This is a genomic window from Streptodolium elevatio (genome assembly GCF_040649515.1).
Classification (GTDB): domain Bacteria; phylum Actinomycetota; class Actinomycetes; order Streptomycetales; family Streptomycetaceae; genus Yinghuangia; species Yinghuangia elevatio.
The window spans coordinates 56546-102169 of sequence record NZ_JBEZFP010000015.1 but is presented as its reverse complement, the minus strand read 5'-3'; the positions used below and the strand labels follow the sequence as shown (position 1 = coordinate 102169).

Below are 45624 nucleotides of genomic sequence, written 5' to 3'. Positions count from 1 at the left end.
CCTGTCTGTGACCCCCGGCGCTGACAGAGCCGGAGGATTTTGTACCAAAGGAATCCCTACGAACACCCCACGACCACCAGACCGGTGACCGCACAATGTACGCCGGGGTTGTTATTTGGCGTTGACTTTTGGCACGCTGTTGAGTTCTCAAGGAACGGACGCTTCCTTCGAGACCCTTTCACCGGTCTCTCCGGGCGTTACGCTCTTCGGTGTTACTGTTTTTCCTGCTTTTCTTCTGCGCTTTCAGCTTAGCACACCGTTTCCGGTCTGTTTCGCTTTCCGCTTTGCCTTCGGAATCGACCCTCGCGGGCTTTTCCCTGCGGCGCTCCAGACTTTAGCGGATCGCATTTCGTTTCGCCTAATCGGCGATCCGGTCTGCCATTCCGAGTCCATCCGGAAGGATCCAGGCACACGCCGACCGCGTACGCAGCGCAGAGCGCGCGACGTACCTCGTTCGAGAGTGGTGCTGCGGATCCCCGCTCGCGGGACCAGCCAGCGGGTGCCTCGGGCACACGCTGTCTCAGGTCTCCCTGCTGAGCGGTGGCATGACTGTACCCACGTCGTCACGCTCTCGCAAATCGAGGTTTGCCTCGCGTGTCCCCTTGGTAGGCCTGGCCTCCGGGCCCTGGCAGGCATCCACCCCAGGTCGGACAAGTCCGTTTCACCGAGCGGATCCCGAGCACGGTTCACTCATGAGGACTACGAGGGCATACCGAACACACGCGAACCCGATCGCGATGGTGATCCGGGTTGTCACGGCCATCGTCGTCGGCATCATCGTCCTGCACATCCTGTTGGTGCTCCTCGAAGCCAACCCCGCGAACGATCTCGTCCGGACGATGGGCGACTGGGCCGGCTCCCTGACCGAATGGTCGGAGAACCTGTTCACACCGGACAGCTACAAGGCCCGCATCTTCGTGAACGAGGGCCTGGCGGCGGTCATCTATGCGCTGATCGGCGGCGCGCTGTCCCGCGCCGCAACACGCTTCTGACCCGCACGTCTTGTCTCACGCCCGACGTCAGCCTGAAGTCAGGCTGACGTCGGGCGAACGTCGGGCTGACGCGCATCAGGAGTCTCGGCGGGACCGGCCGCACCGCGGTCGGCCTCCGGCGGGCGTCACGGAGCTCCGGACAAAGGAGTGCCAGGCGAGCGGGCACGCATCGAAGCGGGCCGAGCAGACTGGTCTCATGATGGTGTCGTCATATGACGCCGACCGGAGGACCTTGATGCCGCTGCTCACGCCCGAGACGTTGGGCGACCTGCTGGCCGAGTACGACTTCGACAACGGCTGCGTGACCCGGGTGGGCATCGACGATCCCTTCACCCCCGGCGGCGCGTCGGCCCGGATCGTGGTCGACGCACGCGACCGTGAGCACGGTTGGCCGTGGACGCCCATCGAGTTCCGGTTGGCCGGCCTGCGGGACTACCGGCTGGAGCACGGCAAGGGCTTCTCCGGGATGCTCTATTTCGACCCGGTCGTGTCCCGGTTCGCCGACGAGACGCACGGCGAACTGCTGTACCTCGACCTCGACCCGGTCGACGGCCCCGGTCAGTACGAGCCGGTCGACGCGGTGGACATCGTCGGGCGTTCGCAGTGCTTCTTCGCCGCCGAGCAGATCTCGTGGCACGTGCTGTCCCCAGAGGAGAGCCCGCGACTCGCGTCGGGTTCTCCCTCCTCGGCCGAGTAGGCCGGGCAGGCAACATCCGGACAGGCGGGCAGGCGGGCAGGCGGGGGTGCGGGCGACTCGCACGTCTGCCCGCTCCCCCTTTGCTCGGCTCCCCCAGCTCGCCGGCTCCTTGGCTCCCGGGTCCGGACCTTCGTGACCGAGGCACGTTCAGCACGCCCGAACCCCGCGCCCGCACATACGTCACCGTATTGACGTTTCCGCAGGTCAGCGGGCGCTGATGTACGATCGGAAGGTCACGTTCCGGTTACAAACCTTTCACTAACTCGGTTTTAACTTCTAGTTTCCCGGCATGCACCTCTCCACCAAGCACCTTGTCCCCGCCATGGCTGCCGGCGTGCTCGCGCTCGCACTGACGGCAAGTGCCTCGGCCGCCCCGAACAACCGTCCCCAGCCGAGCCCTTCGCTCGCCGGCATGAAGATCCTGCTGAGCAACGACGACTCGATGCAGAACGCGCGCCCCGACGGCTCCGACGGGCGCGGCCTCTACGAAGTCCGGCGCGCGCTGTGCGCGGCCGGCGCCGATGTCGTCGTGATGGCCCCGTGGCAGTTCATGAGCGGCGCGGGCACGAGCATGACCGGCAGCGGCTCGCTGACCGTGTCGCAGCGCACCGCGCTGCCGGCCGGATTCGAGAACGACTGCGCCGGTGCCCCCGCAAAGGGCGTCGTCTTCGGCGTGTGCAAGAGCGCGGCCCCGTGTGGTCCGACGACCCCGAGCGCGACACCGGGCGACACCGTACGCCTGGCCCTGCGCGGCGGCCTGGCCGCCAAGGTCGGCTGGCAGAACGGGCCGGACCTGGTCGTCACCGGTGCCAACTCCGGCCCCAACGTCGGCAATGTGACCTACGAGTCCGGCACGCTCAGCGCGGCGATCATGGCCATCGAGAACGGCAAGCCCGCGATCGCGCTCAGTTCCGGCTTCGACCCCGCGACGTTCGGCATCACCCAGCGCACGTACCGCGAGTTCGCCGACTTCGTCCCCGGCTTCGTCGCCGACCTGAAGAAGCGGCGCCTGCTGACCGACAAGTACGCGATCAACGTGAACTACCCGAACGCCGTCGAGGGCAAGGACCCCGGCCGCCCCGTGTGGACCGAGATCGGCACCGAGACGGTGCTCGCCGTGTCGTACAAGCCGACCGGCGACACGTTCGCGGTGGGCATGGGCGACTGCAACACGCCGGGCACGTTCTGCCGCGACGAGGAAAAGCGCAAGTCGGACTGGGCCGAGCTGAACAAGGGCCACATTACCGTGAGCACGGCGACCGGCGACCGCTCGTACACCGGCAACGACGACCTGCGGCTCGAACTGTTCCTCAAGACCGGCCACTGACCGCGCGTCGAGATCGCGGCCCCGGCACGTTTCCGTGCGACGAACGCGCCGGGGCCGCGGTGTGTGCGGCACCGCGCCGCACACACCCGTCACCGGGCGGGGCCTTCTGCCTCTTCGGGCAGGTGCCCCGCCCGGTGCCACGTGCGGATACTGGTTCCATGGCGGAGAAGCAGCGGCGTACGCGAGGCGCACGGGAGAGCGTGCGCGCCGTCGTGGACTCGGGGGCCGTCGAGCTCGTCCCGGATCCCGACCGGCCCCGCGCCTGGACCCTTCTTCTGGACGGGGCACCGCAGTCACACGTCGACCTCGACGACCCGACGTGGCTGGAGTTCGAGTACATCCGCCGCCTGGGGCACATCGTCGACCTGTGCGCCCCGGCGCGGCAGCCGATGCATGCGCTGCACCTCGGCGGCGGCGCGCTGAGCCTCCCCCGCTACCTGGCCGCGACCCGGCCGCGGTCCCGGCAGCAGGTGGTGGAGATCGACGCGCGGCTGATCGCCTTCGTACGTGAGCACCTGCCGCTGGAGAAGACCGCGCAGGTCCGGATCCGCAACGGGGATGCGCGCGAGGTGGCCGCCAAGGCCCCGGACGCGGTGTTCGACCTCGCGGTCGTCGACGCGTACGGCGGCTCGCGCGTGCCCGCGCACCTGACCTCGGTGGAGTTCGTCCAGGAGATCGCGCGCACGCTGCGGCCCGATGGCGTCTACACCGCGAATCTCGCGGACGGCGGGCGCCTCGACTTCGTACGCGCCCAAATAGCAACCGTGGAAGCGGTCTTCCCGCACGTGCTGATGATCAGCGACCCCGCGGTTCTGCGCGGACGCCGCTTCGGCAACGTCATCGTGGCCGCCTCGCGGCGCGAACTGCCCGTCCCCGAACTGACCCGCCGCACCGCGGCCGATCCCTTTCCGGGGCGCGTGCAACACGGCGACGCGCTCGACGACTTCACGGGAGGCGCGGCGGTCGTGGTGGACACGACCGCCGCAAGCTCCCCGATGCCGCCGCCCCGCATCTTCGACAAGCGCTGAGCCGCGGGCGGCAGTTCATTTGCGGGATTCCTCGACGCGGCCTTTCAGCATTCCGACGGCGATGAGCAACACCAGCGTCGCCAGAAGGAGTGTCAGGGTCACCGCGGAACCCAGCAGGACCTTGCCGCGGTCGGTCAGGGTGAACACCGAGACGGGCAGCGTCCGCCAGTCCGCCGGGTAGATCATGACGGTCGCGCCGACCTCGCCCATCGACAGGGCGAGGGACAGGCTCGCCGCGGCCGAGACCGAGGGCAGGAGCATCGGCAGGCGGATGCGCAGGAGCACCCGGAGCGGGCTCGCGCCGAGGCTCGCGGCCACGTCCGCGAAGGCGCGGTCCGTGCGGTCCAGGCCTGCCGAGACGGTGGCGTACGCGAACGCGACGACCAGCACCGCGTGCGCCGCGATCACGATCCACTTGGTGCCGTTGAGCAGCAGCGGTCCGTCGCTGAAGGCCACCAGCATGCCGAGGCCGACCACGACGGAGGGCACCGCCACGGGCAGATGCAGGAGGGCGTCGGTGATGCGTCGCACCGGCCGCGGGGCGCCGCGGGCGGCGATGGCGGCCCAGGTGCCGACGACCACCGCGATCAACCCGGCGGCGAGGGCCGTCTGGATGCTGACCACGAGTGAGTCGAGGTTCGTACCGCCGGTCGCCTCCTGGAAGTTCGCGGTGGTCCAGGTCGCGGGCAGCACGCTGTTCCAGTCCCCCGCGAAGGCCGCGACGACCAGGATGGCGAGCGGCCCGAGGATGACCGGGACGAAGACGACGGCGAAGAGCGCCCAGACGAACAACCGTCCGCTACGCGACCACACCAGCACGGGCTGCTCCTGTCCTTGCGAAGACGAACCGGTAGAGGCCGTAGAGGGCCAGCGACAGCGCGACCTCGACGACCGCGACCACGCACGCACCGGGGTAGTCGAAGGTCACCGCGCCCTTGGCGTGCACGAGCATGGGGAGCGTCGTGACGTCCTTGGCGCCGATGAACAGCACGATGCCGAACTCGTTGAGGGTCAGCAGAAGGGTCAGGCTGCCGCCGGCCGCGAGTGCGGGCAGCGCTTCGGGGAGCAGGACGCGCGCGACCACGCGCATGGGCCCGGCGCCGAGGCTCGCCGCCACGTCGAGGCGTTCACGCGGTACGAGGGCGAACGCGGCGAGCAGCGGGCGCATCACAAACGGCGTGTAGAACGTGATCTCCGCGAGGACCACGCACCACGGCGAATACAGGAAGCCCACGAGCGGCTGTCCCGCGCCGAGTTCTTCCGCGACGGCGTTGAACACCCCCGCCGTGCCGTAGAGGAAGGTGAACGCGAGGGCGATCAGGAAGGACGGGAAGGCGAGGATCGTGTCGACGAGCCGCGATATCAGCCGGGCCCCCGGAAAGGGCACGAATGTCAGCACGACGGCCAGGAAGAAGCCCAGGACGAGGCATCCGAGAGTCGAAAGCACCGCTATCTTCACGGTGTTCCACAGCGCGTCGGTGAACTGGGGCGATGTCAGCACCGAATGCCAGACGTCGAATCCGACGTTGTCGTCCTTGTCGGTGAACGACTGCTTCACGACGAGCGCGAGTGGATAGAGGAAGAAGCCGGCGACGAGGAGCAACGGCGGGAGCAGCCACAGGGCGCCGGTCAGCCCTCGTCGAGATGCCTTGCCGACCGGGCCGCCGGGCGCCGCCGGTTTCGGTGCGGACACCGGTGAGGGGGCCGGCGACGGAGAGGGGATCGTCGCCGTCATGCGACGCCCCCGACGGGCACCAGCACACACGGTTCGGCGGGCAGGCGTACGCCGACCGGTGCGCCGAGGGCGGGCACACCGTCCATCGTCGCGACGTCACAGCGCACTTCGGTGCCCGCGGGCTCGTCGAGCACGCAAGTGAGGCGGTACGTCGCACCGCGCCACTGGGTCCCGGTCAGCACCCCTCGCAGCACACCCGGCGCCTCCGGTTCCGCGATGGTGAGGGTGTGCGGCCGGGCGACGAGCGTCGCCAGGTCGTCCGCGCGGAAGGCGCGCGCCGGGTCGACCGGCACGGTCAGCGGTCCGACGTGCGCCCGGGCGTCGGCGGCGTCCGCCGCGCAGGGGCCGGCCACGCGCGCGGGCAGGAGGTTCGCGGCGCCCAGGAACGACGCGGTGAACTCGCTGGGCGGGCGCCGGTAGAGGCGGTCCGTGGTGTCGATGTCGACGAGCCGCGCGTCGCGCATGACGGCGATGCGGTCGGCCAGGGCCAGTGCCTCGGTCTGGTCGTGTGTGACGTACAGGATCGCCACGTCGGGCAAGTCGGCGCGCAGCCGCTGGAGTTCGCCGAGCAGGTCGGAGCGCAGCGTGGCGTCGAGGGCGGAGAGGGGTTCGTCCAGGAGCAGGACGGGCGGCCGGATCGCGAGTGCGCGGGCGATGGCGACGCGCTGCTGCTGCCCGCCGGAGAGTTCGCGCGGGTAGCGGCGGCCGTACGTCTCCATGCCGACCATGTCGAGCGCTTCTGTGACGCGTCGCGCGGTCTCGGCCCGCGGCACACGTCGCGCGCGCAGGCCGAAGGCGACGTTGTCGGCGACGCGCATGTGCGGGAACAGCGCGTAGTTCTGCACGACGACGCCGATGCCGCGCTTGTTGGGCGGCTCGTGGGTGACGTCCCGACCGTCGAGCGTGACGCGTCCGGCGCTCGGGCGCAGGAACCCGGCAACCGCCTTGAGCGCGGTGGACTTTCCGGAACCGGACGGCCCGAGGAGGGCCACGGTCTCGCCGCGCGCCACCTGGAGGTCGAAGTCCGCGAGCGCGGTGACCTTGCCGTAGGTGACGGTGAGTCCGGTGATGCCGATCGCGGGGGGTGGTGCGCCCGCCACGCCGCTGCCGGTCGGCCGCTCGATCACCACGCTGGTGTCCATGGCGGTTGCCTCCCTACTCGTTGTGGTGCGTCTGCTGGATGCGGGTGGCGGGTGCCGACAGGTGACGTACCGCCGGCACCCGCGTGCGTCAGCGGCCGACGGCCTTGTTGTACGCGGCGATGTCCGCGTCGAAGTCCCTGACGACCTGGTCCCAGTCGGGCGTGTAGATGTCGACGCCCTGCATGAGGGCGGCGATCTCGGTGCCGTTGGCGTCGCCCGGCTTCACGTCCTCACGGGCGGGAAGGCCGCGCGCGTCGGTGCTGAGCGCGGTCTGCGACTCGGTGGAGAGCAGGAAGTCGAGGAGCTTCTGCGCGGCTTCAGGGTGCGGCGCGCCCTTGATGACACCCGCGTAGTACGGCAGCGCGACCGTGCTCTTCTTGCCGGTGTCGTCGGCGGGGAACCAGATCTTGAAGCTCGACTTGTCGTTGTGGATCGAACCGAGGTTCATCTGCACGTCGCCGTTGGCCACGCTCAGCTCGCCCTTGCTGGTCTTGGGCTGGAGCTTGCCGGTCGACGACGACGGGCCGACGTTGTTCTTCTCCAGCTGCTTGAGGTACTCCAGCGCGCCTTCCTTGCCGTAGATGTGCTGGAGCTGCAGCAGCACGGCGGTGCCGTCGCCGGCCTGGCCCGGGGTCGAGTACTGGAGGCGCTTGTCGAACCGGCCGTCGAGCAGGTCCTTGAACGTGGCCGGGGCGGGCTTGGCCTGGTCCGGGTTGTAGATCCAGGACAGGTAGTTGTTGCTGATCGCGGTGTACTTGCCGGCCGCGTCCTTCGACGCCGCCGGGACCTTGTCGGCACACGCGGGGGTGTAGGGCTGCAACAGGTCGGCGCCCACCGCGCGCTGGATGAACGGCGGGAGCGTGACGGCCAGGTCGGCCTGCGTGTTGGTCTTCTCCTTCTCCATGCGGGTGATCACCTCGCCGGAACCGGACTCGACCATCTGCACCTTGATGCCGGTCTGCTTCTCGAACTCCACGAAGCGCTTGGTGTACCAGTCCGCGAGGCCGTCGACCGAGTACACGGTCACGGTCTTGGCGTCGGTGGATGCGGTGTTGCCCTTCTCGGTGCACGCGGGTGCGCCGGAGGAGGCGGGGGCCTGCGGCTTGCCGTCACCGGCATTGGACGTGTTGTCGGAACCGGTGCCGCCGCACGCCGCGGCGGTGAGCGCGACCGCGCCGACTATGGCGGCCTTGCCGAGATACCTGCGCATCAGACTTGTCCTTCGCTTCGTCGGGGGAAGTCGGGCCGGGAATGCGGGTGCAACTGGGCGTCAGCGGCCGGGGGTCGCCGCCGGGTCGCCGAGGACCACGGCGGGCAAGTCCCGTACCGAGTCCAGGACATGGGTGGCCCCCGCCTGTTCGAGGGCGGCGCGGTCGTGGGCGCCGGTCAGGACACCCGCGGCCACCGACGCACCGGCGCGCAGCCCGCACAGCACGTCGAAGGCGGTGTCGCCGGCGGTCGCGACCGCGCGCACGTCGTCGACTCCCAGGCGCAGCACGGCGGTCAGGACGAGGTCGGGGTACGGGCGGCCGCGTCCCGCGTCGGCGGGGCACAGCACCAGGTCCGCGATCGAGGTCCAGCCGAGCGCCTTGAGGATCGCCTGCTGCGTGTCGCCGCCGAACCCGGTGGTGAGCGCGACCTTGACGCCTGCCGTGCGCAGTTCGGCGATGGCCTCCTCGGCCCCGTCGACGGGCGCGCAGGCGCCGCCCGCCACGAGGTCGCCGTACGCCGCCTCGAACGCCGCGTTGGCGTGCTGCGCCCGGTCCTCGTCCTGGTCGAGCAGCGCGCGGAACACGCTGATCTTGCTCTCGCCCATCGTGTCGTGGACGTACGCCAGCATGCGCGCGTAGTCGTCGCTCCCCTCGGCGACGCCGACGGACGCGATCGCGCGCGTGAAGGCGGCGACGACCAGGCCATCGTCGGCGACCGTGGTCCCCGCCATGTCCAGGACCACAAGTTGGGTGCGCGTCATGGCTTCTCCGTCCGATTCCTTCGATGTCCCAGGTGGGTTGGTGGTCCGCCGCCGAGGCGTGTTCGGTCGCGGGGGAGGGCAGGTGCGGCAGCGCGGCAGTGCGGTTCAGCGGGTTCGGCAGGTGCGGCAGGTACGGCAGCGCCGGTCAGAAGCCCGCGCGTTCGGCGGTGTCCTCGGCGATCGCCGGCGAGCAGGTCATCCCGCGGCCGCCCGGGCCGGTGACGAGCCAGGTGCCGGGGGCGACTTCGCCGCGGTGCACGATGGGGTCGCCGTTCTCGGTGGTCTGCGCGTAGACACCGGCCCAGCGCCGGCGGATCGCCGGCAGCGGGCGGCCGAGCAGTTCCTCGGCGACGTGCGCGAGATGGTCGTAGGGGTCACTGACGACGTCGAAGGCGAAGGGCTCGGCGTATTCGTGGGTGTCGCCGATCGTGAGGGAGCCGTCCAGGCGCTGCACCATGAGCAGCTGCATCTTGTGTTCGGCGGGCACGGCGTCCTGCGGGCGGGCGGCCACCAGGCGGTCCAGCTCCGGTCCCTGGTAGGCCGGGTAGTAGCGGAAGCTGTCGCCGTCCGCGACGGCGGTCGGCAGCGCTTCGCCGAGCGGGTCGGTCTGCATCATCTGGAGCCGGACCCGGCGTACCGGGGCGGCGGGTTCGAGCTCGCGCACCAGCCCGGTGAGGTTGGCGCCGGGGCAGAGCAGGACGAGGTCGGCGTGGTGCCGGTCGCCGTGGTCGTCGCGTACGCCCGTCGTGCCGCCAGCCAGGAGGTCCCGCACCTCGCGGCCGGGCATCCAGGTGTACCGGCCGCTCGCCGCGAGCGCGCCGCGCAGGGCGGGCAGGGCGACGCGCGACTCCACCGCGCCGTCGCGCTCGCACCACAAGGCGGCCTCGAATGTGCCGCGCAGTGCCGGGTTGAGGCCGCGGGCCTCTGCGGGGCCGAGCACCTTCAGACCGCGCTCGGTCGCATCGGGCAGCGCCAACGCCGCCTCGGCGACCGCGAGTTCGTCGGCGTTGCGGCAGACCGTCAAGGATCCGGCGGGCCGGAAGCCGACCCCGGGCACCTCGGCGCCGATCCGCTCCCACAGTTCGCGGGCTCGGACGGCGGTGCGCAGTTCGTCTCCGCCGGCCCGGCCGCCGACCCACACAAGGCCGAAGTTGCGGACCGAGGCGCCGCGCGCCTCGCGCTCGCGCTCGAGGTGGACGACGTCGTGTCCGCGCCGGACCGCCTGCCACGCGTGCATGGTTCCCAGCACGCCACCCCCGACCACGACGATCCGCACGTTGCGCCTCCCGGCTGTTCATGTCCGGGACGGCTCTCCCGGCTGGACGGTGACCAGCGTGCGCGTGGTCGGTGCCGAGAATGCGGAGGCCGTGTGTCGCCTGAATGAACAGCCCGTTAAGGTCCGGACCTGTTACCTCTTCGTTATAGATCCCAGGCGCAAGACCATACGAACCCCCGCTCGTGGAAGTGGTTTAGCCACGCTCTGCGGCAACTGCCCCGGTGTGCTGCCGCCCTCTTTCGGCCGGAGGCTGGTACGCGGTCCTCTGGGGCCGCCGATCCTCAGGTCGCGGCGCGCAGGCGGGTGGCGAAGCCGATGCGGTCCCCGCGGAAGAGCTGCCGTACGCGCTCGATGGGAACCCCGTGCGGGTCGTACGACGTGCGCATCGTGAGCAGCATCGGCAGCGCCGGGTTGGTGCCGAGCAGCAGCGCCTCGCGCGGCGCGGCGAGCACCGTCTCCACGGTCTCGTCGGCCTCCGCGAACACAACTCCCAGGTCCTCCTGGAGGCAGCGGTACAACGACTCTTCCGGGCGCAGCACTTCGAGGATCGTCGGGAAGCGGTCGAGCGGGAGGTACGTGCTCTCCAGCCCTATCGGCTCCTCGTCGGCGAGCAGCACCCGCTCCAGGTGCACGGTGAGGTCGCCCGGCCGGATCCCGAGGCGCTCCGCGAGGTCGGGCTGCGCGACGTGGTGCTCGACCGTGACGACCCGCCGCCCGGGCGTCATGCCCATCGAGCGGACCGACTCGGTGTAGCTCGCGAGGCTGAGCGGCTGCACGAGCTTGGGCGGGGCGACGTAGGTGCCGCGTCCGCGCGCCGAGCGCAGGCGGCCCTCCATCACCAGTTCGGCGATGGCCGAGCGCAGGGTGCTGCGCGCGACCGAGTACTCGGCGGCCAGCTCGCGTTCGGGCGGCAGCAGCGCGTCCTCGCCGAGTTCGTCCATGAGCCCGAGCAGCCGCATTTTGACGGCGTACGACTTGGGGACGCGGCCGTGTTCGGGGATGCCGTCGCGGTAGGGACGCGCGGTGGAGTCCGGCGGCGCGGGCGTGATCGGAAGCGCGGGACGCGCGGGACGTACGGGCGGCTCGGCGGACATGGCCCCGAGCCTAGATCGTGTCTTCAAATTCTCGCCGGGCCCGCGACGGCCGGCGGGCCTTGGGTCTTCCCGCCGGTCCGTTCAGCGGCCCGGCGCGTCGCGCGAGGATTCCGGGGCCGGGTAGGTACGGCCCTTCCACGCGGCGCCGCGGCCGCGGGCGTGCCGGATCGCGGAGTCGACGGTCATGCCCAGGTAGAGCGTCGCTGCGAAGGGCAGCAACAGGGCCTCGTAGGCGGGGCGTCCGTAGTAGCGGACCATCGGCACGTACGTTGCCGTCATCAGCGCCCAGACCGCGAGGCCGAGCAGCGCGAGCGGCCACGCCCCCGCAATCGCGCCGACGACCAGGGCGACCGGGGCCGCGAGGTAGACCAGGGCGAGGCCGAACACGGTGCCGACCAACAGCAGCCACGAGTGCCGCAGTTGGGCGAACGCGCTGCGCGAGACCATGCGCCACAGGTCGGCGAGCGCGGGGTACGGGCGGACGCTGTCGACGTGCACCGGCCACCACTCGGTCGCGTGCCGGCGCGGCGGGTCGGCGAGCACCAGCCGGATCCGGCCGCCGCCGCGCTTGACCAGCGTGCCGAGCGAGACGTCGTCGATCACCGCGTCGCGGATCGCGTCGATGCCGCCGGCCGCGGCGAGCGACGTGCGGCGGACCAGGACGCACCCGCCCGCGGCGGCGGCGGTCCTGGACTTGTGCCGGTTGACCCGGCGGAACGGGAACAGCTTGCCGAAGAAGTAGACGAACGCCGGCACGATGACGCGCTCCCACCCCGTGGCCACGCGCAGCCGGGCCATGACCGAGACGAGGTCGAGCCGTTCGTCGGCGGCCTCGGCGACCAGGCGGGCCAGCGAGTCGGGGGCGTGCGCGATGTCGGCGTCGGTCAGCAGCAGGAATTCGGCGTCGCCGGCCAGTTCGACGCCGTGCCGGACGGCCCACAGCTTGCCGGTCCAGCCGCTCGGCGGCGGTCCGGGCGTGGTGACGGTGAGCGGGAGGCGTACGCCGGGCGCGTCGCCGAGCGTACGGGCGAGTTCGCCGGTGCCGTCGCTGCTGCCGTCGTCGACGAGGATCACCCGCGCGGAGCCGGGGTACTTCTGGGCGAGCAGGGTCGGCAGCGCGGCGCCGATGATGTCCGCCTCGTCACGGGCCGGGACCACGACGGCGACCGACGGCGGTTCGGCGGGCGGCGTACGCGAACCCCGCGGCGCGAGGCGCGTGTCGGTCCGCCAGAACCCGCCGTGCGCCAGCGCGAGGTACACCCACGCCGCACCCGACAGGGCGGTGATCCACAGAAGCACGTCCACGAGGCACAGCCTGTCAGGCGCGGGGACCCGGCGCTCGCACCCTCGCCCGCACCGCGCCTTCGCCGGCGTCCGGGTCCGAACCCAGACCCGTGTCCGCTTCCATGTCCGCGCCCGCACCCGCACCCGCGAGAGCCGCCGCGGCACGGTACGCGGTGCGCGCGGGCTCCGGTCCCGGGTCCAGCGCCGCGACCGCGATGGCCCCCTCGGTGAGCAGCATGAGCTGGTCGGCGAGCGCCGGGCCGCCGCCCGTACGCTCGGCGACCTCGCCCAGGAGCCCGCGGAGCGCGCGCTTGTGACCGCGGACGATGTCGAGCACGGCGTCCGAGGTGTGCCCGAGTTCGCCGAAGGCGTTGGCGAACGCGCAGCCCCGGAAATCCGGTTCGCCGAACCAGTCGGCGAGCCAGTCGTAGACCGCGCGGAGCGGGTCGTCCGGTGCGGCCGCCACCGCCGCCCGCAGATCGCCGAGCCACCGGCCGTCGCGCCGGGCGAGGTAGGCGGCCACCAGGTCGGCCTTCGCCGGGAAGACCCGGTAGAGGCGCTTGAGCGGTACGCCGGACGCGGTCCGGATCTCGTCCATGCCGACCGCCTGCACACCGCGGGCGTAGAACAGCGGCTCCGCGGCGTCGAGCAGGCGGTCGCGGGCTTCGGCGTCGTCCACAGGGCCCTCCCTTGCGGTGAGAACGATCGTTCTCTACCGTAGCGGACATCGCGGAGAACGCTCGTTCTCGCGCATCGGACCGCCGACCCGAGGAGTCGCCGTGACCGCCGTACGCCCGCCCGTCCCGCCGTTCACCGAGGCCACCGCCCGAGCCAAGGTGCAGGCCGCCGAGGACGCCTGGAACACCCGCGACCCGGAACGCGTCGCGCTCGCCTACACCGAGGACTCGGTCTGGCGGAACCGCGACCGGTTCCTCACCGGGCGCGCCGAGATCCGCGCCTTCCTGGCCGAGAAGTGGGCGCGCGAGCTCGACTACCGGCTGCGCAAGGAGTTGTGGGCGTACACCGGGAACCGCATCTCGGTGCGCTTCGAGTACGAGTGGCACGACGCCGACGGCCAGTGGTGGCGCAGCCACGGGAACGAGCAGTGGGAGTTCGACGACGACGGGCTGATGCGCCGGCGCGAGGCGAGCATCAACGACATCCCCATCGAGGAGGACGAGCGCCGCCTCACCGAACACGCTTGACCTTGCCGCCGCGTCGACTTCCAGCGTGGCAACCGCTTCCCGACCGACGACCGCGCATGCCGGCGGTGGTCGCGGAGCACTGCGGACGGGTGTCGGCGTTCTGGACGCCGGACGCCGACGCGTACAGCGGGCTCGGCCGGCTGTACGTCGACGACCCGCGCTTCCACGAGGTCTACGACGGCACTCGCGCGAGGCCGGCCGACTACCTGCCCGACGCGATGACGGCCTACGCACTGGTGCATCGCGTCGACTGATCCGCGCCCGTTGGGCCGTTCGGCGGTACTGCCGTTACCCCGTGCAGATGAATCGGTCTTTAATCACTCAAATGCCCTCAAGCCAGGCGGCCAGTCAGCCGAAAGTACCGACGCGGGGGTCTGTAACGGCCGACGTGGTCGCGACGGCCACCGGCCAGAAGGGCGGTGCCCTCATGGGTGATACCAAGTCCAAGTCGTGGGGCCAGGGCTATCCGGTCGGAACGCGCGTGCGCGTTCAGGTCGGCCTGAGCGCGGGTGAGCTGGGCGAGGTGGCGGACGTCTACGGCGACGCCCACCGGCCGCCGATCGCCCCCTTCCGCTGGTACGGCGTGCGTCTGCTGAACGGCCTGCGCCCGCTCTACCGGCACGACGAGCTCCAGCCCGTGCACTGAACCGGGCGGGCCGGTCGACACACCGACCGGCATCCCGGTCCTGAAGGGCCCTTCGGGCCCGCGTCAGGACAGGGCCGATACGCGTACGCCGACCGCACACAACGCGGAAGCGACAGCTAGGAAGGTCCCGGCGCCGTCAACATCGCGACGACGACCCGGACGAGATCGGCCCGGAACGCCGCACCCTCAACCGGTCGCGGCCGTCCCGCCTGGACGTGCCGCGCCCGGTCGGCGAAAGCCGAGCCGACCAACATCACCATGAGCTCGACGCGCTCCCTCGCGAGAGCGTCGGGCAGCACCGCGCGGCGCACGCCGTCCCCGGGACCGCCGCCGCCCGTCCGCACCAGCTCGGCGACCCGGGTGAACACACCCCACAGCACGCCGCCGGCCAGCGTCTCGTGCGGACGCCCGTCCCGGAACCCGGTCTCGTGCGCGAGCTGGCTCACGATCCGCAGGCAGTCCCGCCCGCTCTCGTCGCGCAGCTCCGACGCCTCCGCCTCGATGTACGCCGCGACGAGCCGGGTGAGCTCCGTCGCTCCGCCGCCCGCCTTTGCGGCTCGCGCTTCCGCGGCCTCCGCCTCCGCGCCGCCGTCCTCGGGCGGTGCCAGACCCACCGCGAGGGCGCGCTCGACGCGTGCCTGGTGCTCCGCGAGGATCGCCCGCAGCAGCCCGTCCCGGGATCCGAAGTGGTAGTGCAGCGCCGAGGAGTTGGCCTGCCCGGCCCGCTCGGTGATGTCCCGGGTCCGCGCCCCGTCCACGCCGTGCTCGGCGAACAGCTGCTCCGCCGCGCGCACCAGTCGGCGCCGCGTCGTCTCGGCGGCGGTCCGCGTCCGTCCACGTCCCGCCGACGCCTCGGTCGGTCTTGTAGTCACGCCCACAACCGGATATTAATCGATCCCATTAGTCAGCCATCTCATCGTCGCGGCACACGGCGCGGCAAGCACCAAGGGCGAGGATCCCCATGCTCAGACTCGGCATGATGGCACCGTTCGCGGACGGATTGATCACTTCCGGCGGTTTCCTGCGCGACTTCGCCGGAACGCTGGAAGAGTGCGGCGTGGAATCCCTGTGGACCGTGGAACACGTGGTCATCGCGGAGAACTACGAGCCGCTGTACCCCTATTCGGAATCGGGCCGCACGCCCAGCGGCGGCGAGAACGTCCCGATGCCCGACCCCCTGGAGACCATCGCGTTCCTCGCGGGCGCCACGGGCACGCTGCGCTTCGGCACCGCGATGGTCGTCGCCCCGCTGCACAGCCCGGTGGTGCTGGCCAAGCGCGCCGCGACGATCGACCGGCACTCGGACGGGCGCCTCATGCTCGGCCTGGGCATCGGCTGGCAGAAGGAGGAGTACGCCGCCGTCGGCGCGCCGTATGCCGACCGCGGACGCCGCCTGGAGGAGACCATCGGCGCGATGCGGGCGCTGTGGGCCGACGCCCCCGCGTCGTACGAGGGACGGCACGTGTCCTTCAGCCGCCTCAACTCGCTCCCCCGCCCCGCGTCCGGCGCGGTGCCCGTCGTCCTCGGCGGCAACAGCGACCCGGCGGTGCGGCGGGCGGGCCGGATCGGCGACGGCTGGTTCCCGTACACGATCACCCCGGAGGACTTCGCGACGCAGGCCGCGCTGCTGCGCGAGACGTCGGCCGAGGCGGGCCGGGCCGCGGACGCGGTCGAGATCACCGCATGGCCCGGAAGCTGCGACCGCACCCGCGAGAACGACCCGGCCTGGGTCCGCGGCTACACCGAGCACGGCGCCACGCGCCTGGTCGTCGCCCCGCGCATCGCGGGCGACGACGGCCTGCTCGGCCCGCGCGGCCTCGACGCGTTGCGCGACCAGATCGCCCGCTACCGCGACGACGTGCTGGACAAGCTGTGAGCACGGCACCGGCAGCTCCGACGGCCGGGGCAGCGGTGCCGGCGGTGCCGGCGGTGCGCATCCACGACACGGTCGTGCTGCACCGCGGCGACGCCGACTCCTGGACCGAGCGCCTGCGCCGCGAGTACGCCCCCGGTGCGGCACGTCGGGGGCTCGCCCTGGAATCGGTCGCGCGTGAGCACGTGGGGACGGACACGGTCGCCGTCCACATCCTGTGGACACTGCCCGGCATCCGGGCGTTCTTCGGCATGCGTGCGGCAGCGGGCACGGACCCGTCGGTCGCGGCGTTCTGGTCCGCGACCGACAAGATCGCGGTGAGCCGCGAACGCCGTGTCACCGCCCCGGAACCGGTCGTGGATCCAGCCGTGGATCCGGCTCTGGATTCGACCGTGGATTCGCCCGTCGACGGGGAGGTTCCCGCATGACCCGCTGGGTGGCTCTCGCCCCGGCCGAAACGCCGGTCCCGGACGGCGCCGTCGGCGGACCCGACCTACCCGGGAGCGTCGGAGGCACCGGGGCGACCTGGGACTGCACCGGCGACCGGCCGCCTCCGGGCGCGTCCGAGGCGGTTGCCCTGGTGCCCGTACGCGCCAAGGCCGTTCCGCTGGACGGCCGCCGCGTGAAGCGCACCCTGCTGCTGACCGTGCGCGCGGGCGCCGACGCGGACGCCGTCGCGCGGTTCGAGGCCGACCTCATGGCGATGCCGGACCACATCACCACGATCCGGGGCTGGGCGCTCAGCCGGGTCGACCAGGACCGGACGCCGTCGGCGTGGACGCACGTGTGGGAGCAGGAGTTCGCCGACGTCGAGGGGCTGACCGGCGAGTACCTGACGCACCCGTACCACTGGACGTACGTGGACCGCTGGTTCGACGGGGAGGTGCCGGGTTCGATCGTGGAGCCGCGCCTCGCACACCTGTTCCGCTGGACGGACGGGCCGGTCCTCGGTCTGTAGCACCGCCGGGCACCCACCCGGTCACCACGCTCGGGACCCGTGGACCCGTGGACCCGTGGACCCGCGGGTCCACCGGTTCGCCGCTCCGGAGGATCCGCGGGTTCCGGCGCGCCTTCAGTTCGCGGAGAACACCGGCAGTTCGTGGACGTGGGCGCGGCCCTGCGGAAGCGCCGTGCGCGCCAGGTCGCCCAGGTGCTCGTGGTGGGTGAACAGCACGATCTGGAAGCGGTCGGCCATCGAGTCCAGCACGTTCAGCAGCGCCCGCGTGCGGCCGTCGTCGAAGGTCATGGCGATGTCGTCCAGGATCAGCGGCATCGTGCGGTCGGCGTCCGCGTAGCGCTCCAGCGTCGCGAGCCGGAGGGCCAGGTAGAGCTGGTCGCGGGTGCCCTCGCTCATCGCCTCGACCGGGACCGGCTCGGTGTCCGGGTCCGCACCGGCACGCCGCGCCTTGAGGACCGGGCTGCCCTTCTTGGCCTCGGTCTCGGTCACCAGCGCGGTGAACCGGCCGTCGGTCAGTGCCGCGAACAGGTCCTGGGCACGCATCAGCACCGGGTCCTGGTTCTCCCGGCGGTACTCGTCGATACAGCGTTGCAGGACCACCCGGGCCAGTTCGAGGCGCACGTACTGCTCGACGTCCACGGCCAGTTCGGCGACCTGGGCGGACGCCGCCTCCTGCGCCTGGGCGGCACGCGCCGAGTCGTCGATGGCCGCCAGCACCTGGCGGACGCGGCCCAGCTCGGTGCCCGCGGCGTCGTACGCGGCCTGCGCACGCTCCACGTTCGTGGCCAACTGGAGGAGTTCGGCGTCCAGGTCGGCGGGGGTCCAGTCCCCGGCCAGCCGCTCCAACTCGGCGACCGGCATACCGCTGTCGCGCAGCAGCCCTTCGACGGCGGCCAGTTCGTCGCCGGTCTCGCGCAGGGCGACGGTACGCGCCACCGCCTCGCGCAGCGCCGCGGTGTCGGCCACACCGACCGCCGAGACCAGCGCGGCGAGTTCGCGTTCGGCGGCCTCGGCGACCGCGTCGCCGTTCTCGATCCGGCGACGCAGCCGCTCGGCCTGGGCGGCGTGCAGTTCGCGGGCGTCGCGGGCCGCGCGGGCCCGGGACAGCGCCTCGTGGTGCTCGGCGACCTGGCTGAACCGAGCGGCACCCGCGGCCGGTTCGCTCTGCCACGCGGTGGCCAGCAAGCCCGCCAGCCGCGCGTCGAAGTCGGCGATACGGTCCGCCGATTCGTCGCGGCGCCGGGTGGCCTCCGCGACGGCAAGGGCCTCGCGTCCGACCTCGGCCAGCGTGTCGACGGCCGCCGCCAGGCTCTCCGGCTCGTAGCCGTCCGCGTATCCGTCCAGGTCCAGATCGCGGACGACCGCCGCCCAGACCACTTCCCAGTCCGCCCGGGCCTTTTCGGCACGGGCCAGGTCCGCCCGGACGTCCTCGAGGTCGGCGGCGGCGGACCGCTCCTTCGCCTCAGCCTGCTCGCGGGCCCGCAGCGTGTCGGCCACGGCGGTGACGCGCAGGTCGGCGAGGCCGGTCAGCTCGCGCAGCGCGGTGGCCGCGGTGGATTCCCCGAACCTCGCCAGCTCCGCATGGAAACGCGTGACGAGCTCCGCCTCCCGCTCGCGCAGCTCACCCAATGTGTGTGCCGCGGCGGCGGATTCACCCACGACCTCGGCGAGTTCCACGATGCCGTCGAGCAGTTGGCCCGCCGCGGCAGGCTCGGGCACGGCGATGCCGAGCGCGGACCATTCGGTCCACAGCGCCGTCCAGTCGGCGGCGGCCTGCTTGCCGCGCTCGACCAGGACCGCTTGCTCGTCGGTCAGCGACAGCATGCGCGCGCGGTCCCGCTCGACGCCGACTTCCAGTTGCAGGCGCCGCACCGACTCGCTCGCCTGGCGGCGGATCCGGTCGGCGAGTTCGTCCGCGCGTGCGACCGCGCGCTCGAAGGCGTCGGCTGTCGCGTCTGCCGTCGCGGCATCCCTGGCGGCGTCCGCCGGGCTCTCCGCCGGGCCGTCCGTGGCCTTCGCCGAGCTGTCCGTGGCCTTCGCCGAGTCGGTGCGCCCGGCCGTCCGCAGTGCGGTCCACAAGGCGTCCCGGTCGTTGCGGGCGGCACGCAGCTCGTCGTCGGTCGGGGGTGTGTCGCCGCGCAGCAGGACTTCGAGGTCGGCCTCGGCCGTCTTGAGGCGCTCGGCGGTGTCGTCGCGGCGGCCCGCGAAGGCTTCCGACTCGGTGCGCAACTTGTCGATCCGGGCCCGGTGTTCGGCGATCAGTTCGCGCGCGGGGCGGGGGAGGCGTACCGCGTCCGCGTCGCCGACGGCTTCCAGGCCGTGCCGGGCGCGGGCCGCCGCGGCCTTCGCGGTGGTCTCGGCGAGCCGCTGCTCGTGCCGGGTGATGTCGGCGACCAGGCCTTCGGGGACGGAGCGGAGCAGCGCCCGCAGAGCCTCGGCGTCGCCGACCGTGGGCATGTCGTCGAGGGCGGCGCGGGCCGACTCCCACTTGCCCTCCCGGCGTATGACCTGTTCGCGGGCCGCGGACAGGGCGGTGTCCAGCACGGTCAGGTCGCGGCGCAGGCCGGCGATGCGCTCGGCGACACCAGGACCCAGCGCGTACGCCTCGGGGTCGTCGACCGAGCGTCCGGGGCGCACCCGGTCGAGGAGCTCCTGCGCGTTCCTCCGAAGCCCCCACAACTCGTCCTCGGCACGGGCGAGTTGGGCGGACGCCTCGCGCACCGCGCTGACGTCGGCGTGCAGGGCCTCGATGGTGTCGCCGTGGTCGAGGTACACCGTGTCGACCTGGAGCGAGGCGAGTTCGGCCTCGGCCTCGCGCAGGGCGGCGCGGTCGTGCTCGGTGTCCGTTCGGGCCTGGCGCAGGCGCTGGGCGGCCCGGTCTAGTTCGTCGACGACGTCATCGCCGACGACCGGTCCGGTGCCCGCCAACCTGTCCCGCTCGGCACGCAGTTCGGCGCGCAGCAGGAGTTGCGGAAGTGCGGCGCGCACCTGGCCGAGCCGGGCCTGCCGGGCCCTGACCTCGCGCAGGTCCCCCTCCAGGCGGCCGTATTCCTCCTCGGCTCGGGTCACGGCCTTCTCGGCGACCGCGAAGTCCCGGGGGGCGAGCTCGTGTTCCTTGACCTCGCGGCGCAGTTCGCCGAGCCGCTTGAGGGCCGTGTTGATCTTGCGCTTGCCGTTCGGGCGCCACAGTTCGCCGGACTTCTCGATGAGCGCGTCCTGCACGTCGGCGAGCCTGCTGCTGGAGCGCGACTCGAAGAGCGCGCGGCCGACATCGCCCTTTCCGTCCAACAAGTCCTGTCCGCCCGCGCGGAGTTCGTCGTGGTCCATGGCGAACACCTGGGCGAACTCCTGCGCTCCGATGTCGGCGAGGACGCGGACCAGGTCGGCTTCGGCGATCGGCGTGTCGTCGGGCGCGCACAGCGAGTTCTTCAGCCGCTTGTGCCGGACGATCTCCAGGTGTTGTCCGCGCGCGTCGCGCAGCAACCCGCCGAGGCGCATCGCGGACATCACGTGCACGAAGTCGAAGGTGCTGCGGTGGTCGATGCCGTACAGGAGTTGTCCGACGGCGTAGCGGGCGGTGGACTTGCCGGCCTCGTTCGGGCCGCTCACCAGGTGTACGCCGGGCGCCGAGAGGTCCAGGCTCCGGTCCGTGAAGCAGCCGAACGCGGTCAGGTCGAGCCGGTCGATCCTCACGCCGTCCCCCCGTTGCCTTGGCCCCGCCCGCCGCCGACCATCGCCGCGAGCAGGTCGACCGCCTCGTCGAAGACCCGGGCCCGCCACTCCGGATCGTCCACGCGCACGCCGTCGGAGTCCACCGTGGCGCCGACCCCGCGCAGGCCGGGCAGGCCGCGGATGAGGCGTTCGAGCGCCGCTTCGTCCTCACCTATCGCCGCCGCGGTGGTACGCAGGTCGCCGAGCAGGCCGACCAGACCGCCCGCGGCGTCCGGTTCGGTCGCGTGCGTCGTCGCGGCCCGCACCTTCTCGACCCAGACTTCGTCCAACTCACCGGCAGCAGCTCGGAGTTCGTTCTCTATGCGGTCGTGGTCCCGCCACAGCTCCTCGTGTGCGTCCGAGGGGCCGACGAAGCTGACGCGTACCGCGAGCGGACGGCCGTCGGCGCCCCGCACGGCCTCGCGGATGCCCTGCTCGGCAAGGCCGAGGGCGGCGTCGACGTCGGCCGCGCGCGAGCCGTCGACCTCGACGTGCGCCCAGCGCACGACATCGAGGTCGCGGTGCTCGGTGGTGAGGACTGCGCCGTCGGCGGTGATGAGCGTGGCGCCCTTGGCCCCGGTCTCGCGGGCGTGCCTGCCCTGGAGGTTGCCGGGGAAGACGATCCAGGGGTCGCCGTCGCGCACGACCTGGCGGGCGTGGATGTGTCCCAGGGCCCAGTAGTCGTAGCCGCGCGCGATCAAGTCCTCGACACGGCAAGGCGCGTACGTCGCGTGTCCGTCGGCGCCTTCCAGCGCGGTGTGCAGCAGGCCGATGTTGAGGTATCCGTCGCGGGCCTTGGGGTACGCGGCGGCCAGGTTGTCCATCACGGCCTGCTCGGCGAACCCCTGCCCGTGCACGGCCAGTCCGATGTCGTCGTACTCGATCGTCTCGGGCTGTGCGGTGCTGAAGCGGTGCACGTTGTCCGGCAGCCGCAGTTCCTTGGTGATGCGGCTCTGCGCGTCGTGATTGCCGGCCACCATGCAGACGGGTATGCCCGCCTCGCGCAGTCGCTGCATCTGCGAGCCGAAGAACAGGCCGGTGCGGTAGTCCTTCCAGTCGCCGTCGTAGACGTCGCCGGCGAGCAGCACCGCGTCGACGCGCTCGTGCAGCGCGAGGTCGACCAGGTTCTCCAGCGCGCGGCGCACCGCGCCGCGGAACTCCTCGGCGGGAGCGCCCGGGTAGCGGGACAGGCCCTTGAGCGGGCTGTCGATGTGCAGGTCGGCAGCGTGCAACAGCTTCATCCGGCCGCTGACCCTCCATCCGGGCGGTTGATCCACGAGTCACCCAGGATAGGCGTCGCGGCGCCGGAGACCGGACGGTTTGCGGATTCGCCCCCGGTTACGTGGGCAACTCCAGGCGCGTGCCGGGCAGCAGGTGGTCGGGGTTGGGTCCGATCACGTTCCGGTTGATCTGGTAGACGGCGTCCCAGCCGCCCGGCACCGAGAACTTGCGGGCGATCGAGGAGAGCGTGTCGCCCTGCTGGACCACATAGCTCGTGGTGATCGGCACCGAGTACAGGTCGAGTTTGCGGGCGCACTGTGGCCAGGCGTCCCAGCCCTGCCAGCGCAGGATCTTCTCCGCGATGGTGATCTGCTGGCGCTTGGTGGCCTGGTGCGGGAGCGGCGCGTACACGCGGCCCCCGGCCTCGTCCCAGGTGGACGGCAGGATTTGCAGTCCGCCGTAGTAGCCGTTGCCGGTGTTGATGTTCCAGCGGCCGCTGCTCTCGCACATGGCGAGCCGGTCCCAGGTGGCGTCGGGCACCGCGTGTGCCGCGGGGGCCGCGAGGACACCCGCGGCCAGCGACAACAGGGTGACAACGGTCAGGTACGCCGATGATCGGACAATCCGTCGGTACATGGCTCCCGACGCTAAGCACGCCCGCGCGCTTCACCGCCGATTGCGCGCGCACCACGCCGTACGGTCACCCCGACGGCCCAATTAGCCCGGATTTAGTGGGTTTTGTCCGAATACCTCCGGACGTCCGGGAATCCGCGCGCAGTTCCGCCGTCAGCCCAGGCCGCTGGGAAGGTCGAAGTCCGGCGGGATCAGGCCCGAGGGGATCTCGATGTCGGACGGGACCAGGCCGCTCGGCAGTCCGCCGCCGGGCAGTTGCGGCCCACCGGTCTCCTGCTGGTCGCCGGGCTTGCCGTCGCCGCCTCCGTCATCCTTGCTCACCAGGATGACCACGGTCACGATGACCGCGATGGCGACGAGCGCCAGGACCACGGTGATGAGCGGGTTGCGCTTGCGGCCCCCGGGCGGCGGACCGGGCTGGTTCGGATCCCCGTAAGACTGCTGACCATATGGCTGTTGCTCATACTGACCGTACGGTTGCTGCTGGCCGTAGGGCTGCTGCCCGTACGGTTGCTGGCCGTACGGCTGTTGCCCGTACGGCTGTTGCCCGCCTTGGCCTGGGCCGGGCTGACCTGGCTGCCCGGGTTGACTGGAATGCCCCGGTTGACCGGGCTGGCCCTGTTGGCCGTAGGGGTTGCCGGAGCCGCCATAGGGCGGCCCGCCGTACGGCGGCGGTTCCTGGTGCGACACGTCTCCACTCCCCCACGACGACCGGCCCCCGTGCGCCACGGCGCGTACCCGCACTCTGCCGGCATCTCCGCAACCTCATGCTGTCACGAACGACGTCCTGCCGTCGGGTGAAGTCCCCGGGCATTACGTCGCCTTGCCCGTGGAGGCGCGAGCCGAGGAACGGTGCGGAGGGCGGTCCTGCCACCACCGAGCCGACACGTCGGTACCGTGGGGCGGATGAGTGGCCTGTCGGATCGTCGGATCGGGTCCGCGCAGGTCAACAAGCCGGTGCTGCACGTGTCGGCGGTCGCCGTCGCGGGCGTCGTGCTGCTTTTGTCGCCTCCCGGCCGCGCCGCGCTCGACACGGCACCGCTGGTGTTCGCGGCGATCGGCCTTGTGCTGCTGGATGTTGCGGTCGGCGGTGGGCTCCGCGGCAGGTCCCGTGTCCAGGAACTCATCAGGGAGCGCACCGAGAAGCGCAACGAGCGCGCCCCTGGCCGCATCCGGCGCATGTCCGGCATGGCGCATGGTGCCGCGACCGGACTTGCCGCGGTCTTCGACCCGGTCGCGCTGGCCGTGCTCCCCGTTCTGTGGCTGACCGGGCGACGGCGGCCGGCGATGCTCGGCGGCGGCGTCGCCGCGCTCGGCATCGTGCCGGCGTCGCTCGCCGACGGGCTGCCCGGGTCGTCGTGGCGGCCGCTCCTGACGGACCGTCACCTGGCGGGCGGCGACCCCGACGCGTCGCTGCACGGCATGCTGCTGCGGATCGCGGGGCAGCACACGCACGGCGTCGTCGGCGCGGACACGCCGGTGATGACGCTGGCGTGGCTGATGCTCGGAGCCGCGGTCGTCGTGGTCGCCTCACTGCGCGCGGCCCGGTTCCACGCCGAGGGCCAGCCGTTGCTCGCGGTCGCCGTGGCCACCGCCGCGGGGCTCGCCGTACTGCCGGTGGCGTGGACGTACGAACTCCTGTGGCTGCTCCCGGCCGTCGTCGGCCGGGTCGGCGGACGCCCGGAGGACCGCCCGGTCTGGCCCCTGCTGATCCTCGTCGCGGCGGTGGTCGAACGGGATGTCGTCGACCCGCGCCTGGGCACGTCGTTGTCGGCGGTGTTCGGCAACGTCCCGACGCTGGTCGCACTGGCCGCCGCGTGCGCGGTGCCGTTCCGACACCGCGAGGACCCGCACTGGCGGGTGCACCGGGCCGCCCCGCCGCCGCTGCCGCCGGGACGGCGCGCCCTGCTGCCCGGCATGGCGCGACCGGTCACCCGGCCCAACCTGGTGCTCGACCTGATGCTGATCCGGGCCGGCTACTGGGTCTACCAGAACATCCGCGGGGACCTGCGCACTTCCATCCCGAAGCAACGCGAGCAGGCCGTCGAGAACGCCCGGCACATCGTCAAGATCGAGCAGTTCCTCGGCATCGACGTCGAGGCGGCGGTCAACCGTTGGTCGCTCAGGTCGACGCGACGGTTCGAGCTGATGCTCGACTACTACCGCGAGCTGCACTACGTCGTGCCGGTCGCCGTTCTCGCCTGGCTCTACATATGGCACCCGACGCGCTACCGGGCCGCCCGGACCGTCCTCGCGTTCACCACCGGGCTCGCGCTCCTTGGCTACTGGCTCTACCCACTGTGCCCGCCGCGGCTGTTCCCGGGCAGCGGCATGATCTCGTCGCTGCCGGGCGGCCCGCGCAGCTATACGGTCGCGGTCCACCTGGTGAACCCGTACGCCGCAATGCCGTCGCTGCACTTCGGCTGGGCGCTGTGGTGTGCGGTCGCCGTCGCGTGCGTCGCCCGGTCGCCCTGGCTCAAGGCCGCCGCCGCGCTGTATCCCTGCGCGACCCTCTACGTGATCGTGGGCACGGCCAACCACTGGATCCTGGACGCCGTCGGCGCGGCCCTCTCGGTCGGCATCGCGGTGCTCGCCCAGCGCGCGCTGACCGGGCGCCGGCTGCGCGACCCCGTGCCGACGTTCCTGGCCCGGCTGGGCACCGCGCCGGCCCCGCGACACGGGGCCGAAGTCCCGCCGAAGACCGGCTCCGGCGTACCCGCGGCGCGTACCGTGGGCGCCGTGGGCGAATCGGATGAAGCGCTCACGTCACGGTGAATCCGGCGAATCGGAGACGTCATGGCACGGCCGCGAACCTGGCAGGAGATGCGGGACTCGACCATCGACCTGCTGGTCCGGCGGACCGGCGAGGGCCTCGATGTGTGGAACCGGCGGGTGCGCGACAGCGGCGTGCGGGACGAGGCCGCGCTGCGCGCCTGGCTCGACGAGCGCGACCTCGGCGGATACCCGCAGTCCCTGCTCGTCTGGGAGCGCTTCGGGTACCCGGAGTTCCTGACCGCGAGCGCGGACAACCTGCTCGCCGGGCAGTACGACGACCGCCCCGCGCTGCGCCCCGTCCTGGACGCCCTGCTCGTGGTCGGCACCTCGATCGCGGACACGGCGGTGCAGGTCCGCAAGACCTACGTGACGCTGGTGAGCCCCAAACGGCAGTACGCCCTGATCCGCGCGACCACGCGGGACCGCCTCGACCTCGGCCTGCGGCTGCCCGGCGCCGCGCTGCGGAAGCCGTTACTGCCGGCCCGCGGGCTCGGCAACGACACCATCAACGTGCGCGTGCCCCTGCACGCCGTCGAGGACGTGGACCAGGACGTCGAGGAGCTGCTCGAGCGCGCGTATCAGGCCAACGTTTAGGCCGACGTTTCAGGCCGACGTCTGGCCGACCGCCGGACGGCGTGCCGTACGACCCGTCGGCCGGCGTCCGGGCCGACCGGCGACGCCTCAGGGCTTGGCGAGCGGCTTGACCAGCAGTTCGAACTCCAGATCGGCCCGCTGCGGCAGGCCGAAGCGCTCGTCGCCGTACGGGAACGGCGTCATGCGGCCGGTCCGGGCGTAGCCGCGGCGCACGTACCAGGCGATCAGGTCCTCGCGCTGCCGGATCACCGTCATGTGCATCTCGCCGCTGCCCCAGTCGACGACCGCCGCCCGCTCGGCCTCGGCCAGCAGCGTGCGCCCGAGCCCGCCGCCCTGCTGCGCGGGGTCCACCGCGAACATCCCGAAGTAGGCGACCCCCTCCGCACGGCGCTCCAGCTGACAGCAGCCGAGCAGTTTGCCGTCCCGGAACGCGAGCAGCATTCGGCTGTCCGCACCGTTCACCACGTCGGCGACGCCCTCGGGGTCGGTCCGCTGCCCTTCCAGCAGATCGGCCTCGGTGGTCCAGCCCCGCCGACTGGAGTCACCGCGATAGGCCGACTCGATCAACGCGACCAGGGCCGGGACGTCCTCGGCCGTGGCCGTCCGGAAGCGGGTCTGCGGGCCGGCCGCGAGCCGGGCTTCCGGTTGGTTTTCCGGCTGGTTTTGCATGGTCCTCCGTCCGCCGCGGGCACTCATCGGTTCTGCGGCTCGTTGTCCGCTGGTCGAGAATACGGGGGACGCCGCCGCGTGTCGGGCGGTCGGCTTTTCGATCCGTCCGGGCAAATGACATGGTGTCCGGAGCGGGAAATCGGCATGGACGGTACGAACTACCAGGAGAAACCGCACATGACTCGGACGGGGGGCTGGAACCTTTCGGACATACGGACCAGGATCCCCCTGGCTCCGGCGGCGCTCTGGATCCTCGCTGCGTCGCTCGCCGTCCGGCAGGCCGCCCACACGCTCAGCCTGCCTCCCGGACGGCGACTCGCCGACCTGGAGACCTGGCTGGGCACCGACGGCGTCCTGCACCTGCCCGGTTCGCTGTACGACGCGGACGCACACGGCAAGCCGTTCTCCGGCACGCCGTTCGCCGGCCTGGTGCTGCGCCCCCTGACGAACGCCGCCGAGCAGACGCTCGGCGTGGTCTGGACCATAGGGACGCTGCTGATCGTGGCGGCGGTCGGCGTCCTGGTGGCCCGCAGCATCACCGCCACGTCGAGCCGCCGGGCCCGCCTGCTCGCCGCACCGGTGCTGATCTCGCTGATGGTCGTGTCGCTGCCGGTCCGCGGCAATCTCAGCCTCGGCCAGCTCAGCCTGCTCCCGGTGCTGCTCGTGCTGCCCGCGTGCCTGGCCCGTGACCCCGGCAGAGGCGCGGGGGTGGCCGCCGGTGCCGCCATGGCGCTGCAACCGGTCATGGTGCTGTTCGCCCCTTTCCTGTGGTTCACCGGACGCCGCAACGCGGCTCTGGCCTCGGCGGGGACGTTCGCCGCCGGTACCGCGCTGGCCTGGGCCGCCATGCCGCAGGACTCGTACAAGTACTGGGTGCACCACGTCGCCGGTGCGGGCCTGGGCGGCGTACCGGACGCGCTGTCGAACCAGTCGCTGCACGGGCTGCTGCTGCGGCTCGGCCTGGACGGGCCCGCCGAGTACGCGGTGCTGGTGGCGCTCGCGGTGCCGCTGGTCTGGTTCGGCCTGCGCCGCGCGGTGGCGTACGCGCTGGACGGTCAGACCGTGCTGGGCGCCGCGCTGATCGGCTGCATCGTAGTCGCGGTGTCGCCGGTGTCCTGGCAGCACCAGCAGCTGTGGATCCTGCTCGCGGCCGTCGGCCGGCTGGGCAAGGGCCGCGCCGACCGCCTTGTGTGGCCGCTGATAGTCGCCGCCGTGATGATCTTCAACAGCGAGCAGCTGCTGCCCGGCAACCTGTCCGCGGCCCGCACGGTCGCAGACAACGCGCCGCTGCTGCTGGCGGTGCTGGCCGCGGTCGCGATGCCGTTCCTGAAGCACTCGTCGCCGCACTGGGTGGCCAGGACGCCGGAACTGGCCGCCCCGGGCCGCGCCCCCGGCCGACGCGTCCCGCTGCTGGCCGACGCGCTGCGGGTGCTGTCGCGCCCCAACCTGATACTGGAACTGATCCTGATCCGGGTCGGCTACTCGTTCTACTCGTTCATCCGCGCGTCGGTCCCCGACCAGCGCACGGTGGCCGAGGCGCACGGCCGCCAGATCATCGACATCGAGAAGTTCCTGCACATCGACATGGAGTACCGGCTCAACCACCTCACGGCCGGGCTCGACTGGCTCAAGAGCTTCTGCGGGTTCTTCTACGAGACGTTCCACTTCCTGGTGCCGCTGAGCCTGCTGGCCTGGCTCTACATAACGCGTCCGGCGCAGTACCGCTCGGCGCGGACCGTGTTGTGCGTCGCGACGGCGACCGGGCTGATCGGGTTCTGGCTGTACCCGCTCGCGCCGCCGCGCCTGATGCCGGGCTACAACTACATCGACACCGTGCACGGCCCGCAGGACCTGGCCAATCCGGACTTCGGGGCGCTCACCAACGTGTCGAACCAGTACGCCGCGATGCCGTCGCTGCACGTGGGCTGGGCGCTGTGGTGCGGCCTGGTCATCTTCTTCATGGCACCCAAGGGGTGGATGAAGGCGCTCGGCCTGCTGTACCCGCTCACCACGACGTTCGTGGTCATGGCGACGGCGAACCACTACATCCTGGACGCGGCCGGCGGCGCGGCGGTCATCTCCATCGGCCTCGTGGTCCAATACCTGCTGACCGGGCGCAGCGCGTTCGCCGACGTGGGACCGGACTCGCCGCCGGTGGCGAAAGTCCCGAATCAGGATGAGAACACGAAATTTCGCAAACTACCCATCGCTCGCCAAATGCGATGACACACCGAGGTATTGCCAAGCTTTTGCCGACGTTCCCCGCAACCACCCGGGCAGTCGAGCGGTAGTCACGGTGGCCGATCCGGAGACCGGGTCGGCCACCGTTCAGCGTTCGACTCTCGACCTGCGAGGAGCACGATGACGCACTTCAAGCGCCGCGTCGCCCAGTCCGCCCTGCTGATCGCCGCGGCGGGCATGGCGCCCTTGTTCGGCGCCTCCAGCGCGCACGCCGACTCGCCGCTGGGCGGCATCAGCGGGATGAACGGGCTGAGCACGCCGGACGCGACGACCGTCACCGACCAGGTCCCGGGTGCGACGCAGACGCTGACCGGCACCGGCAAGTCGACGGGCAAGGCGGTGCAGAGCGGCGTGCCCGCCGCGGCCAACGGCGCCTCGAACACCACCGGCAAGGCGGTCCCCGCGACCAAGGCCGTCGGCCAGGGCACCGCCGCAGCGACGCCGCCCGCCGCCAACGTGACGCCGGACGCCGCGACGGCCGTCCCGCCCGCGAAGCCGGCTGCCGCCCCCACCAAGAAGGTCGCCCCGGCACAGCAGACCATCGAGGGTCCGGCCGTCCCGGCCACCGCTCCGGCCGCCCAGGTCAACGCCCCGGTGGCGGCCCCCGCGGCCCCGACGGGCGCCCTGCCCGCGCTCCCCGGCGTCGGCGGCGGGCTGCCCGGCCTCGGCTGACGGCTGACGGCTGACGGCTGACGGCCCTGGGCGACGCCCCGCCCACGAGCCCGGCTCCGGCACCTGGCCTGCCCCACCCCAGGTTCCGCGCGGTCCGCGGCTCGGCCGGAGGGTCAACCACGGAGGCCCTCCGTCCGGGACGCGTACCCGCCCGAACCCGCGTCTGTGGTCCGGCACCCGCCAAGGTGCCGGACCACGGCGGTTGTTCGGGTCCGACGCCCGGCCACGCCTTGGGGCGGAGAGCACCCGCGCGCCTGTCATACCCGTGAACGAGGCGATGTCCGCCTCTGTGCTCACGAGCGGAATCCGGTCGGAGCCCTAGTCTCGGAAGGTCCGAAAACTCGCGACAATTCGCCCGGACGGTCTGGCATCACCACGGATCGGACCGGGCATTCGCCTGCCATCGCCCGTTCCGAGGAGCCGTCCCCCATGTGCCCTGCCCAGCCTCCCGCCCGGACCACCCGATCGGCGGTGGACGGGTGAGCGGCAACGGCAAGGCCGCGAGCGAACCGCGCACGCGGCGCGAACGCGTCCAGCACATCTCGGCCCGCGTACTCGTCTGGTACCTGCGGCTCGTCGGCGTGTTCGACCTGCTGGCCGCCCTCATGGTGCCGCTGCGCACCCGCGTCCGGCGGCACGACACCGGTGAGTACTACACGCCGTTCCTGCTGACCGCGAGCTTCACAATCGCCGCACTGGCGATCTTTCTCGCCGTCATGCTCAACCGCCGCAAGCGCGCGGCCTGGGTGTTCACCGCGATCCTGCTGGTCCCGACCTTCGCGTTGTACGCCGTGGCGCTCGCCTTCCACGACTTCCGGCAGCACCCGTTCAACTGGGTCTCGACCGCGGTCTCGCTGGTCCCGTTCGTCGCGCTGTGGCTCGGCCGCGCCGAGTTCTACGCCAAGGGCGAGCGCGGCAATGTGGCCAAGGCGAGCGCCGTGCTGCTCGGCGGCCTGTCGCTGGTGATCCTGCTCGGCGCGACGCTGGTCTCGCTCACCGACCGCCTCGACGAGGCGAGCATGGGCGAGCGGGTCAAGTACACGATGCTGCGCATGTTCACGCTGGCCCGCGAGAGCGCGTACGACAACATCTCGGTGCCGCGCGCGACCGACATCACCATCAACATCGCGGCCGTGGTGCTCTTCCTGCTCATCCTGTACGTGTTGTTCCGCGCCCCCAAGGGCCGCGAACTGCTCTGCCCCGACGACGAGGTCAAGCTCCGCGACCTCCTCGACAAGTGGGGCGACCGCGACTCGCTCGGCTACTTCGCGCTGCGCCGCGACAAGGCCGTCATGTGGTCGCCGAGCGGCAAGGCCGCGATCGCCTACCGCGTGGTGGGCGGCGTCTCGCTGGCGGCGGGCGACCCGATCGGCGACCCGGAGGCGTGGCCGGGCGCGATCGAGCCGTGGTTGGAGGAGGCCCGCGAGAACGCGTGGGTCCCGGCCGTGATGGGCGCCGGCGAGGAGGCCGGCACCATCTACGCACGGCACGGCCTCGACGCGCTCGAACTGGGTGACGAAGCGATCGTCGAGGTGGCGGAGTTCAGCCTGGAGGGCCGGGCGATGCGGGTCGTGCGGCAGGCGTACAACCGCGTCAAGCGTGCCGGGTACACGACGCGCATAAGGCGGCACGAGGACATCCCGATGGCCGAGATGAGCGCGCTGCTCGACCTCGCGGACCGCTGGCGCGACGGCGAGACCGAGCGCGGCTTCTCGATGGCCCTGGGGCGCCTCGGCGACCCGGACGACGGCCGCTGCATGATGGTCGAGTGCACGGACGGCGACGGGCAACTCCGGGCGCTGCTCAGCTTCGTGCCGTGGGGGCCGAAGGGCATCTCGCTCGACCTGATGCGCCGCGACCGCGAGTCGGAGAACGGCCTGCTGGAGTTCATGATCCTGGACGTCATCGGGCAGGCGAAGGACCACGGCATCGAGCAGATCTCGCTCAACTTCGCGATGTTCCGGTCGGTCTTCGAGCGCGGCTCGAAGCTCGGCGCGGGCCCGGTGCTGCGCCTGTGGAAAGCGGTGCTGACGTTCTTCTCGCGCTGGTGGCAGATCGAGTCGCTGTACCGCGCGAACGCGAAGTACCGGCCCATCTGGGAACCGCGCTACCTGGTCTTCCGCAAGGCGAGCGAGCTTCCGCGCATCGGGCTGGCGTCCGCCCGCGCGGAAGGCTTCCTGGCGGCGCCGAGCCTGCCGTCGCTGTTCGGCCGTCGGCATGCCGAGGGCGTCGCGCAGATGGCCGAGACGCAACGCGCCGCGGCTGCGGCGAAGGCGCGGGCCGCGGAGGAGCGCAAGCAGCCCGCCAAGGCCGGCGGCGGTAGCGGGGACCGGCAGGACTGACGTACGGCGCCGTCCCGCGCGTACCTTCCGAAGACGTGTGAAGGGCCCGGCAGCGCCGGGCCCTTCACCGTTGCCACTGGTCTTGGCCGGTCATGCGGCCGCCTGGCGCACGCGGCCTCGCGGCTCACGCGACTCTCGGCTCACGCGGCCTTGCGGGTCAGACGAGGCGCTTGATCTCGCCGTGCGCCCGGTAGAAGCCGCCCTGGGCGGACTCCCGCACGCCTTCGACGACGTACCGCGCACCCGGGATACGCATGTTCTTCGGGAACTGCACGTTCCAGCCGGCCTCGTAGCCCGCCGAGACGACGTGCACGCGCAGGCGCGAACCGACGCTGACGCACTCCACGATGATCCCGTCGCCCGCGTCCGAGGTCGTCTCGACCTCGGCGCTCGGCACCACCGCGTCCAGGGTCGCGAGCTTGACGTCGCGGACCTCGGGCACGGTCCCGGCCTCGGCGGCGTGGATCGCCGCCTCGCTCACGTCGATGCACGCGAGCTGGCCGCCGGTGGTCACGATGTAGAGGCGCTCCTCGTGGTACTGCATCGAGTACGCCGACCCGCAGCCGGTGCCGAGCTTCCACAGCCGCGTGCCGTCGGCCTTGAAGCAGTAGACCGACGACGAGCTGTCGCCCGCGAACACGTACTCGCCGTCGCGCGCGGTCGCGCAGCTGAAGACCGAGGCGTTGCAGTCGTAGGTGGCGAGCATCTCGCCGTCGGACTTGCGGATGCGGTGCACCTTGTTGCCGGAGGTGCCCGCGTACACGTCGTCCTTCTCCTGCCAGCCGAAGAGCACCGAGCCCTTGGTCGGCTGGTACCACAGGCGCTCGCCGGTGGCCTTCGAGAAGCCTTCGACGCCCGCGGAGTGGCCGTGGTAGACGGCGTTGCCGTCCACACGGACCATCCATGCGCCGGTGCCCTTGCCGCGCTCCGCCCACAGGGACTCGTCCTCGTGGTCGATCGTGGTGATGCCGCCGCCGGCGTCGGACACGCCGAGCGTGCCGTCGTGGATGTCGACCCAGTAGATGTCGATGTTCTCGGCGATCTCGTACGCCAGGCGCGGTGCCTTGCCGCCGATGTCGTAGACGTTGCCGTCGTCGCATCCGGCGTAGATCCACGACTCGTCGCCGACGATGCACTTGACGCCGTCGGGCAGCTGGTAGCGGTTGGTGACCTCGCCCTCGTGGGTCAGCGACCACACGTCGCCGCGCTCGTTGCCGACCATGGCGCGCTCGCCGTCGACGAAGACGCCGAAGGCCGCCGCCCCCGAGTTGTACTTCCACAGCACCGGCGCGCGCTTGACGTTCGACGGCGTACGCGAGGCCGAGGTGCCCTGCGACGGGATGGACCGGCGGGTGACCGAGCGGCGCTTGCGCACGCCGCGCACCGCTTCCTCGTAGCCCTTGCGCTTCTTCTCGGCGAGCTTCTTCGCGGCGGCCGCGGCGGCCTTCTCGGCGGTCGGGTACGGCGTGGTGGTCGCCTTGCCCGGGTCGCCGATGCGGCCGTACGTGATCGTGACATCCGTGCCGGACACGACGACCTCGTAGAACTTGTGCGAGCCCCCGCCGTCCTCGGACAGCTCCAGGTACGACGTCGAGTCGGTCATGGCCGGTCACCCCTTGGCATGGTTTGAGATGTCTTGTGCGCCGCGCGCGGTCGGGAAGTGTCGCCGACCGCACAGGAGTTGACTCCCACCCCCGGGTGCGGCGACGCCCCGAGCCTAAGGGGAGCGGCCGACAGCCCGCTGAGGTCGGGGGTGCATCGTGCCGCGGGGCCCCGCCGTACGACGCCGTCCTGGCCGGTCCTGGCCGGTGGTGCCGGTCGCGGCAGTACGCCGATCGCCGCCGGACAACCGTTCACTCGTCCGGCGCACTCCCCAAGGAGGCCCGCGCGGCTACTCCCGCCGGAGCACCGGGCCGCGATCCGGCCCTCCCGGCGAACGACGTTTCAGGCCGCACGTGGGGGTTAGTCTCCCCTCACCCGACCGCATTCCGATCATCATCCGATCATCGGTGAAGTCGGCGGGTACCGCGGCCGGGCTTCCGCCGACCGCCGCCGAAGTCCTGCGTGGGTTGGAGATTGTGTGACCGGGCAAGCCTTCGCGCCTCAGTGGCCCGCCGCGCTGGGCGCCCGCCCCGCGGGCGAGCGGCTGGCACGCGTCCGCCGTTCTCCGCACTTCGTCGACGGTGCGTTCCGCAACCCCGTGCCCACGCGGCGCATGTCCGACGGCGCGATGCGCCTGATGCTGCGCCAGCAGCGGGCCGCCGCCGGCCTGCGGCGGCCGACCGGGCCGATCCCGCTGACCCCGCGGCGGGCCGCCGACTACGACGTGGCGCCGGAAAGCGGCCTGCGCGCGACCTGGCTCGGGCACGCCACCGTCCTCGTGGAGATCGACGGCCGCCGGGTGCTGTTCGACCCCGTGTGGAGTACGCGCTGCTCGCCGTCGGCGGCGTTCGGCCCCGCCCGGATGCACGCGGTCCCGCTGCCCTGGGCCGAACTGCCGCCGCTGGACGCCGTGGTGATCTCGCACGACCACTACGACCACCTGGACATGGCCACCGTCAAGGCGCTCGCGCGGCGCGACACCCGGTTCGCGGTGCCGCTGGGGCTCGGCGCGCACCTGGAGCGCTGGGGCGTACCGCCGGGGCGGATCGTCGAACTGGACTGGCACGAATCGGCGGACATCGAGGGGCTGTCGTTCACGGCCACCCCGGCGCGGCACTACTGCAACAGGGGTGCGCGCGTCCTCGGCACCGTCCTGTGGGCGTCGTGGGTCGTCGGCGGGCCGGAGCACCGGGTCTTCCACAGCGGGGACACCGGGTACTTCCCCGGCTTCGTCGACCTGGGGGACGCCTACGGGCCGTTCGACCTCACGATGATCCAGGCCGGCGCGTACGGGGACGCCTGGCCCGAGGTGCACCTCAACCCCGAGGAAGCCGTGCGGGCGCACCTCGACCTGGCCGGCGACCTGCTCCTGCCCATCCACTGGGGCACGTTCGACCTCGCCCCGCACGCGTGGCACGAACCGGTGGAACGCGCCGCGGCCGAGGCGGCGCGCCTAGGCGTACGGCTGGCCGTGCCGCGCCCGGGCGACTTCCTCGAACCGGCCGTCAACTGGGACGGCGGAGACTGGTGGCGCCCGATCGCCCCGGAAGGCGCGATCCGCGTCGTCGCCGACCCGGACCGGGACACGCCCGGCCCGGCAACGCACCCGTCGGCGCCCACGGGCGGCGGCTCGGCGCACGGCCGTCCACCGGGGACCGCGGAGGAGCCCCCGGTGGACGAACCCCCGGTCAAGGAACCGGTGGCGGGCTGAGCCCCGGACGGCCCGCACGCCGCGTGACGCGTGCGGTGTACGTCACCGCCAGACGTCCAGGCGGGCCCCTCGCGGAAACACCACGACCGGGACCCCGGCCGAGCGGATGATCTTGGACGACACGTCGCCGACGAACACCCGGGTCAGGGGCCCGGCGTCGCTGACCGAGCAGACCAGGAGTTCATCGGCCCAGTCGGCGCCGCTCAGGGCCGACGGGATGTCGTCGCCTTCCGCGAGTTCGACTTCGGCGGCGACGCGCGGCCCCAGGCTCTTGGCGGCGTCGTCCAGGTCCGTGAGCATCTGGTCGCGGGCGACCTGGAACATCTGTTCCTCGACGCCCGCATGCTGCAGGCCGCCGAAGAACCGCTTCGGGCGGGCGAGCACGGTCAGCAGCCGCAGCCGGGTGCCCAGGCGCGTGCTCAGCAGCGTCCCGCACATCAGGGTGGCCGCGGAGCGTGCGGAGCGGTGGAAGGCCAGGGTCGTACGCGACAGCCGTTCCGGCACCGCGGCCGAGTAGCCCCACGGCGCCAGCGCGACGGGGACCGGGGATCCGTGCAGGAGTTGGTCCGCGGTGCTGCCGACCGCGACCCGCCCGTGGTGGCCTTCGGGTGCGGAACCGACGACGACCATGGCGGCGCCCCGGAGTTCGGCCAGTTCGCCGAGGCCGCGGCCGCTGCCGCGGTGCGCGTGCACGGTCCGCCGGTAGGGCACGTCCGGGGCGACGACCTGGAGGCGGCGCAAGGCGCCGTCGAGGATCTGGTCCGCTTCCGCGCGCAGGAAGGCCGCCCATTCGGCGTCCACCGCACCGACGGGGGTGCCGGGCCACGACTCGGGCTGCACGTACGCCAGCGTGACGCCCCAGCCCAGTTGCCGGGCCAGGACGCCGGCGAGGGCGACCGCGTCGTCGCCGCGGTCGTCGGGCATGCAGCCGACCACGATGCTCGGCACCGAAGGGTCCCGCGTCGCACCGCTCATCGCGCCGCTCACCGCCTCGCTCGTCTCGCCGCTCGTCTCGCCGCTCGTCGCATCGATTGTCGCCCCGCTCACCGCCGTGGCTCCCGTACCCCGTCCGGGCCCGCCTCCCAGGTCTGGTCGCGCCATCGGGAGTGCCGGTAGCCGTAGAGCCAGTAGACCAGCAGTCCGACGGCGAGCCAGCCGGCGAAGACCGCCCAGGTCTTGGAGTCGAGTTCGGAGATCAAGTAGGCGCAGAAGCCGACGCCCGCGATCGGGGTGAGCGGGAAGAGCGGCGTGCGGAAGCTGCGCGGCAGGTCGGGCCGCGTGCGGCGGAGCACGATGACGCCGACGTTCACGATGGCGAACGCGAACAGCGTGCCGATGCTGGTCGCTTCCGCGAGGTATTTCAACGGGAAGATCGCCGCGATGACCGCCACGAAGAGGCCGGTGATCAGGGTGTTGGCGACCGGGGTCTGGGTGCGGCGGTCGATCTTGGCGAAGACCGGCGGGATAAGGCCGTCGCGGGACATCGCGAACAGGATGCGGGTCTGGCCGTAGAGCACGGTCAGCACGACGCTCGCGATGGAGATGATCGCGCCCGCCGAGAGGACGGTCGCGGCCCACGAGCTGCCGGTGACGTCGCTCACGATCCTCGCGAGGGTGGCCTCGGCGTCCTCGAACTCGCCCCAGGGCATGGCCCCGAGCGCCGCGAGGGCGACCAAGACGTACACGATCGTCACGATGAGCAGGGAGAAGAGGATCGCCAGCGGCAGGTCGCGGCGCGGGTTCTTGGCCTCCTCACCGGCCGTGGACGCGGCGTCGAAGCCGATGTAGGAGAAGAACACCTGCGACGCGCCCGCGCTGATGCCCGCGATGCCGAGCGGCGCGAACGGGCTGAGGTTGCCGTCCTCGAACGCGGTGAAGGCGATCGCGCAGAAGAAGGCCAGGGTCAGCAGCTTGATGAAGACCATGACGGTGTTGGCCTTGGCGCTCTCCGACACGCCGCGCACCAGGAGGATGGTGGCGAGGGCCACGACCACGACGGCCGGGATGTTGATGACGCCGCCGCTCTCGCCCGGCGGGTTGGCGATGGCGGCCGGGAGGCTCACCCCGAAGGCGGAGTCGAGCAGTTCGTTGACGTACTGGCCCCAGCCGACCGCGACGGCGGAGATCGACACGCCGTACTCGAGGAGGAGGCACCAGCCGCAGACCCAGGCGATGCCCTCGCCGAGGGTGGCGTACGCGTAGGAGTAGGAGGAGCCGGAGACCGGGATGGTCCCGGCGAGTTCGGCGTACGAGAGGGCCGAGAACAGGGCGGTGACCGCCGCGAGCACGAACGACAGCATGACGGCCGGGCCGGCCTTGGGCACGGCCTCGCTGAGCACCACGAAGATGCCGGTGCCGAGGGTGGCGCCGACGCTGAAGAAGGTCAGCGTGAGGAGGCCCATCGTCCGCTTCAGCCCGGTGCCTTCGGCGCCGTCCACGCCGCCGTGGCCGCTCTCCGCCAGGATCGCGTCCACCGGTTTGGTGCGCATCACCCCGAAACGGGGTTCACGGTGTTGCACGGACAAGTGCGACCTCCCCGCAGGAGCCAGGACGGCGGACGTCCGGGAGCGGGTGTCGGTGCCCCGGCGTGTGTCGGCCGTCGGGGCTCAAGGAAGCCCCGAAGAGGAATCATTGCCCGATTGCGGTGCTTTTTCACGGATGACGACCTGTTTGATGACATATTTCCCTCAGAAAGGAGGTGCCCGACCGGGCCGGGAGCGGCGATATCGGCCGAACTCCCCGGGAACGAGCGAGGAACCGTGTGCGAACTACATCTGTGCGGCCCTGATCAGGCGTAGCATCAGGCCCGTCACCGAGCCCTGCCGCCACAGGTCTGTCCGTCCCGACCCACCCGCCCGACCCGCCCGTGCGTGCCGACCGCCTTCGGCGCGCGCCGCCCGGCACGAGAAAGCACCGGTACACACCTGAGGAGGCCCCTGGTGACCACGGGCGCCAATCCGCCCCTGTTCAGGGTGCGGGTCACGGTCCCCGCACCCGACCGCGCACGTGTGCACGTGGGCGGTGAGATCGACATGGACAGCGGACCGCGCATCGAGGACCTGATGGTCCGGCAGATCGCGGACGGGCGCGTACGGATCGAGGTCGACCTCGGATCCGTCGAGTTCATGGACTCCAGCGGCATCCACATGCTGTTACGGGTGCGCCGCCAGGCCCAGGACGCGGGCGGTGGCCTCGACGTACTGGCCGCCGGACCGCGCGTGGTGCGCCTCCTGGAGGTCACCGGGCTCACCGATATCCTGCCGGTGCCGCGCCGCGTGCTGCCGGCCCTGGACGCCGACGCCGGGACGGCGACCGGCTCGTACACCTGGAACCTGCGTACGGACGCCTGGTGGTGGTCTCCCGAGACCTACCGCATCCTCGGCCTCGCGCCGGGCAGTGTGCGGCCCAGCACCGATCTGGTCCTCGGCCCTCTCTTCCGGATCCTGCCTGGTCCGCGACGCCTGGCCCGCACGCTCGCGGCGTTGCAGGGGCTTGCGGGTACGACCGAGTGCGAGCGCGCCGGCCCCGGCGGCTCCCCCAAGCCCTGTGCCTTGCGGCCGCACGCACCCGACACCTCGGGTCACCCGGCGAGTTCCACGGAGGGGGACCTCGGCCTGCGCCATCCGGACGACGTCACGGCCGAGGGAGTGGCCGAGGAAGTGGCCGAGCCGCGGCCCGAGGTCTCCTCGGCAGCCCGGGTCGGCGGCGAGCCCTTCACCTCGCGGCACCGCCTCCTGCTCGCCGACGGAAGCGTGCGCACCGTCGCCGTGGTGGGCGAGGTGACGCTCGACGCGTCCGGCGAACCCGTGCAGATGACCGGCTTCTTCGTGGACGTCAGCGACGGCACCGAGGACCGGCCGGACCCGGGGCCGGACCTGCCGCCCGGCGCACGCTGACCCGGAACCGGGCCGGCCCGACCGACCTCCGCCGACCGCGTGCCCGGCCACCCGGCGCGCGTCGACCCGGCCCGCTTGCCACAGACTGGACCCGTCGCGCCCGACGTGCGACGGCACCGGAGAAGGAGTGGCAGGCGTGGACGTCGAACGGTTCGCCATGCTCGTCGGCGAGCGGCTGCGTCGGCCCCGCCGCAACGAGCGCCGGTCGCGCGGCGAGCGGCTGGCCGACGCGCTGGCGTCGCTGGTCCGTTCGGGCGATCTCCTGGCGGAGACCCGGCTGCCCTCCGAGCGTGCGCTCGGCGCGGCACTCGGCATGAGCCGGGGCACGGTCGCCTCGGCGCTGGACCAACTTGCGGCGGACGGGCTCGTCGAACGGCGGCACGGCAGTGGGACGTACGTACGCCCGGTCGCGGCCGTGGACCCGCCGCCGCCACCCGGGTCCGGCCCCGATGGCGCCCCTGACACCGGCACCGGCCCCGGGGCCGACCCGCATACCGGCTCCGCGTCGCGCCGCGACCCCTCGGCCGACACCCCGGAGCCGATCTTCAGCCGCTGGATCCGCGAGGGCACGGTCGTCGTCGACCTCGCCAAGTCGGTGGTGCCCGACGCGTCGCTGCTGCCGCGCCTCGACCTGACCGTCGAGGACCTGCTCGACGTGCACCCGGCCGACGGATACGGCCTGCTCGGCGAGACCCGGCTCCGCGAGCTGCTCGCCGAGCACCCCGCGCCGCCCGGCTACGGCCCCGACCGGGTGCTCGTCGTCGCGGGCGCGCAGCAGGCGCTGCACCTGACCGCCGACACGCTGCTCGCACCGGGCGACCGGGTCCTGGTGGAGCAGGTGACGTACCCCGGACTGCTCGCCGCGGTCGAGCGCTTCGGCGGCGTGCCGGTGATCGTGCCCGGGGACCGGTACGGATGGTCGCCCGACGCTTTCGCCGAGGCCGTGGAACGGCACCGCCCGGCCTTCGCGTTCACCATGCCCGTGCACAACCCGACGGGTGCCGTGGCCGCGGACCGGCGCGTGCGCGCGTTGGCCTCGGTCGCCCGGGAGGCCGACACGCTCCTGGTCGAGGACCGCTCGCTGGCCGACCTGGTGCTCACCGACGGACCGCCGCCGCCCGTGCCGTCGGCGGCGGCCTACGCTCCCGACCACACGGTGTGCCTGGGCTCGTTGTCCAAGACGATGTGGGGCGGCCTGCGGGTGGGCTGGATCGCCGCCCACGAACCGGTGTTCGCGCGGTTCGTGCAGGCGAAGAGGCGTACCGACCTGGCCACTTCGGCGCTCGACCAGCGGTTGGCCGTCGCGCTCCTCGCCGATCCGGGCGCCGCCGGGCGGCGCGACGCCTGGCGGCGGGACCTGCGCGTACGCCGAGACCACCTGGCCGACCTGCTGGCCGGGCAACTGCCGGAATGGTCCTGGTCTTTGCCCGCGGGCGGGATGTCGTTGTGGGTACGTCTCCCGGGCGCGGACGGTGAGGCCTTCGCCGACACCGCCCGGCGGCACGGCGTGGCCGTGTCGCCGGGAGCGGTGTTCGGGCCGCCGGGCGGCACCGCTGCCGCGGACCGGATCCGGCTCAGCTTCGGCTGGCCGGAACCGGTCCTCGCGGAAGGCGTCGAAATGCTCGCCACCGCGTGGGCGGAGCACCGCTCACGGCGGTAGTGCCGTCCTGCTTCCGCTCGGCCGCGCCGTCGCGCCCTTCGGTGGAAGCCGTCAGCGCTCCCCGGCACCGACCGGTTCCGGCAGCGGCGACGCCAGCGGCTTGTCCGGCGGGTCGACGGCCAGGTGCGGCAGACGCTTGTCGAGCCACTGCGGCAGCCACCAATTGGCCTTGCCGAACAGGTGCATGACCGCCGGAACCAGCACCATGCGGAGCAGGAACGCGTCGAGCGCCACCGCACCGGCGAGTCCGAGCCCCGCCATCATGCCCTCGCGGTCGCCGCTCAGGACGAACGAGCTGAAGACGCAGATCATGATGAGCGCCGCGCAGTTGATGACGCGTCCCGTTGCGGCCTGACCGGCGCGCACCGCACGGGAGTTGTCCTTCGTGTGCACCCACTCCTCGTGCATGCGGCTGACCAGGAACACCTGGTAGTCCATGGACAGCCCGAACAGCAGCGGCAGCATGATCACCGGCAGGAAGGACACGATCGGCCCTTCCTTGCCGAGGCCCAGCAGGTCCATGCCCCAGCCCCACTGGAAGACCATCACCAGCAGGCCGAACGACGCGCCCGCCGCGAGGAGGTTCATGACGGCGGAGGTCAGCGGCACCAGCAGGCTGCGGAACGCCACCAGCATCAGCAGCGCGCCGAGTCCGATGATCAGCGCGATGAAGGCCGGCAGGCGGTCGCCGATCACCGCCGCGAAGTCCTTCTGCACCGCGGTGTCCCCGCCGATGTGCACCTTGAGTGTGCTGCCCGCCGCCGCGTTCGGCACGGTGTGGTCGCGCAGCCGGTCGATCAGCTTGTCGGTCGCCTTGGCCTGCGGCGACGTCGTCGGCACGACCTCGATCACACGGGTCGACGCCGCCAGGCCGGACAGGTCGGCGGGCACCGGCATTTCGACGGCGCGGACCACGCCGGGAGTGCGGCGTACCTCCTCGACCAGGGTGTCCAGTGCCTGTCGGTCCCGCTCGCCACCGAGTTCCGCCACCATCAGCAGCGGGCCGTTGAAGCCGGGGCCGAAACCCTCCGCCAACAGGTCGTACGCCTGCCGCACCGTCTGCGAAGGCCGCTGGTTCCCCTGGTCGTTGGCACCCAGTCGCAGCCCGAACACCGGAATCGCCAGAGCCGCCATCACGGCGATCGCGACGGCGCCCAGCAGGCGCGGACGGCGTTGCACCCACGAGGCCCAGCGCACCGCGCCGCGGCCTGCCTCGTCGTCGCCGAGTTGGGCCCTCTCGTCGCCGGAAGCGGCCGCCAGGGCCCGGCGTTCACGGCGGCTGAGGGTGCGGGGCCCGAGCAGACCCAACATCGCAGGGAGCAGGGTGGCCGCCGCGAGCACGCTCAGCAGCACGATCAGCGTGGTGGCGATCGCGATGCCGTTCAGGAAGTCGATGTCCACCGCGAAGAGCGACAGCAGCGCGACACACACGGTGCCGCCAGCGAACAGCACCGCGCGGCCCGACGTGTCGAGCGCCCGGACCGCGGCTTCCTCCGGAGTGAGGCCCGCCTTGAGCCCGTTGCGGTGCCGCGTGACGATGAACAGCGCGTAGTCGATCGCGACGCCGAGGCCGATCAGGCTGCCCAGCAGCGAGGCGACATCCGGGATGTCGACGACATGGCTGAGCAGCATGATCCCGGCGAAGCCGGTGCCGACCGCGAAGATGCCGTTGAGCAGGGGCAGAAGCATCGCGAACAGCGATCCGAACGCGAAAAACAGGATCACCCCGGCCGCGAGCACGCCGACCCCCTCGGCCAGACCGGTCGGCGGCTGCTGGGCGAAGGCGATTGCCTGGCCGCCCAGTTCGACGCGCAGTCCCTCGGTGCGTGCGTCCTTGGCCCGGTCGATCACCTTCTCGGTGTCGGCCTCGTCCAGTTCGTAGACCTGGAGGACGAAGGTGACCTGGGCGTACGCGATGCGGCCGTCGGCGCTGACCTGGCCGGCGCCCTCCGGCTCGTACGGACCCACCACACGGCCCACGTCGGGCATCCGGGAGATGTCCGCCAGCGCCGCGGACATCCGCTCGCGGACCGCGGGGTCGTGGACCGTCCGTCCCTCGTCGACCTGCCACACGATGGTGTCGACGTCGCCGGAGCGGTCCGGGAAGGCCGCACGCATCCGGTCGTACGCGTCCGACGACCCGGTGCCCGGCAGGCTGAAGACGTTCGAGTACGCGCTGCCCGCCACCACGCTCGCGCCGACCGTGCCGAACAGGGCGGCCACCCAGAGCAGCACCACCGCCCATCGGTGTCTGAGACACCACCGCGCCCACGCCGCCATGTCGTTCCCCTTCCGCAGTGCTTGTGCGCCCACATTCGGCGGCACGGCAGCGGCGGTTCGTGGGTCGGGGCCGGACTCACAAGAAGCTCACAGGTGTTCCCGGGCAGTTCCGCAAGCTGCGGTCCGATACTGGGGAAATGACCACCAGTCGGGCACAGGCGGGGGCGACGATCCTGGTCGTCGAGGACGAGCCGAGCATCGCGGACGTCCTGGCGATCACGCTGCGGTTCCACGGGTTCGAGGTGGTGACCGCGGACTCGGTGCGGTCCGCGCTGCAACTCGCGCGCGGCGTACGCCCGGACGCCGTGCTGCTGGACATATCCTTGCCCGACGGCGACGGCCGCCAGGTGTGCCGGGTGCTGCGCGAGGAGCGCCCCGAACTCGCGGTGGTCTTCCTGACCGCCCGGGACGCACCCGCGGACGTCGTCAAAGGGCTCACCCTGGGCGGCGACGACTACATCACCAAGCCGTTCAACGTCGACGAACTCGTGGCGCGCACCCGTGCGGTGCTGCGCCGCACCCGCCCGGCGGCCGACCCCGCCGCGCCGCCCGCCCCGCGCCCGCCCGTACTGCGGCACGGCGGGCTGGAGTTGGACGAGGCGACGTACACCGCACGGCGCGGCGGGCAGGATGCCGATCTGACCCCGACGGAGTTCGCGCTGCTGCGGCATCTCATGCGGCACGGGGACCGCATAGTCCCCAAGGAGCAGTTGCTGCGCGAGGTGTGGCGGTACGAGCACGCCCCGGACTCGACGGTGGTCGAGACGTACATCAGCTATCTGCGCCGCAAGCTGGACCCCTTGGCACCGGACGAACCGCCGCTGATCGTGACGCGGCGCGGCGTCGGGTACGGGCTGCGCCCGGCCGCACGGACATGAGGCGCATCCGCCACCGGATGGGGCACACGGTCGCGATGCGGGCGAAGCTCGCGATCAGCAGCATCGTGGTGCTGGCGATGGGCCTTGTCGTGCTCATCTCGTTCAGTGTCATGGGCATTCGCCACTATCTGACGTCCTCGATCGACGACGACCTGCGGATGAGCCGCGACGGGATCGAGCAGACGGGGATGTCGACCGCGACCATCACGCAGCTCGTCGGGAGCACCGATCTCCTGCGCCAGGGCATGCTGTCCGCGGGGCTGCACGGGAACGTCTTCGTCATCCTGGACCCGACCGGCGCGATCGTGCCGCTCGGCGGCCATGCGGCGGACCCGGCGCAGACCGCACTCGCCGCGACGTCACGGGTCGGACCCGGGGAGACGCTGCGGCGGGCACCGCACGCCGTGTCCCTCGGCGGCGAGGACTACCGGGCCGCCGCGGCACGGCTGCCGGACGGCAACGTCATCGTGCTGGCGCAGCCGAGCGGCGACGTCGAGGACGTCGTGCTCAAGGTCGTGCACCTCGAACTGGTGGTCGGCGGCGTGCTCGTCGTGCTGCTCGGCACGTTCATCTACTTCGGGGCGCGCTGGCGGCTGCGGCCGCTGGAGGACATGGTCGAGACGGCCTCCGCGATCGCGGAGGGCGACCCGGACCGGCCGAACCTGTCGCGGCGCGTGGCACCGCGCAAGAAGACGTTCCGCGAAGTCGAGCAGCTGCGTACCGCGTTGAACGCGATGCTGGAGCAGGTCGAGACGGCGTTCGACACGCGCGAGCACGCGGCGGTGCACCTCAAGCGCTTCGTGGCCGACGCGTCCCATGAACTGCGCACGCCGCTCGCGGCGATCCGCGGCTATCTCCAGCTGTACGAGAAGGGCATGCTCGCCGACGAGGAGGAGCGCACGCGGGCGCTCACGCGGATGAGCGCCGAGACCGAGCGCATGGCCAGGCTGGTCGACGAACTGCTCGCCCTCGCACGGCTCGACCAGCGTCCGCAGCTTCGGCCGCGCCCGGTGGACCTGGTGTGCGTGGTGCGGGAGGCCGCGGACGATCTGCGCGCGCAGCAGTCGGAGCGGTGCGTACGCGTGGACGCTCCCGACGCGTGTGCGGTCCTCGCGGACGAGTCGCTGGTGCGGCAGATCGTGGGCAATCTGCTCACGAACGTGCGTGTGCACACTCCGGTGTCGGCGGATGTGCGGTTGTCGGTGGCGACGGTCACCACCGCCCGCGGCGAACGCGCGATCCTGCGGGTCCGCGACGAGGGCCCCGGAATGCGCGCCGAGGACGCCGAGCGCATCTTCGACCGCTTCTTCCGCGCCACGCACGAGGGAGCGGCCGGCACGACCGGCGTGCCGCCGGGCAGCGGGCTGGGCATGGCTGTGGTCCAGGCGGCAGTTGCCGCCCACGGCGGAAGCGTGCGGGTGACGACGGCGCTCGGACGCGGGCTCACCGTCGTCGTCGAGCTGCCCGCCACGGGTGCGGAGGGCCTGGCCGGCGGCGGGGCCGGGAAGAC

General features: G+C 72.0%; 39 protein-coding genes (1 of these 39 running past the window's edge). 20 read left to right on the top strand and 19 right to left on the bottom strand.

The genetic code is table 11. The features are described 5' to 3' along the window. Window positions 1-692 precede the first annotated feature (692 nt). The 4 genes from AB0C36_RS08790 (at window position 693) to AB0C36_RS08775 (ending at window position 4044) form a co-directional block, all read left to right on the top strand. Window positions 693-992, top strand: a complete 300-nt coding sequence (locus AB0C36_RS08790; protein WP_358351317.1) for a hypothetical protein — start codon at window positions 693-695, stop codon at window positions 990-992. Between the two features lie 235 nt (window positions 993-1227). Continuing rightward, the gene (locus AB0C36_RS08785) at window positions 1228-1689 is read left to right on the top strand and encodes a hypothetical protein (protein ID WP_358351314.1); all 462 of its coding nucleotides are present in this window, start codon (window positions 1228-1230) and stop codon (window positions 1687-1689) included. Between the two features lie 289 nt (window positions 1690-1978). After that, window positions 1979-3016: a 5'/3'-nucleotidase SurE gene (locus tag AB0C36_RS08780; RefSeq protein ID WP_358351311.1), complete on the top strand. Its 1038-nt coding sequence runs from the start codon at window positions 1979-1981 to the stop codon at window positions 3014-3016. 158 nt (window positions 3017-3174) lie between these two features. Further along, window positions 3175-4044, top strand: coding sequence for a spermidine synthase (locus AB0C36_RS08775; RefSeq protein ID WP_358351308.1), 870 nt, complete (start codon window positions 3175-3177; stop codon window positions 4042-4044). Window positions 4045-4059: 15 nt separating this feature from the next. Here the strand turns inward: AB0C36_RS08775 and AB0C36_RS08770 are convergent, their stop codons facing one another. The 9 genes from AB0C36_RS08770 to AB0C36_RS08730 all read right to left on the bottom strand — a co-directional run bounded on the left by AB0C36_RS08770 (window position 4060) and on the right by AB0C36_RS08730 (window position 13226). Continuing rightward, window positions 4060-4863: an ABC transporter permease gene (locus AB0C36_RS08770; protein ID WP_358351305.1), complete on the bottom strand. Its 804-nt coding sequence runs from the start codon at window positions 4861-4863 to the stop codon at window positions 4060-4062. Further along, window positions 4844-5779, bottom strand: coding sequence for a 2-aminoethylphosphonate ABC transporter permease subunit (locus AB0C36_RS08765; protein WP_358351303.1), 936 nt, complete (start codon window positions 5777-5779; stop codon window positions 4844-4846). Before AB0C36_RS08765 ends, AB0C36_RS08770 begins: the two co-directional genes overlap by 20 nt. After that, window positions 5776-6921: an ABC transporter ATP-binding protein gene (locus AB0C36_RS08760; protein ID WP_358351300.1), complete on the bottom strand. Its 1146-nt coding sequence runs from the start codon at window positions 6919-6921 to the stop codon at window positions 5776-5778. Before AB0C36_RS08760 ends, AB0C36_RS08765 begins: the two co-directional genes overlap by 4 nt. An 88-nt stretch (window positions 6922-7009) precedes the next feature. Continuing rightward, the gene (locus AB0C36_RS08755) at window positions 7010-8131 is read right to left on the bottom strand and encodes a 2-aminoethylphosphonate ABC transporter substrate-binding protein (RefSeq protein WP_358351298.1); all 1122 of its coding nucleotides are present in this window, start codon (window positions 8129-8131) and stop codon (window positions 7010-7012) included. A 60-nt stretch (window positions 8132-8191) separates the two neighbouring features. Further along, a complete protein-coding gene (locus AB0C36_RS08750; protein WP_358351295.1) occupies window positions 8192-8893 on the bottom strand; it encodes a phosphonatase-like hydrolase in 702 nt (233 codons plus the stop codon). Between the two features lie 145 nt (window positions 8894-9038). Continuing rightward, on the bottom strand, window positions 9039-10169 hold the full coding sequence (locus AB0C36_RS08745; RefSeq protein WP_358351292.1) for a TIGR03364 family FAD-dependent oxidoreductase: 1131 nt from the start codon (window positions 10167-10169) through the stop codon (window positions 9039-9041). A 281-nt stretch (window positions 10170-10450) separates the two neighbouring features. After that, window positions 10451-11263, bottom strand: coding sequence for a GntR family transcriptional regulator (locus tag AB0C36_RS08740; protein ID WP_358351289.1), 813 nt, complete (start codon window positions 11261-11263; stop codon window positions 10451-10453). 81 nt (window positions 11264-11344) lie between these two features. Beyond that, window positions 11345-12568 (bottom strand): glycosyltransferase, encoded by a 1224-nt coding sequence (locus tag AB0C36_RS08735; protein ID WP_358351286.1) that lies wholly within the window; start codon window positions 12566-12568, stop codon window positions 11345-11347. A 13-nt stretch (window positions 12569-12581) separates the two neighbouring features. Next, window positions 12582-13226 carry a TetR/AcrR family transcriptional regulator gene (locus AB0C36_RS08730; protein WP_358351283.1) on the bottom strand — a complete coding sequence of 215 codons (645 nt, stop codon included), beginning with the start codon at window positions 13224-13226 and terminating at the stop codon, window positions 12582-12584. Window positions 13227-13326: 100 nt separating this feature from the next. On the opposite strand from AB0C36_RS08730, the gene AB0C36_RS08725 reads away from it, so the two are divergent. From AB0C36_RS08725 to AB0C36_RS08715, 3 genes are all read left to right on the top strand, one after another. Then, window positions 13327-13752 carry a nuclear transport factor 2 family protein gene (locus tag AB0C36_RS08725; RefSeq protein ID WP_358351280.1) on the top strand — a complete coding sequence of 142 codons (426 nt, stop codon included), beginning with the start codon at window positions 13327-13329 and terminating at the stop codon, window positions 13750-13752. Window positions 13753-13808: 56 nt separating this feature from the next. Continuing rightward, window positions 13809-14006 carry a TipAS antibiotic-recognition domain-containing protein gene (locus AB0C36_RS08720; protein WP_358351278.1) on the top strand — a complete coding sequence of 66 codons (198 nt, stop codon included), beginning with the start codon at window positions 13809-13811 and terminating at the stop codon, window positions 14004-14006. Window positions 14007-14179: 173 nt separating this feature from the next. Beyond that, on the top strand, window positions 14180-14398 hold the full coding sequence (locus AB0C36_RS08715; RefSeq protein WP_358351275.1) for a hypothetical protein: 219 nt from the start codon (window positions 14180-14182) through the stop codon (window positions 14396-14398). Window positions 14399-14514: 116 nt separating this feature from the next. On the opposite strand, the gene AB0C36_RS08710 is transcribed toward AB0C36_RS08715, so the two are convergent. Further along, window positions 14515-15270, bottom strand: a complete 756-nt coding sequence (locus AB0C36_RS08710; protein WP_358351273.1) for a TetR/AcrR family transcriptional regulator — start codon at window positions 15268-15270, stop codon at window positions 14515-14517. A gap of 89 nt (window positions 15271-15359) precedes the next feature. Here AB0C36_RS08710 and AB0C36_RS08705 point away from each other — a divergent pair, with 89 nt between their 5' ends. From AB0C36_RS08705 to AB0C36_RS08695, 3 genes are read left to right on the top strand one after another with little or no spacing between them, the layout of a single operon-like run. Continuing rightward, entirely contained in the window at window positions 15360-16274 is a 915-nt protein-coding gene (locus AB0C36_RS08705; RefSeq protein WP_358351270.1) for an LLM class F420-dependent oxidoreductase, read from the top strand. Then, complete coding sequence (locus AB0C36_RS08700) at window positions 16271-16699, top strand: hypothetical protein (RefSeq protein ID WP_358351267.1); 429 nt, start codon at window positions 16271-16273, stop codon at window positions 16697-16699. Before AB0C36_RS08705 ends, AB0C36_RS08700 begins: the two co-directional genes overlap by 4 nt. Beyond that, window positions 16696-17229, top strand: a complete 534-nt coding sequence (locus AB0C36_RS08695) for a Dabb family protein (protein WP_358351264.1) — start codon at window positions 16696-16698, stop codon at window positions 17227-17229. Before AB0C36_RS08700 ends, AB0C36_RS08695 begins: the two co-directional genes overlap by 4 nt. A gap of 114 nt (window positions 17230-17343) precedes the next feature. Here AB0C36_RS08695 and AB0C36_RS08690 read toward each other — a convergent pair whose 3' ends face one another. The 4 genes from AB0C36_RS08690 to AB0C36_RS08675 all read right to left on the bottom strand — a co-directional run bounded on the left by AB0C36_RS08690 (window position 17344) and on the right by AB0C36_RS08675 (window position 23484). Next, window positions 17344-20922, bottom strand: a complete 3579-nt coding sequence (locus AB0C36_RS08690; protein WP_358351262.1) for an ATP-binding protein — start codon at window positions 20920-20922, stop codon at window positions 17344-17346. After that, window positions 20919-22181: a metallophosphoesterase family protein gene (locus AB0C36_RS08685; protein WP_358351259.1), complete on the bottom strand. Its 1263-nt coding sequence runs from the start codon at window positions 22179-22181 to the stop codon at window positions 20919-20921. The genes AB0C36_RS08690 and AB0C36_RS08685 overlap by 4 nt, the downstream gene beginning before the upstream one ends. A 97-nt stretch (window positions 22182-22278) precedes the next feature. Further along, entirely contained in the window at window positions 22279-22797 is a 519-nt protein-coding gene (locus AB0C36_RS08680) for a transglycosylase family protein (RefSeq protein WP_358351256.1), read from the bottom strand. Window positions 22798-22947: 150 nt separating this feature from the next. Continuing rightward, complete coding sequence (locus AB0C36_RS08675) at window positions 22948-23484, bottom strand: hypothetical protein (protein ID WP_358351253.1); 537 nt, start codon at window positions 23482-23484, stop codon at window positions 22948-22950. A 216-nt stretch (window positions 23485-23700) separates the two neighbouring features. Here AB0C36_RS08675 and AB0C36_RS08670 point away from each other — a divergent pair, with 216 nt between their 5' ends. Together AB0C36_RS08670 and AB0C36_RS08665 are read left to right on the top strand one after the other, a co-directional pair. After that, window positions 23701-25569, top strand: a complete 1869-nt coding sequence (locus AB0C36_RS08670) for a phosphatase PAP2 family protein (RefSeq protein WP_358351250.1) — start codon at window positions 23701-23703, stop codon at window positions 25567-25569. Between the two features lie 21 nt (window positions 25570-25590). After that, the gene (locus AB0C36_RS08665; protein WP_358351247.1) at window positions 25591-26163 is read left to right on the top strand and encodes a DUF5655 domain-containing protein; all 573 of its coding nucleotides are present in this window, start codon (window positions 25591-25593) and stop codon (window positions 26161-26163) included. 87 nt (window positions 26164-26250) lie between these two features. On the opposite strand, the gene AB0C36_RS08660 is transcribed toward AB0C36_RS08665, so the two are convergent. Beyond that, window positions 26251-26832 (bottom strand): GNAT family N-acetyltransferase, encoded by a 582-nt coding sequence (locus AB0C36_RS08660; RefSeq protein WP_358351244.1) that lies wholly within the window; start codon window positions 26830-26832, stop codon window positions 26251-26253. A 177-nt stretch (window positions 26833-27009) separates the two neighbouring features. Here AB0C36_RS08660 and AB0C36_RS08655 point away from each other — a divergent pair, with 177 nt between their 5' ends. The 3 genes from AB0C36_RS08655 to AB0C36_RS08645 all read left to right on the top strand — a co-directional run bounded on the left by AB0C36_RS08655 (window position 27010) and on the right by AB0C36_RS08645 (window position 32087). Next, the gene (locus AB0C36_RS08655) at window positions 27010-29058 is read left to right on the top strand and encodes a bifunctional glycosyltransferase 87/phosphatase PAP2 family protein (RefSeq protein WP_358351241.1); all 2049 of its coding nucleotides are present in this window, start codon (window positions 27010-27012) and stop codon (window positions 29056-29058) included. Window positions 29059-29193: 135 nt separating this feature from the next. Beyond that, on the top strand, window positions 29194-29745 hold the full coding sequence (locus AB0C36_RS08650) for a hypothetical protein (protein WP_358351239.1): 552 nt from the start codon (window positions 29194-29196) through the stop codon (window positions 29743-29745). A gap of 479 nt (window positions 29746-30224) precedes the next feature. Further along, a complete protein-coding gene (locus AB0C36_RS08645; RefSeq protein WP_435839010.1) occupies window positions 30225-32087 on the top strand; it encodes a phosphatidylglycerol lysyltransferase domain-containing protein in 1863 nt (620 codons plus the stop codon). Window positions 32088-32244: 157 nt separating this feature from the next. Here the strand turns inward: AB0C36_RS08645 and AB0C36_RS08640 are convergent, their stop codons facing one another. Beyond that, window positions 32245-33690 carry a WGR domain-containing protein gene (locus tag AB0C36_RS08640; protein ID WP_358351236.1) on the bottom strand — a complete coding sequence of 482 codons (1446 nt, stop codon included), beginning with the start codon at window positions 33688-33690 and terminating at the stop codon, window positions 32245-32247. Window positions 33691-34167: 477 nt separating this feature from the next. On the opposite strand from AB0C36_RS08640, the gene AB0C36_RS08635 reads away from it, so the two are divergent. Further along, a complete protein-coding gene (locus tag AB0C36_RS08635; protein WP_358351233.1) occupies window positions 34168-35400 on the top strand; it encodes an MBL fold metallo-hydrolase in 1233 nt (410 codons plus the stop codon). A 42-nt stretch (window positions 35401-35442) separates the two neighbouring features. Here the strand turns inward: AB0C36_RS08635 and AB0C36_RS08630 are convergent, their stop codons facing one another. Together AB0C36_RS08630 and AB0C36_RS08625 are read right to left on the bottom strand one after the other, a co-directional pair. Continuing rightward, on the bottom strand, window positions 35443-36447 hold the full coding sequence (locus tag AB0C36_RS08630; protein ID WP_358351230.1) for a universal stress protein: 1005 nt from the start codon (window positions 36445-36447) through the stop codon (window positions 35443-35445). Beyond that, on the bottom strand, window positions 36444-37889 hold the full coding sequence (locus AB0C36_RS08625) for an amino acid permease (protein ID WP_358351227.1): 1446 nt from the start codon (window positions 37887-37889) through the stop codon (window positions 36444-36446). Before AB0C36_RS08625 ends, AB0C36_RS08630 begins: the two co-directional genes overlap by 4 nt. A 450-nt stretch (window positions 37890-38339) precedes the next feature. Here AB0C36_RS08625 and AB0C36_RS08620 point away from each other — a divergent pair, with 450 nt between their 5' ends. Together AB0C36_RS08620 and AB0C36_RS08615 are read left to right on the top strand one after the other, a co-directional pair. Then, window positions 38340-39296: an anti-sigma factor antagonist gene (locus tag AB0C36_RS08620; RefSeq protein WP_358351224.1), complete on the top strand. Its 957-nt coding sequence runs from the start codon at window positions 38340-38342 to the stop codon at window positions 39294-39296. 136 nt (window positions 39297-39432) lie between these two features. After that, window positions 39433-40956 (top strand): aminotransferase-like domain-containing protein, encoded by a 1524-nt coding sequence (locus tag AB0C36_RS08615; RefSeq protein ID WP_358351222.1) that lies wholly within the window; start codon window positions 39433-39435, stop codon window positions 40954-40956. A 51-nt stretch (window positions 40957-41007) separates the two neighbouring features. Here the strand turns inward: AB0C36_RS08615 and AB0C36_RS08610 are convergent, their stop codons facing one another. Further along, complete coding sequence (locus tag AB0C36_RS08610) at window positions 41008-43236, bottom strand: MMPL family transporter (RefSeq protein WP_358351219.1); 2229 nt, start codon at window positions 43234-43236, stop codon at window positions 41008-41010. Window positions 43237-43373: 137 nt separating this feature from the next. On the opposite strand from AB0C36_RS08610, the gene AB0C36_RS08605 reads away from it, so the two are divergent. Both AB0C36_RS08605 and AB0C36_RS08600 read left to right on the top strand, forming a co-directional pair. Then, a complete protein-coding gene (locus AB0C36_RS08605) occupies window positions 43374-44114 on the top strand; it encodes a response regulator transcription factor (protein WP_358351216.1) in 741 nt (246 codons plus the stop codon). A gap of 17 nt (window positions 44115-44131) precedes the next feature. Then, on the top strand, window positions 44132-45624 hold the 5' portion of the coding sequence (locus AB0C36_RS08600; RefSeq protein WP_358351214.1) for a sensor histidine kinase. The gene runs 106 nt beyond the window's last position; 1493 of the gene's 1599 nt are visible here — the first part of the coding sequence; it begins with the start codon at window positions 44132-44134; the stop codon falls past the right edge of the window.

Coding starts and splice junctions, on each gene's coding strand:
- AB0C36_RS08780 (WP_358351311.1), top strand. CDS start 1,979: ATGCACCTCTCCACCAAGCACCTTGTCCCCGCCATGGCTGCCGGCGTG.
- AB0C36_RS08680 (WP_358351256.1), bottom strand. CDS start 22,797: ATGTACCGACGGATTGTCCGATCATCGGCGTACCTGACCGTTGTCACC.
- AB0C36_RS08740 (WP_358351289.1), bottom strand. CDS start 11,263: ATGTCCGCCGAGCCGCCCGTACGTCCCGCGCGTCCCGCGCTTCCGATC.
- AB0C36_RS08755 (WP_358351298.1), bottom strand. CDS start 8,131: ATGCGCAGGTATCTCGGCAAGGCCGCCATAGTCGGCGCGGTCGCGCTC.
- AB0C36_RS08775 (WP_358351308.1), top strand. CDS start 3,175: ATGGCGGAGAAGCAGCGGCGTACGCGAGGCGCACGGGAGAGCGTGCGC.
- AB0C36_RS08760 (WP_358351300.1), bottom strand. CDS start 6,921: ATGGACACCAGCGTGGTGATCGAGCGGCCGACCGGCAGCGGCGTGGCG.
- AB0C36_RS08765 (WP_358351303.1), bottom strand. CDS start 5,779: ATGACGGCGACGATCCCCTCTCCGTCGCCGGCCCCCTCACCGGTGTCC.
- AB0C36_RS08660 (WP_358351244.1), bottom strand. CDS start 26,832: ATGCAAAACCAGCCGGAAAACCAACCGGAAGCCCGGCTCGCGGCCGGC.
- AB0C36_RS08705 (WP_358351270.1), top strand. CDS start 15,360: ATGCTCAGACTCGGCATGATGGCACCGTTCGCGGACGGATTGATCACT.
- AB0C36_RS08695 (WP_358351264.1), top strand. CDS start 16,696: ATGACCCGCTGGGTGGCTCTCGCCCCGGCCGAAACGCCGGTCCCGGAC.
- AB0C36_RS08720 (WP_358351278.1), top strand. CDS start 13,809: ATGCCGGCGGTGGTCGCGGAGCACTGCGGACGGGTGTCGGCGTTCTGG.
- AB0C36_RS08640 (WP_358351236.1), bottom strand. CDS start 33,690: ATGACCGACTCGACGTCGTACCTGGAGCTGTCCGAGGACGGCGGGGGC.
- AB0C36_RS08750 (WP_358351295.1), bottom strand. CDS start 8,893: ATGACGCGCACCCAACTTGTGGTCCTGGACATGGCGGGGACCACGGTC.
- AB0C36_RS08715 (WP_358351275.1), top strand. CDS start 14,180: ATGGGTGATACCAAGTCCAAGTCGTGGGGCCAGGGCTATCCGGTCGGA.
- AB0C36_RS08650 (WP_358351239.1), top strand. CDS start 29,194: ATGACGCACTTCAAGCGCCGCGTCGCCCAGTCCGCCCTGCTGATCGCC.
- AB0C36_RS08670 (WP_358351250.1), top strand. CDS start 23,701: ATGAGTGGCCTGTCGGATCGTCGGATCGGGTCCGCGCAGGTCAACAAG.
- AB0C36_RS08785 (WP_358351314.1), top strand. CDS start 1,228: ATGCCGCTGCTCACGCCCGAGACGTTGGGCGACCTGCTGGCCGAGTAC.
- AB0C36_RS08655 (WP_358351241.1), top strand. CDS start 27,010: ATGACTCGGACGGGGGGCTGGAACCTTTCGGACATACGGACCAGGATC.
- AB0C36_RS08610 (WP_358351219.1), bottom strand. CDS start 43,236: ATGGCGGCGTGGGCGCGGTGGTGTCTCAGACACCGATGGGCGGTGGTG.
- AB0C36_RS08790 (WP_358351317.1), top strand. CDS start 693: ATGAGGACTACGAGGGCATACCGAACACACGCGAACCCGATCGCGATG.
- AB0C36_RS08685 (WP_358351259.1), bottom strand. CDS start 22,181: ATGAAGCTGTTGCACGCTGCCGACCTGCACATCGACAGCCCGCTCAAG.
- AB0C36_RS08605 (WP_358351216.1), top strand. CDS start 43,374: ATGACCACCAGTCGGGCACAGGCGGGGGCGACGATCCTGGTCGTCGAG.
- AB0C36_RS08665 (WP_358351247.1), top strand. CDS start 25,591: ATGGCACGGCCGCGAACCTGGCAGGAGATGCGGGACTCGACCATCGAC.
- AB0C36_RS08625 (WP_358351227.1), bottom strand. CDS start 37,889: ATGCGCACCAAACCGGTGGACGCGATCCTGGCGGAGAGCGGCCACGGC.